At 65.0% G+C, this 55,476-nt stretch carries 58 protein-coding genes (2 of these 58 cut by a window edge); 20 read left to right on the top strand and 38 right to left on the bottom strand.

The window, feature by feature from the left end; translation table 11 throughout:
* The 9 genes from KUW62_RS01550 to KUW62_RS01590 all read right to left on the bottom strand — a co-directional run.
* Nucleotides 1-369, bottom strand: the 5' portion of a protein-coding gene (locus KUW62_RS01550; RefSeq protein WP_224813756.1) for a LysE family translocator. 270 nt of this gene lie to the left of the window's left edge; 369 of the gene's 639 nt are visible here — the first part of the coding sequence; the start codon lies at nt 367-369; the stop codon falls past the left edge of the window.
* Entirely contained in the window at nt 369-1,526 is a 1,158-nt protein-coding gene (locus tag KUW62_RS01555; RefSeq protein WP_224813757.1) for an ABC transporter permease, read from the bottom strand. Before KUW62_RS01555 ends, KUW62_RS01550 begins: the two co-directional genes overlap by 1 nt.
* 200 nt (nt 1,527-1,726) lie before the next feature.
* Nucleotides 1,727-1,996, bottom strand: a complete 270-nt coding sequence (locus tag KUW62_RS01560; RefSeq protein WP_224813758.1) for a hypothetical protein — start codon at nt 1,994-1,996, stop codon at nt 1,727-1,729.
* The gene (locus KUW62_RS01565) at nt 1,993-3,552 is read right to left on the bottom strand and encodes an ABC transporter ATP-binding protein (RefSeq protein ID WP_224813759.1); all 1,560 of its coding nucleotides are present in this window, start codon (nt 3,550-3,552) and stop codon (nt 1,993-1,995) included. Before KUW62_RS01565 ends, KUW62_RS01560 begins: the two co-directional genes overlap by 4 nt.
* A 97-nt stretch (nt 3,553-3,649) precedes the next feature.
* Nucleotides 3,650-4,645: a BMP family protein gene (locus KUW62_RS01570; protein ID WP_224813760.1), complete on the bottom strand. Its 996-nt coding sequence runs from the start codon at nt 4,643-4,645 to the stop codon at nt 3,650-3,652.
* 170 nt (nt 4,646-4,815) lie between these two features.
* Nucleotides 4,816-5,217 carry a ribosomal protein S18-alanine N-acetyltransferase gene (gene rimI / locus KUW62_RS01575; protein ID WP_370632824.1) on the bottom strand — a complete coding sequence of 134 codons (402 nt, stop codon included), beginning with the start codon at nt 5,215-5,217 and terminating at the stop codon, nt 4,816-4,818.
* Nucleotides 5,218-5,228: 11 nt separating this feature from the next.
* A complete protein-coding gene (gene tsaB / locus KUW62_RS01580; protein WP_224813762.1) occupies nt 5,229-5,864 on the bottom strand; it encodes a tRNA (adenosine(37)-N6)-threonylcarbamoyltransferase complex dimerization subunit type 1 TsaB in 636 nt (211 codons plus the stop codon).
* 99 nt (nt 5,865-5,963) lie between these two features.
* Nucleotides 5,964-6,434, bottom strand: a complete 471-nt coding sequence (locus tag KUW62_RS01585; RefSeq protein ID WP_370632915.1) for a GFA family protein — start codon at nt 6,432-6,434, stop codon at nt 5,964-5,966.
* A complete protein-coding gene (locus KUW62_RS01590; protein ID WP_224813763.1) occupies nt 6,379-6,942 on the bottom strand; it encodes a NifU family protein in 564 nt (187 codons plus the stop codon). The genes KUW62_RS01585 and KUW62_RS01590 overlap by 56 nt, the downstream gene beginning before the upstream one ends.
* Nucleotides 6,943-7,099: 157 nt before the next feature.
* Between KUW62_RS01590 and gdhA the strand changes: the two genes are divergently transcribed.
* Nucleotides 7,100-8,443 (top strand): NADP-specific glutamate dehydrogenase, encoded by a 1,344-nt coding sequence (gene gdhA / locus KUW62_RS01595; RefSeq protein WP_224813764.1) that lies wholly within the window; start codon nt 7,100-7,102, stop codon nt 8,441-8,443.
* A gap of 16 nt (nt 8,444-8,459) precedes the next feature.
* Here the strand turns inward: gdhA and KUW62_RS01600 are convergent, their stop codons facing one another.
* From KUW62_RS01600 to trpS, 5 genes are all read right to left on the bottom strand, one after another.
* Nucleotides 8,460-8,915: a universal stress protein gene (locus tag KUW62_RS01600; RefSeq protein ID WP_224813765.1), complete on the bottom strand. Its 456-nt coding sequence runs from the start codon at nt 8,913-8,915 to the stop codon at nt 8,460-8,462.
* 168 nt (nt 8,916-9,083) lie between these two features.
* Nucleotides 9,084-9,947: a branched-chain amino acid aminotransferase gene (locus KUW62_RS01605; RefSeq protein ID WP_224813766.1), complete on the bottom strand. Its 864-nt coding sequence runs from the start codon at nt 9,945-9,947 to the stop codon at nt 9,084-9,086.
* A gap of 41 nt (nt 9,948-9,988) precedes the next feature.
* Nucleotides 9,989-10,207: a hypothetical protein gene (locus KUW62_RS01610; protein ID WP_224813767.1), complete on the bottom strand. Its 219-nt coding sequence runs from the start codon at nt 10,205-10,207 to the stop codon at nt 9,989-9,991.
* Nucleotides 10,208-10,326: 119 nt separating this feature from the next.
* Nucleotides 10,327-10,839 carry a VOC family protein gene (locus tag KUW62_RS01615; protein ID WP_224813768.1) on the bottom strand — a complete coding sequence of 171 codons (513 nt, stop codon included), beginning with the start codon at nt 10,837-10,839 and terminating at the stop codon, nt 10,327-10,329.
* Nucleotides 10,840-10,928: 89 nt separating this feature from the next.
* Complete coding sequence (trpS, locus tag KUW62_RS01620) at nt 10,929-11,954, bottom strand: tryptophan--tRNA ligase (protein ID WP_224813769.1); 1,026 nt, start codon at nt 11,952-11,954, stop codon at nt 10,929-10,931.
* 96 nt (nt 11,955-12,050) lie between these two features.
* Here trpS and KUW62_RS01625 point away from each other — a divergent pair, with 96 nt between their 5' ends.
* Nucleotides 12,051-12,734, top strand: a complete 684-nt coding sequence (locus KUW62_RS01625; RefSeq protein WP_224813770.1) for a rhomboid family intramembrane serine protease — start codon at nt 12,051-12,053, stop codon at nt 12,732-12,734.
* Nucleotides 12,735-12,778: 44 nt separating this feature from the next.
* Entirely contained in the window at nt 12,779-13,186 is a 408-nt protein-coding gene (locus KUW62_RS01630) for a hypothetical protein (RefSeq protein WP_224813771.1), read from the top strand.
* A gap of 6 nt (nt 13,187-13,192) precedes the next feature.
* Here the strand turns inward: KUW62_RS01630 and murJ are convergent, their stop codons facing one another.
* Genes murJ through KUW62_RS01645 form a run of 3 tightly spaced genes read right to left on the bottom strand, consistent with a single transcriptional unit; the run spans nt 13,193 to nt 18,684 of the window.
* Nucleotides 13,193-14,776, bottom strand: coding sequence for a murein biosynthesis integral membrane protein MurJ (murJ, locus tag KUW62_RS01635; protein WP_224813772.1), 1,584 nt, complete (start codon nt 14,774-14,776; stop codon nt 13,193-13,195).
* Between the two features lie 4 nt (nt 14,777-14,780).
* Nucleotides 14,781-17,612 (bottom strand): [protein-PII] uridylyltransferase, encoded by a 2,832-nt coding sequence (locus KUW62_RS01640; RefSeq protein ID WP_370632825.1) that lies wholly within the window; start codon nt 17,610-17,612, stop codon nt 14,781-14,783.
* Nucleotides 17,572-18,684: a penicillin-binding protein activator gene (locus KUW62_RS01645; protein ID WP_224813774.1), complete on the bottom strand. Its 1,113-nt coding sequence runs from the start codon at nt 18,682-18,684 to the stop codon at nt 17,572-17,574. The genes KUW62_RS01640 and KUW62_RS01645 overlap by 41 nt, the downstream gene beginning before the upstream one ends.
* A 254-nt stretch (nt 18,685-18,938) precedes the next feature.
* Here KUW62_RS01645 and rsmI point away from each other — a divergent pair, with 254 nt between their 5' ends.
* The 4 genes from rsmI (at nt 18,939) to KUW62_RS01665 (ending at nt 22,057) form a co-directional block, all read left to right on the top strand.
* Nucleotides 18,939-19,796 (top strand): 16S rRNA (cytidine(1402)-2'-O)-methyltransferase, encoded by an 858-nt coding sequence (gene rsmI, locus KUW62_RS01650; RefSeq protein WP_224813775.1) that lies wholly within the window; start codon nt 18,939-18,941, stop codon nt 19,794-19,796.
* Nucleotides 19,793-20,146, top strand: coding sequence for a YraN family protein (locus KUW62_RS01655; RefSeq protein WP_224817018.1), 354 nt, complete (start codon nt 19,793-19,795; stop codon nt 20,144-20,146). Before rsmI ends, KUW62_RS01655 begins: the two co-directional genes overlap by 4 nt.
* Before the next feature lie 67 nt (nt 20,147-20,213).
* On the top strand, nt 20,214-21,155 hold the full coding sequence (gshB, locus tag KUW62_RS01660; RefSeq protein ID WP_224813776.1) for a glutathione synthase: 942 nt from the start codon (nt 20,214-20,216) through the stop codon (nt 21,153-21,155).
* The gene (locus KUW62_RS01665; RefSeq protein WP_224813777.1) at nt 21,152-22,057 is read left to right on the top strand and encodes an alpha/beta hydrolase; all 906 of its coding nucleotides are present in this window, start codon (nt 21,152-21,154) and stop codon (nt 22,055-22,057) included. The genes gshB and KUW62_RS01665 overlap by 4 nt, the downstream gene beginning before the upstream one ends.
* Here KUW62_RS01665 and KUW62_RS01670 read toward each other — a convergent pair.
* The 4 genes from KUW62_RS01670 to cobU all read right to left on the bottom strand — a co-directional run bounded on the left by KUW62_RS01670 (nt 22,034) and on the right by cobU (nt 25,501).
* Nucleotides 22,034-23,575, bottom strand: a complete 1,542-nt coding sequence (locus KUW62_RS01670) for a YifB family Mg chelatase-like AAA ATPase (RefSeq protein WP_224813778.1) — start codon at nt 23,573-23,575, stop codon at nt 22,034-22,036. The genes KUW62_RS01665 and KUW62_RS01670 overlap by 24 nt on opposite strands.
* Nucleotides 23,576-23,638: 63 nt before the next feature.
* On the bottom strand, nt 23,639-24,319 hold the full coding sequence (locus KUW62_RS01675; RefSeq protein ID WP_224813779.1) for a glutathione S-transferase: 681 nt from the start codon (nt 24,317-24,319) through the stop codon (nt 23,639-23,641).
* A 58-nt stretch (nt 24,320-24,377) separates the two neighbouring features.
* The gene (locus tag KUW62_RS01680) at nt 24,378-24,956 is read right to left on the bottom strand and encodes a histidine phosphatase family protein (protein WP_224813780.1); all 579 of its coding nucleotides are present in this window, start codon (nt 24,954-24,956) and stop codon (nt 24,378-24,380) included.
* Entirely contained in the window at nt 24,950-25,501 is a 552-nt protein-coding gene (gene cobU / locus KUW62_RS01685) for a bifunctional adenosylcobinamide kinase/adenosylcobinamide-phosphate guanylyltransferase (RefSeq protein ID WP_224813781.1), read from the bottom strand. Before cobU ends, KUW62_RS01680 begins: the two co-directional genes overlap by 7 nt.
* Before the next feature lie 103 nt (nt 25,502-25,604).
* On the opposite strand from cobU, the gene KUW62_RS01690 reads away from it, so the two are divergent.
* From KUW62_RS01690 to KUW62_RS01725, 8 genes are all read left to right on the top strand, one after another.
* The gene (locus KUW62_RS01690) at nt 25,605-26,486 is read left to right on the top strand and encodes an RNA polymerase factor sigma-32 (protein WP_224813782.1); all 882 of its coding nucleotides are present in this window, start codon (nt 25,605-25,607) and stop codon (nt 26,484-26,486) included.
* A 144-nt stretch (nt 26,487-26,630) separates the two neighbouring features.
* On the top strand, nt 26,631-27,383 hold the full coding sequence (locus tag KUW62_RS01695; RefSeq protein WP_224813783.1) for a hypothetical protein: 753 nt from the start codon (nt 26,631-26,633) through the stop codon (nt 27,381-27,383).
* A gap of 52 nt (nt 27,384-27,435) precedes the next feature.
* Complete coding sequence (gene coaBC / locus KUW62_RS01700) at nt 27,436-28,638, top strand: bifunctional phosphopantothenoylcysteine decarboxylase/phosphopantothenate--cysteine ligase CoaBC (protein WP_224817019.1); 1,203 nt, start codon at nt 27,436-27,438, stop codon at nt 28,636-28,638.
* Nucleotides 28,639-28,669: 31 nt separating this feature from the next.
* Nucleotides 28,670-29,137, top strand: coding sequence for a dUTP diphosphatase (gene dut, locus KUW62_RS01705; RefSeq protein ID WP_224817020.1), 468 nt, complete (start codon nt 28,670-28,672; stop codon nt 29,135-29,137).
* Nucleotides 29,137-30,189, top strand: coding sequence for a HesA/MoeB/ThiF family protein (locus tag KUW62_RS01710; RefSeq protein WP_224813784.1), 1,053 nt, complete (start codon nt 29,137-29,139; stop codon nt 30,187-30,189). The genes dut and KUW62_RS01710 overlap by 1 nt, the downstream gene beginning before the upstream one ends.
* A 68-nt stretch (nt 30,190-30,257) precedes the next feature.
* Nucleotides 30,258-31,046: a transporter substrate-binding domain-containing protein gene (locus KUW62_RS01715; protein WP_224813785.1), complete on the top strand. Its 789-nt coding sequence runs from the start codon at nt 30,258-30,260 to the stop codon at nt 31,044-31,046.
* 45 nt (nt 31,047-31,091) lie between these two features.
* Nucleotides 31,092-31,892 carry an amino acid ABC transporter permease gene (locus tag KUW62_RS01720; RefSeq protein ID WP_224813786.1) on the top strand — a complete coding sequence of 267 codons (801 nt, stop codon included), beginning with the start codon at nt 31,092-31,094 and terminating at the stop codon, nt 31,890-31,892.
* Nucleotides 31,893-31,948: 56 nt separating this feature from the next.
* On the top strand, nt 31,949-33,967 hold the full coding sequence (locus KUW62_RS01725) for a M3 family metallopeptidase (protein ID WP_224813787.1): 2,019 nt from the start codon (nt 31,949-31,951) through the stop codon (nt 33,965-33,967).
* Nucleotides 33,968-34,062: 95 nt separating this feature from the next.
* Here KUW62_RS01725 and KUW62_RS01730 read toward each other — a convergent pair whose 3' ends face one another.
* Nucleotides 34,063-34,545, bottom strand: coding sequence for an SH3 domain-containing protein (locus KUW62_RS01730; RefSeq protein WP_224813788.1), 483 nt, complete (start codon nt 34,543-34,545; stop codon nt 34,063-34,065).
* A gap of 201 nt (nt 34,546-34,746) precedes the next feature.
* Here KUW62_RS01730 and KUW62_RS01735 point away from each other — a divergent pair, with 201 nt between their 5' ends.
* The 5 genes from KUW62_RS01735 (at nt 34,747) to KUW62_RS01755 (ending at nt 41,235) form a co-directional block, all read left to right on the top strand.
* Nucleotides 34,747-35,733: a D-glycerate dehydrogenase gene (locus KUW62_RS01735; RefSeq protein WP_224813789.1), complete on the top strand. Its 987-nt coding sequence runs from the start codon at nt 34,747-34,749 to the stop codon at nt 35,731-35,733.
* Nucleotides 35,730-36,719, top strand: a complete 990-nt coding sequence (locus KUW62_RS01740; protein ID WP_224813790.1) for a hypothetical protein — start codon at nt 35,730-35,732, stop codon at nt 36,717-36,719. Before KUW62_RS01735 ends, KUW62_RS01740 begins: the two co-directional genes overlap by 4 nt.
* Before the next feature lie 90 nt (nt 36,720-36,809).
* Entirely contained in the window at nt 36,810-37,226 is a 417-nt protein-coding gene (locus tag KUW62_RS01745) for a hypothetical protein (protein WP_224813791.1), read from the top strand.
* 255 nt (nt 37,227-37,481) lie between these two features.
* Nucleotides 37,482-39,986: an FAD-dependent oxidoreductase gene (locus tag KUW62_RS01750; protein ID WP_224813792.1), complete on the top strand. Its 2,505-nt coding sequence runs from the start codon at nt 37,482-37,484 to the stop codon at nt 39,984-39,986.
* 196 nt (nt 39,987-40,182) lie between these two features.
* Nucleotides 40,183-41,235, top strand: a complete 1,053-nt coding sequence (locus KUW62_RS01755) for a GSU2403 family nucleotidyltransferase fold protein (RefSeq protein ID WP_224813793.1) — start codon at nt 40,183-40,185, stop codon at nt 41,233-41,235.
* A gap of 37 nt (nt 41,236-41,272) precedes the next feature.
* Here the strand turns inward: KUW62_RS01755 and KUW62_RS01760 are convergent, their stop codons facing one another.
* From KUW62_RS01760 to KUW62_RS01835, 16 genes are all read right to left on the bottom strand, one after another.
* Nucleotides 41,273-41,740 carry a hypothetical protein gene (locus tag KUW62_RS01760; RefSeq protein WP_224813794.1) on the bottom strand — a complete coding sequence of 156 codons (468 nt, stop codon included), beginning with the start codon at nt 41,738-41,740 and terminating at the stop codon, nt 41,273-41,275.
* A gap of 68 nt (nt 41,741-41,808) precedes the next feature.
* Nucleotides 41,809-42,333 carry a dihydrofolate reductase family protein gene (locus KUW62_RS01765; RefSeq protein WP_224813795.1) on the bottom strand — a complete coding sequence of 175 codons (525 nt, stop codon included), beginning with the start codon at nt 42,331-42,333 and terminating at the stop codon, nt 41,809-41,811.
* Nucleotides 42,334-42,482: 149 nt separating this feature from the next.
* A complete protein-coding gene (locus tag KUW62_RS01770; protein WP_224813796.1) occupies nt 42,483-44,309 on the bottom strand; it encodes a patatin-like phospholipase family protein in 1,827 nt (608 codons plus the stop codon).
* 124 nt (nt 44,310-44,433) lie between these two features.
* Nucleotides 44,434-45,117: a DUF938 domain-containing protein gene (locus KUW62_RS01775; RefSeq protein WP_224813797.1), complete on the bottom strand. Its 684-nt coding sequence runs from the start codon at nt 45,115-45,117 to the stop codon at nt 44,434-44,436.
* Complete coding sequence (locus KUW62_RS01780) at nt 45,114-45,560, bottom strand: hypothetical protein (RefSeq protein WP_224813798.1); 447 nt, start codon at nt 45,558-45,560, stop codon at nt 45,114-45,116. The genes KUW62_RS01775 and KUW62_RS01780 overlap by 4 nt, the downstream gene beginning before the upstream one ends.
* Nucleotides 45,561-46,016 (bottom strand): hypothetical protein, encoded by a 456-nt coding sequence (locus tag KUW62_RS01785; RefSeq protein ID WP_224813799.1) that lies wholly within the window; start codon nt 46,014-46,016, stop codon nt 45,561-45,563.
* 104 nt (nt 46,017-46,120) lie between these two features.
* Nucleotides 46,121-47,200, bottom strand: coding sequence for an FAD-binding oxidoreductase (locus tag KUW62_RS01790; protein ID WP_224813800.1), 1,080 nt, complete (start codon nt 47,198-47,200; stop codon nt 46,121-46,123).
* A gap of 92 nt (nt 47,201-47,292) precedes the next feature.
* Entirely contained in the window at nt 47,293-48,372 is a 1,080-nt protein-coding gene (locus KUW62_RS01795) for a BMP family ABC transporter substrate-binding protein (RefSeq protein WP_224813801.1), read from the bottom strand.
* On the bottom strand, nt 48,369-49,127 hold the full coding sequence (locus tag KUW62_RS01800) for an ion transporter (RefSeq protein WP_224813802.1): 759 nt from the start codon (nt 49,125-49,127) through the stop codon (nt 48,369-48,371). Before KUW62_RS01800 ends, KUW62_RS01795 begins: the two co-directional genes overlap by 4 nt.
* A gap of 7 nt (nt 49,128-49,134) precedes the next feature.
* Entirely contained in the window at nt 49,135-50,058 is a 924-nt protein-coding gene (locus KUW62_RS01805) for an ABC transporter permease (protein ID WP_224813803.1), read from the bottom strand.
* Complete coding sequence (locus KUW62_RS01810) at nt 50,055-50,378, bottom strand: hypothetical protein (protein WP_224813804.1); 324 nt, start codon at nt 50,376-50,378, stop codon at nt 50,055-50,057. Before KUW62_RS01810 ends, KUW62_RS01805 begins: the two co-directional genes overlap by 4 nt.
* Nucleotides 50,379-50,547: 169 nt before the next feature.
* Nucleotides 50,548-50,823: a hypothetical protein gene (locus KUW62_RS01815; protein ID WP_224813805.1), complete on the bottom strand. Its 276-nt coding sequence runs from the start codon at nt 50,821-50,823 to the stop codon at nt 50,548-50,550.
* Complete coding sequence (locus tag KUW62_RS01820) at nt 50,820-51,905, bottom strand: ABC transporter permease (protein ID WP_224813806.1); 1,086 nt, start codon at nt 51,903-51,905, stop codon at nt 50,820-50,822. The genes KUW62_RS01815 and KUW62_RS01820 overlap by 4 nt, the downstream gene beginning before the upstream one ends.
* Nucleotides 51,902-53,431: an ABC transporter ATP-binding protein gene (locus KUW62_RS01825; protein ID WP_224813807.1), complete on the bottom strand. Its 1,530-nt coding sequence runs from the start codon at nt 53,429-53,431 to the stop codon at nt 51,902-51,904. Before KUW62_RS01825 ends, KUW62_RS01820 begins: the two co-directional genes overlap by 4 nt.
* Entirely contained in the window at nt 53,428-54,195 is a 768-nt protein-coding gene (xdhC, locus tag KUW62_RS01830; RefSeq protein ID WP_224813808.1) for a xanthine dehydrogenase accessory protein XdhC, read from the bottom strand. The genes KUW62_RS01825 and xdhC overlap by 4 nt, the downstream gene beginning before the upstream one ends.
* Nucleotides 54,192-55,476, bottom strand: the 3' portion of a protein-coding gene (locus KUW62_RS01835) for a xanthine dehydrogenase molybdopterin binding subunit (RefSeq protein WP_224813809.1). Its footprint extends 1,154 nt past the window's final position; only the last 1,285 of its 2,439 coding nucleotides appear in the window; the start codon falls outside the window, past its right edge; the stop codon is at nt 54,192-54,194. Before KUW62_RS01835 ends, xdhC begins: the two co-directional genes overlap by 4 nt.

Genomic DNA, 55,476 nt, shown 5'->3' on the forward strand with positions numbered 1-55,476 from the left:
GCCCTTGGCGAAGAGCGCGGGCGAGGATTGTCGCGCGACAGTCTGGGCAGCGATCTCTGGCGGGTGGATCGCCTTCCTGAAGGCGCCATAGGCGAGATACGCGAGGTAGGCCGAGCCTGCCAGTTTCAGCAGCATCATGGCCCAGGCTGCCTGGCTGAGGAACAGGCCGACGCCGAGGATGGTGAGGACATTGATCGTGGCGGAGCCGAGCGCGATGCCGAGACACGCGATCAGCGCGGGGGTGCGCCCCTGGCCGAGCGCGAGACCCATGAGCATCGCGACGGCGGGACCGGGGGAGGATGCGCCGACGAAAAGAATGCCCCAGGCAACGGCGAAGGCAGGCAGGAACGGCAGAAGCGTGTCGATCATCATCCGTCTCCTGCCGTCGATTGATCGGCGCGTGTCGGTTTCGGGTTGGGTGCCGCCGCCGTTGCCGGCGCCGCACGCCGGAGCGACAGGAACAGCTTCTCCATCGGCATCCGCACCATGTTGTCGAGCGCGCCGGTGAACAGGATCACCAGCGCCTGGATGACAAGGATCATCTCGCGGCTGACGGCAGGCATCTCGAACGCCAACTCAGCCCCGCCCTGGTAGAGCATCCCGAAGAGAAGCGCGGCAAAGCAGACGCCCACCGGATGGGATCGGCCCATCAGCGCCACCGCGATGCCGACAAAGCCCGCGCCCGCAACGAAATCGAGCCGCAACTGCTCACTTTCGCCCTGCACGGCGTTGATGGCCATCATGCCGCAAAGCGCGCCAGAGATCAGCATGGCAATCATGGTGATCTTGACCGGACTGATGCCTGCATAGACGGCGGCTGTCTCCGAATGGCCGAAGGCGCGGATCTCGTACCCAAGCCGGGTGCGCCAGATCAAAAGCCAGACACCGACGGCGGCCATCAGGGCAATGAAGAAACTGACATTGAGCGGCGTCGAGGAGCGGAAGCCGAGGAAGCCCGCGAAGGCGCCTGCATTGGGCAGGTGCGTCGCCTCAGGGAAGCGGACGGAGGCGGTTTCAGCCGAGCCGGGGATCGTGAAGACGTTGTTCAAGACGTAAATCATCAGCGAGGCGGCGATGAAGTTGAACATGATCGTCGTGATCACGATATGGCTTCCGCGTTTGGCTTGCAGGTAGGCGGGGATCGCGGCCCAGGCCGCGCCGAAAAGGGACGTCAGGATCGTGACGGCCAGAAGCGCGAGCGTCCAATGCGGCCACGGGATCAGCAGGCAGGCGATGGCCGCTCCGATCCCGGCGACATAGGCTTGACCCTCCCCCCCGATATTGAAGAGCCGCGCGTGGAAAGCGACGGCAACGCCGAGCCCGGTGAAGATGAAGTTCGTGGTGTAGAACAGCGTGTAGCCCCAGCCATAGGCCGAGCCGAACGCCCCGTTGACCATGATCGCCATCGCCCGGAACGGGTTTTCGCCGATCACGAAATAGACCACGAGGCCCGAGGCAAAGAGCGCAAGGACGACGCTGATGAGCGGGATCAGCAGGACGTCGGCCCATTTCGGCATTTTGTCCATATCAAATGTACTCGTCAGCTATGTCAGGAAAAGACGGATTACTGCGGCAACAGCGAGAGTTCCGCTGATACCCAAGACTAGCGGATAGAACTGAGATTCCATTCGAATTTTCGGAATTTCCAACCGCAATTTCTCTACCTCCAGTCGCAACTTCTCTAATTCTAATGCGTGTCGATCGCCATCTTTCCGCTCCAACTTCGCTAACCGAGGAATGAGGCAAGAATCCCGCCTCCTATTGCAATCAATACGCCTGCTAGAAGTGGTAGAATAAAGAGCCGGGAAGCAGTCTTTGCTTCTTTGAGTTCGGCCTCAAGCTCGGCAACCCTGTGATGTGCTACGTCCGCCTGCCGGTCCAAGTCCTCCTTGATAGCCTCAAGCAGCTCCAAAACTTTTGCACGCTCCTTCTCTAAACGCTCAACACTTTGTTCGAGTTCTATTTCCCGCTCACTCCTGCTTTCTGAGCTGTTCAAGCCACCACCCCTCGAGGTCTCACCTTTTCGTTGGTCTCGTTCACGCCGGCCATCAACAGGCCGAGGTCGCCCTCGTTCGTTTCAGACGGCAGGCGTTCACCAGAAATGACGCCATCGAACATCACGGCGATACGGTCGGACAGGCCCATGATCTCGTCGAGTTCGACCGAGACCAGAAGCACGGCCTTGCCCGCATCCCGCAGCGCGATGATCTGCTTGTGGATGAATTCGATGGCGCCGATGTCGACGCCCCGCGTCGGCTGGCCGATCAGCAGAAGCTCGGGCTGGCGGTCCATCTCCCGTGCGACGACGATCTTTTGCTGGTTGCCGCCCGAGAAGTTGCGGGCGGGCAGGCGCGGATTGGGGGGGCGGACGTCGTAACGTTCCATCTTCTCGGCGCAATCGGCCTTGATCGCGGCGTTGTTCATCAGCGGGCCGGATTGGTATTTCGGGTCGTGGTGATAGCCGAAGGCCACGTTTTCCCAAGCCTCGTAGGGCATGATGAGGCCCTCCACCTGCCGATCCTCGGGCACATGGCCGATGCCGCGCATCCGGCGGGACTGACCATCGCTTTCGCGGCCCGTGAGGTCGATCTCTTGCCCGTGCAGTTTCACGGTTCCGCCCTGGGCCGGGATCATGCCGCCAAGCACTTCTAGCAGCTCGGTCTGGCCATTGCCCGCCACTCCCGCGATGCCCAGGATTTCGCCCGCGCGGATCTGGAAGGAAATGCTTTTCACCCGCTCCACCCCGGTCGGATCGACGACGCGGAGGTTCCGGACGTCAAGCACCACTTCGCCGGGTGTGGCCGGCGTTTTGTCGACTTGCAGCAGGACCTTGCGGCCCACCATCAACTCCGCGATCTGCGCGGGCGAGGTCTCGGCCGTCTTTACCGTCGCCGTCATCTCACCGCGGCGCATGACCGAGACGGTATCGGTGATATCCATGATCTCGCGCAGCTTGTGGGTGATGAGTATGATCGTCTTCCCTTCCTCCTTCAGCCGGCCGAGGATTCGGAAAAGCTGGTCAGCCTCGGACGGCGTCAGAACGCCCGTGGGTTCATCGAGGATCAGGATGTCGGCTTCACGGTAGAGCTGCTTGAGGATTTCGACCCGCTGCTGATGCCCGACGGAGAGGTCTTCGACGATGGCATCGGGGTTCACCTCCAGCCCGTATTCCTTCTCCAGATCAATCAGCACCTTGCGCGCCTTGGAGATGGAGGGGCGCAGCATCGCGCCGTCTTCTGCCCCGAGGATGACGTTTTCCACAACGGTGAAATTCTCGACCAGCTTGAAGTGCTGGTGGACCATACCGATGCCCGCGCGGATCGCGGCCTGGCTGTCGGGGATTTGGGTCTGCTTGCCGTTGATCCAGATCTCGCCCTTATCGGCCTTGTAGAAGCCGTAGAGGATCGACATCAGCGTGGACTTGCCCGCGCCATTTTCACCCACGATCCCGTGGATCGCCCCCTTGGCGACGGAAAGTGAGATGTCCTTGTTGGCCTGCACGGGGCCGAAGGCCTTGGAGATGCCTTTGAGTTCGATGGCAGGGGCTGTCATGGGCGCGGTCTCTGCTTGGGTCTCGGGCCGGATATGGAGCGGGCCGCACCTTGAGGAAGGCGCGGCCCGTCTGTTTCGTTACAGTCTGGCCAAGACCTTACTGCATTTCCACCGGGCAAGAGCCATCGTCGGTGAAGTTGTGCACCGACAGGTCGCCAGCGATGATCTGCTCGCGTGCCGCGTCGACGGCCGCAATCATCTCTTCGGTCACAAGCTCGGCGTTGAACTCGTCCATCGCGTAGCCGACGCCGTCTTCGGCAAGGCCGTAGACAAAAATGCCGGGTTCGATCGTGTCGGCGGAGAAGCTGTCATAAACCGCCACGTCCACGCGCTTGACCATGGAGGTCAGGACCATGCCGGGATGCAGGTAGTTCTGGTTGGCGTCCACGCCGATCGACAGGATGCCTTCATCGGCTGCGGTTTGCAGCACGCCAAGGCCGGTGCCGCCCGCGGCTGCGAAGACGACGTCAGAGCCTTGGCCGATCTGGCCGCGCGTCAGTTCACCACCACGCACCGGGTCGTTCCAGGCGGCAGGGGTCGTGCCGGTCATATTGGCGATGACGGTGACATCGGGGTTGGCCGCCGCCGCGCCCTGGGCGTACCCGCAGGCAAAGCGAGAGATCAGCGGAATGTCCATGCCGCCCACGAAGGACACGGTGCCCGTCTCGGACGCCATCGCGGCCATCATGCCGACGAGGTAGGAACCTTCATGCTCGGAAAAGATGATCGACTGCACGTTGGGGGCATCCACGACACCGTCGATGATGACGAAGGTGGTGTCGGGGTAGTCGGGCGCAACCACTTCCAGGGCGGAGGCCTGGCTGAAGCCCGCCATCACGATGGGGTTGGAGCCTGCCTCGGCCAGACGGCGCATCGCCTGTTCGCGCTGCGCGTCGTTCTGAAGCTCGATTTCGCGATAGGTGCCGCCGGTTTCCTCGGCCCAACGCTCAGCACCATTGAAGGCGGATTCGTTGAAGGAACGGTCGAACTTGCCGCCCAGATCGAAGATGATGGCGGGGCCGTCGGCCAGCGCGCCCGCGGCGGACATGGCGAGTACGGCGGCAGCGCCAAGAAGCGATTTCATTGTGGTCATGGGTAGTCTCCCGGTTGGTGGCGGGGCGCTTGGCCTTATGCCGGCCTGCGTCCCCAAACGCAGAAACTCCGCACGGGGTGCGGAATCCTCATGGGGAATAAGGGCAAAGGGTGCGCGGGGGGTCAAGCCGATTCCCCTGTGTTTCGCCTTAGGAGGGCGGCAAGGTGACGCTACGTGCCCTGATTCAAGGCGCGCGACATGACGATCGCGTCGCTGCGGCGGCCATCTGCGTGGCGGTAATAGTCCTGCCGCACGGCGATGCGCTGGAACCCCTCACTGTCATAGAGGGTGAGGGCAGGGGCGTTTCCGGCGTCGACTTCCAACACGATCGTGTCCGCGCCGCTTCGGGCCGCGTCCTGCATGGCTTGTTGGAGCAGGGCTCGGCCCAACCCGTGTCGACGTTGGTCGGGCTCCACGGCGAGCGTCAGAAGCTCCGCCTCCGGCACGATGATCTGCAGCAGAGCGAACCCCGTCTCGCCGACAACCGCGCGCGTTGTCGGTTGATCAAGAAGCGCGCGCATTTCGTCCACGCTCCAGCCTCGGCCGAAACAACGCCCGTGTAACTGCGCCATCTGCTCCGGTGTCACAGCAATCTCGGCCCGGTTTCGCGCGACGGGGCCGCGTCGGCGGGCTTGAGATATAAGGGGGTCGGGCGTGGCTGCTCGGTGCCGATCCGCGTCGCCGCGATCCGCGCGATGGCAGCCGCCGGGGCATAGGCCGCCGGGGCGTGAGGGATGCCGAATTCTTCCTCCAACACGGGCGAATCCTGCCCGATCAGGGTGATCCCTGGCACTGTCCATAATGGAAGGTCGTCCCGTGCGATCAGGGCAGGCCCCTTTGCCACCCCGTCCCCATGGCGTTGCACGTAAAGCTGGTCGCGGGGGGCGGCTAGCACCGTCAATGTCGGCTGCGGCGCATCGAAGGCCAAGGCCTCCAACCCCGAAACGCCGATGGCCGGCACACCAAGCGCCAGCGAAAGGCCCCGCGCGGCGGAGACGGAGATGCGGATGCCGGTGAAATTGCCCGGCCCGATGCCGACCCCGATCGCGGTGAGATCTGCGAGGCTTGCATCGGCATCCGCAAGTGTCCGTTCGATCAACGGCATGAGATGTTCGGCCTGACCTTTCGCCATATTGACGTAGTGGGACGCGCGGATATCGCCGTCGCTGTAAAGCGCCGTGCCAAGCCAAGGGCCGGATGTGTCGAAGCCGAGGATCATGGGGAGGGGTTAGAGCCAGTCCTTTGGCGGTGCAAGGGGAGCGGACGCGGGGGCGCCTTCGCCCACCGCCGCGGACTTCGGGGCGACCTATTGCCAGGATCAGCGTTTCAGGCGGTCGCGTCCCGATGCGGAATCCCGCGGCAGGTCGTCGGCGATATGAAGCCACGGCAGCGCGCTGTCGGCGTGGCTATGGCTGGCGGGGGCAAGCTCGGCGGCCTGGTCCAGAAGCCCGATCGGAACATAGAGCTGATCCGGCAGGTAATCGTACGTGGCGCAAAGCGCGGTGCCGCAATCGGGGCAAAACCAGCGGCTCACCCCCTTGGCGAAGCTCTTGCGGGGGCCGCGGGAGGGGGTGAACGTCACTTGGTGAGGGGCGAACGAGGCAAAGGCCGCAACCGGCGCGCCGGACAGGCGGCGGCAATCGGTGCAGTGGCAATAGGTAACGGTCCTCGGGCGGGCGGTGGCGCTTACCTGCGTCCGCCCGCAATAGCACCGGCCCGTGATCGGGGGCGTATCAGACCGCGACAGGGCGCACCTCGACCACTTCGGGGATGTAATGGCGTAGCAGATTCTCGATGCCCATCTTGAGCGTCAGCGTGGATGACGGGCATCCCGCGCACGCGCCCTGCATATGCAGGTAGACAACGCCGCGGTCGAACCCGTGGAACGTGATGTCGCCGCCATCCTGGGCCACGGCAGGGCGCACGCGGGTATCGAGCAGCGTCTTGATCTGGCCTACGATCTCTCCGTCCTCGCCGCTATGTTCCGCATGGCCACCGTTGGCGTCGGCTTCGCCTTCCATCACCGGGGCGCCGGATTGGAAATGCTCCATGATCGCGCCAAGGATGGCGGGTTTCACGTGATCCCATTCCACCGCGTCAGCCTTGGTCACGGTCACGAAATCGGTGCCGAAAAAGACGCCGGTGACGCCGTCGACCGCGAAGATGCGCGTGGCGAGGGGGGATTTATCCGCCGTCTCCGCCGAGGGAAAATCGGCTGTGCCCGCCTCCAACACCGTCTGGCCGGGCAGGAATTTCAGCGTTGCGGGGTTGGGTGTGGATTCGGTCTGGATGAACATGGGCGCATATCCTTACTGGTTCCCTCAGATATGCGGTCGCGGCGGGGCGGAGTCAAGCCAACTGGAATCATTCTAAAGAGCGGAGACGCCATCCCACGGAACGATTGGCCCGCCACCGGGTTGATCCGTCTTGGGAACCTGAAGGACGGAATTCGAGATGAGCGATCGCCAGCAACTTGTGGACACAATCATGGAAGAGGTGACGGCGGGGGCCGCGGGACAGGAGGAATTCCTGCAAGCGGTCCGCGACGTGGCCGAGGATGTGCTGACCGTGGAGAAGGCGGATGCGGGATACGCCGCGGCGCGCGTGCTGGCACAAGTGACGGTGCCCGACCGGATCATCGAATTCCGGGTGCCCTGGATGGACGATAGCGGTGCCGTTCGGATCAATCGCGGTTGGCGCGTGCAAACCTCCAACGCGATCGGCCCCTACAAGGGGGGCATCCGGTTTCACCCGTCGGTCACGCCATCGGTCCTGAAATTCCTCGGGTTCGAGCAGGTGTTCAAGAACGCGCTGACGGGCCTGCCGCTGGGGGGTGGCAAGGGCGGATCGGATTTCGACCCCAAGGGATGCAGCGATACGGAGATCATGCGCTTCTGCCATGCCTTCATGGCCGAATTGGTGAAATATATCGGCCCGGATCACGATATCCCGGCCGGTGACATCGGCGTCGGAACGCGCGAGATCGGTTACCTTTTCGGGGCCTACAAGCGCCATCGCGGCCAGTTTCACGGCGCGCTGACCGGCAAGGGGGAAGCCTTCGGCGGCTCCGCCATGCGGGTGGAGGCCACGGGATACGGGCTCATCTACTTCGTGTCGTGCATGTTGGGGCAAAAGGGCCGCGCGTTGGAGGATCAGCGGATCGCCATCTCTGGCATGGGCAACGTCGCCGTCCACGCGGCGGAGAAGGCGATTTGCGAAGGCGCTACGGTTGTCACCTTGTCTGACACGTCCGGAACGGTGGTGGCGGAAGACGGCTTGGACCTGGAAATGCTGGAGCGGCTGCGCACTCAAAAGGATGCCGAGGGCGACTTGGCCTCCGTCTCCCTGCCCAAGGGCGTGACGTTTCGCGAGGGCGCGGTGCCGTGGGGCGTCGAGGCGGATATTGCGCTGCCCTGCGCCACACAGAACGAGATGTCCGGCGACCACGTGGACGCGGCAATCGACGCGGGCGTGGGTTTGATCGCCGAGGGCGCCAACATGCCGTTGACGAAGGAGGCCGCCGAGAAGGTCGGGGCCTCGGACGTGCTCTATGCGCCGGGCAAGGCAAGCAATGCAGGCGGCGTCGCGATTTCGGGTCTTGAGATGTCCCAGAATGCCCACGGGCGGTCCATGACGTCGGACAATGTCGACGAGGCGCTGAAGGAGATCATGCAGTCGATCCACCGCACGATCATCGACGAGGTTGGCGGCGGCGATCGCCCCGATTACAAACGTGGGGCCAACGTGGCGGGCTATCGGAAAGTGGCCAAGGCGGTTGCTGCCTTCGGGCCGATCTGAGGACGCCGGTGCGACTTTAGGTGATGGCCTCAAGCTGTTCCTTGCTCAACTCCACCGGCACGATGGTCAGGGGCACCGGCAGGTTGCCCGCCTGTTTCGTGAGGGCCGTGACCAACGGTCCCGGTCCGCCCTTGCCGGTATTGGCGCCGAGCACCAGGACCCCGATCTCCTCTGATTCCGCGATATGGGCGAGGATCTGTTCCTCCGGCACGCCTTCGCGGATCACGAGGGTCGGCTCGATGTCCTGTTTGTCCTGCATCCACTTGGCGAACACGTTGAAATGCGCCTCGATCCGTTCGCGCGCCTCGGCGCGCATCACTTCGCCCACGCCGATCCAGTGATTGAATTCATCGGGCGGGATGACCGAAAGGATTTCGACCCCGCCACCGGTGTTGTGAGCGCGCATAGCGGCGAAGCGCATGGCGTTCAGGCATTCGCGGGTGTCGTCGAGAATGACGAGAAACTTGCGCATCGGATTGGTCCCTTTCCCGATGGGGGAGGATGACGGAGGGGGGCGAGGCTGTCCAGCGGAAGATGGCGTAGGTGCGCTGGTTGCACGCGTGCAACCATGGGTTAAGTCTTTGATTTAAATGATAACCAAAGAATTTCTTTACCAAATTTTAACGCATCCAGAATTGACTCAAGCCGCTGATGCCGCCCAATCCCAATAGAGCGTGCGGGCGCGTTTGGTCACCGGGCCATGCTGGTAATGGGTGCCGTCAAACTCCAACACCGGCGTGACCTTGTTGAGGTTGCCGGACATGAACACCTCGTCCGCCGCGCGGAAATCGTCGAAGGACAGAACGGCCTCCGTCACGGTGTAGCCGTCGGCGCGCAGGTTCTTGATGTGCCGCTGGCGGGTGATCCCGTTGAGGAACGTGCCGTTGGGCATGGGCGTGAAGACCTCTCCATCGCGGACCATGAAGATGTTGGCGGTTGCCGTTTCGGCCACGTTGCCGAGTGCGTCGGTCACAAGGGCGTTGTCGTAGCCCTTGGACCGCGCCTCCATCAGCATCCGTGCGTTGTTGGGGTAGAGGCACCCCGCCTTGGCATCGAGCACGGCAGTGTTCAGCACCGGGCGGTGAAAGCGGGTGGTGGCGAGGCGTGAGGCGGCCTCCGCCGGGGCGATCGGGACTTCTTCGAGGCAGACGAAAAATCCGGCCTCCACCTCCGCCGGGACGATGCCGTAATGGCCGCCGTCGATGCCGAAGAAATTCGGTCGGACATAGACCGGCGTGTCCTTGGGATAGCGTTTCAGCCCCTCCCACACGATGTCGAAAATCTCTTCCCCCGTCTTGCCGGGCGTGAGCGACAGGGCCTTCGCGGAGCGCACGACACGGTCGCAATGGGCGCGCAGATCGGGGGCGAGGCCGTTCACGTAGCGCGCGCCGTCGAAGACGGTTGTGGCCTGCCACGTGCCATGGTCGCCCGCACGCATGACCGGGATATCCGCATCATGCCAGGCGCCGTCGAAATAGGTTTTGATATTGGTGCCGGTGGCCATCGTGCCCTCCCCCGTTCGGATGGGGGGAGGGTAGTGCCTATTCAGACACCGGGTCCAGAGGTGAACCCCTGCTGATAGGACATTGTGGCGCCGATGGCCTTTGCGGGCCGGGGCGCAATGCGGATCGGTTTGTGGTCCGAGCGCACGGATTTGGCCGCCTTGATGCGGCACGTGGTCTGGGTCGCCGCGACGCGATCACTGACGCGGTCGGTCGTGGAAACGGTCGGCGTATCCGACCGAGAGGTGAGACGACTGGACATGCAGTTCCCCCCATTTCTGGTGCTGTCGATTTCTGAAGTATCGAGGAAGATAGCGACAAAAATGTGAATGTAAAGTTAATGCCCCGCAGCATTCTGTGCAGGGGCGCACAAACCCTGCGTCAACTCAGGGCACCGTTGGCCAAAAGTGCTTCGGTTTCAGCCACATAGTCCGGAATGGAAAAGCGGGTATTGACCATCGCAAGGTGACCATCAGCAGCGCGGGGCCATTCCGCGCGGGGCAGATCGACGTAAAGCTCGACCCCGTTCTGGTCCGGATCGCGCAGGTAGACGGCGGTGCTGACCCCGTGATGGGCGGCCCCGTCGAAGGGAATGCCCGCGTTCTGAACGCGCTTGATGACCTCCACCAGGGCCGCGCGGTCGGGGTAGAGGAAGGCGCTGTGATAGAGCCCGGTATGCCCCGGCGGCGGCGGGCTGGCGTTCTCGCTGTCCCACACATTCAGCCCGATGTGATGATGATAGCCACCCGCGCCCAGAAACGCGGCGCTGTCGGCGTATTTCACGTTCAGCGTGAAGCCGAGAACACCTTCGTAGAACGCGATGGACCGGTCGAGGTCGGACACGCGTAGGTGAACGTGGCCGACATGGGTTCCGGCGGGGGCGGTATAGGGCATGGGCGCAGGCTCCGTTGACGATGGGGCCTTATCCCATGGCGCGCGCATGCGCGCCAATCTGCGCGGGCGCAGGGGTTCTGTGCGGCGGCCTAGCTGCGCAGCATTCCGACGATGTCATAGGTGCGTTCGAGGATCGGGACAGCGATTTCGCGCGCCCGTTCGGCGCCGCGGCCCAGGATGCGGTCGATCTCCGCCGGGTCGTCCATCAGGCGGCTCATCTCCGACGAGATCGGAGAGAGCTTGTCGACCGCGACATCCGCCAGGGCGACCTTGAAATGGCCGAACAGAGATCCGGCATGTTGATCCAGTACAGCCTGCGGTGTGATGTCGGCCAAGGCAGCGTAGATGTTCACCAGGTTGCGGGCATCGGGCCGTTCCGACAGGCCATCAACACTATCAGGCAGCGGGTCGGGGTCGGTCTTGGCCTTCTTGATCTTCTTGGCAATCGCGTCGGCGTCGTCGGTCATGTTGATCCGCGTCTTGTCGGACGGATCGGATTTGGACATTTTCTTCGTGCCGTCCTGAAGGTTCATCACGCGGGTCGCCGCGCCTTCGATCACCGGCTCGGTGATGGGGAAGAATTCGACGCCGTAATCGTGGTTGAACTTCGCGGCGATGTCGCGCGTCAGCTCAAGATGCTGCTTTTGGTCATCGCCCACGGGGACATGAGTGGCGTGGTAGAGCAGGATGTCGGCGGCCATCAATGCGGGATAGGCAAACAGGCCGAGCGACGCGGCCTCCGCATTCTTGCCGGCCTTGTCCTTCCACTGGGTCATGCGCCCCATCCAGCCCATGCGCGCCACGCAATTGAAGATCCACCCAAGTTGCGCGTGTTCCGGCACCTGGGACTGGTTGATGAGGATGCTCTTTTCCGGGTCGATCCCGGAGGCGATGAAGCCCGCGCACAGCTCCCGCGTGTTGTTGCGCAATTCGTCCGGGTCCAGCAGCTTGGCGGTGATCGCGTGCAGATCGACCATGCAATAGACTGTCTGGTGCGTGCCCGCGTCCTGCATCTCCACGAACCGCTTGATCGCACCGAGGTAGTTGCCGAGGGTCAGGCCGCCCGAAGGTTGGATGCCGGAAAACACGCGGGGTTTGAACTGGGTCTCGGACATGATCGGGTTCCTTTTGCGCCGATGCCACACTGGCCAAGCCGCGCGCAACCGCTTACCCACGGGGGAAAGGGTCGTCAACCGAGGGGCCGGGCCGCCATGGAAAACAACAACGTCTCGCCGTTCAACACCCTGCCGCCGGTCGTCGTGGCGCTGGCCGTCGTGATCCTGGGGCTGGAGCTGATGTTCCAGGCGGCCATGGCGGGGCTGATCGGGGGGCAGGCGGGGGTCGGCTGGCGGCTGGCCGCGATGCAGGATTACGCGGTGCTGGACCAGGTCTGGTCCTGGATGGTGGAGGTGCAACGCTATCCGCCGCAGCACCTGGTGCGGTTTATCACCTACCCCCTGATCCACGGCAGCCTGATTCATGCCGGTTTCGTCGTCGTTTTCATCCTCGCGCTCGGCAAGATGGTGGCGGAGGTTTATTCGCCGCTGGCCTTCATCGCGGTCTTCTGGGTGTCGGCCATCGTCGGCGGATTGGGCTACGTGATAATCCTCGATGCCGAGTTCCCGCTGATAGGCGGCTATCCCGGCGTCTACGGCCTGATCGGGGCGTTCACGTTCCTGATGTGGATGCGCGCGGATGCGGAGGGCACGGGGAGGTTGCGGGCATTCGCCCTGATCGGGGCGCTGCTGGCGGTGCAGTTGATCTTCGCGGTGATCAACGGGGAATTCGGGACCGTGGTTGCCGATCTGTCGGGTTTCGTCGCGGGGCTTTCGCTGTCCTTCGTGGTGAGCCCGGGGGGATGGCGGCGTATGTTGGCCCGGATGCGGCAACGCTGAGCGGTCAGATACGACTTATAAAACAACAGAGCAGGAGCGAGAATATGACAGTCAAGACTTGCGCCGTGGCCCTTTCCCTTGCCGTGGCGACGATCACGGCGCCGGCTTTCGGACAGACGCGCGACGAGATCCTGGATCGGTTCACCGGCCAGCGGCTGACGGTCAACGAATTCCGCAGCCCCGACGCCTCGTCCAGCTTTACGATGGTCGTCGAGTTTCGCGACGGCAACGTGGCGCGCTTTGTCGCGGACGGGGAGGCCTATTGGGCGATCTGGCGGGTGAGCGGGCGGCAGATCTGCACGCGGATCGCGTCGTTGCAGGGCGGCACGCTGCGCCCGACGGAGGAAGAGGATTGCCTGCGCGTGCGGTTCAACGGCGATCAGGTGCAACTGAACTTCGAGACGAACAGCGGCAGCACGATCTACTATGTCGGAACGCTCAGTCCCCTCTGACAGGGATCAGGATTTGCGCATGGCGGATACGATGTCGGCCATGCGGAACGCCCCGAAGAGGCGTGCAAACCCGAAATAGCTGAATATGCCAAGGGCGACCAGAAGAGCCAGGGCAAGGTAGCGCAGGGCCGGGTCCCCCAGGAACGGACCGAGGATCAACTCCCCCCCCATCAGAACAAGCCCCATCGCGAGGGATGCCGCGACCATGCGCCAGATGCGGGTACGGAAGCGGTCGTCGAACTGCGCGACCTCCCCCAGATCACGCCGCCCGCGCGACAGGAGCGCCACCATGACCCAGGCCGCGACGCTGGTGGCAATGGCGGCGCCCAGAAAGCCGATCACCATCGCGAGGCCAATGGCCACCACGGCATTCACGACCATGGCCACGACGGCAAAGCGAAACGGGCTGCGTGTGTCCTCCCGCGCGAAATAGAGCGGTTGAAGCACCTTTTGCAGCACGAAGGCAGGCAGCCCGACGCCATAGACTGCAAGCGCGAGGGCCGTCGCAGCGGTGTCGTCGGCGGTGAACGCCCCCCGTTGAAACAGGACGGAGACCAGCGGGACGGGGATGACGATAAGCGCCACCGCCGCAGGCAAAGTCAGGGCCAACGCGAATTCGCCCGCGCGAGAGAAGGCGTGGCGGCCCCCGTCGCTGTCCCCCGCGCGCAGGCGACGCGACAGGTCCGGCAGAAGCACGACACCGATGGCAATGCCCACGACACCGAGGGGCAGCTGGTAGAGGCGATCGGCATAGCTGAGCCACGCGATCGCCCCGTCGAAGAAGCTGGCGACCTGGCGGCCCACCAGCAGGTTTACCTGGACCACGCCACCGGCCAGCATGGCGGGCAGGGCAATGACGGCCAGTTTCTTCATGTCCGGTGTCAGCCGTGGCAGGCGTGGGCGCAGGGGGAAGCCCGCGCGACCCGCCGCGACCCAGACCAGTGCCAGCTGCGCGATCCCGGCTAGGGGCACCCCCCAGGCCAAGGCGCGTCCGTACGGCACGGCGGGATCGGCCAGGGTCGTCAACTTGCCCACCGGTGTCGTCATCTGCACCCACAGGATCGAACCCACGAGGACGATGTTGAGCAGGATCGGCGCCGCCGCCGCCGCCGCGAAACGGCCCGTGGCGTTCAGCACGCCGGAAAAGAGCGCGGCGAGCGAGATGAACAGGATGTAGACGAACGCGATGCGCCCGTATTCCACCGCCAGGTCCAGCCGTCCGTCGCCCGCGAAACCGCCCGCCATCGCCAGCACCAGCCACGGCATGATGAGTTGCGCGACAAGCGTGAGGAGGATCAGGATCGACGCCAATCCCGCGAAGGCATCTTGCGCGAATTCGCGCGCCCCTTCGCCGCTTTCCAGTTTCTTGGAGAAGAGCGGCACAAAGGCGGTGTTGAACGCACCCTCTGCGAAAAAGCGGCGGAACATGTTGGGCAGCGAGAAGGCGATCAGGAACGCTTCGGCCACTGGACCCGCCCCCATGAAGGCCGCGATCAGGATGTCGCGCACGAATCCCATCACCCGGCTGCCGAGGGTCCAGATACCGACCGTCGCAAAGCCCCGGATCAGACGGATGGGGCGCGCGGCCATGGCCTCAGGCCCCCGCCCGTTCCGCGACACGCGCGATGGCGTCCCGCAGCTTGCGCTCAAGGCTGGCGCGGCGGTTTTCGGAATGCAGTTTCAAGCCGAACATGTCTTTGACGTAGAAGGTATCGACCACCTGCACACCATAGGTCGCGATCACGGCGCTGGCGATATAGACGTTGGCGGCGGCGAAGGTTTTGGTCAGGTCATAGAGCAGGCCGGGACGGTCGCGGGTATCGACCTCGATAATCGTATATATCTCGGAGCCTTCATTGTCGAAGGTGATCGTGGTGGGCACGTCGAAAGGGCGTTCGCGCTTCTTGATCTTGTCGCGCCGCTCCATCGCCTCGGATGTGACCACTTCGCCTTTGAGGGTCTTCTGGATCATGCCGCGCAGGCGGGGCAGGCGCGCCCGTTCATAGGGGTGTCCGTCGTGGTCCTGCACCCAGAAGACGGCGGTGGCATAGCCGTCTTTTGACGTATAGGTGCGCGCATCGACGACATTGGCCCCGACAAGCGATAGCGCACCGGCGAGGCGGCAGAAGATGCCGGGGTGATCCACGAGGGCGAAGCAGACCCGCGTGGCGTCGCGATCTTCGTCCTGCTTGGTGTCGATGCGGATTTCATCGTCGTCCAGACCCTGCACCATCTTGGCGAACGTGACCTGTGTACCGAGGTCCAGGCCCTGCCAGTAGGGGCCGTAATGGCGGTCGATCTCTGCCTTGATGTCGGATTTCGACCAATCGGACAGCTCCGCACGCAGGGCTTTCTTTGCCTCGCTTTCGAGCTGTTCGCGGTTAAGATCCTCCAAACCCGTTTCCAGAGCGGCGGCGGTCGTCCGGTGCAGGCCGCGCAGAAGCGTTGCCTTCCAGTTGTTCCAGGTGTTCGGCCCCACGCCGCGGATGTCGCAGACGGTCAGCACGGTCAGCAGATCCAGCCGCTCGCGCGTTTTCACCGCCTTTGCGAAGTCGCGCACGGTGCGGGGGTCGGCGATGTCCCGCTTCTGCGCCATGTCGGACATCAGCAGGTGATAGCGGACCAGCCATTCGACCGTTTCGCATTCGGCAGGTTTCAGGCCCAGGCGCGGGCAGATGGACCGCGCCATGCGGGCCCCGAGGATTGAATGATCCTCGTTCCGCCCCTTGCCGATATCGTGGAGCAGGCAGGCCACGAACAGGACCTTGCGATTGACCCCGCGCTTGAGGATGCCGGAGACGAGGGGAAGCTCCTCCAGCAACTCCTCCCGCTCGATCTGGGCGAGGGTGGAGACGACCTGTATCGTATGCTCGTCGACCGTGTAGCTGTGATACATGTTGAACTGCATCATCGCGACGATGGGTGCGAATTCCGGCAAGAAGGCCGCGAGGACCCCAAGCTCGTTCATCCGGCGAAGGCCCCGTTCGGGATTGCCGTGTTTCAGCATCAGGTCGAGAAAGATCCGGTTGGCTTCCGGATCGCGGCGCAGATCGTCGTCGATCAGGTCCAGCCGGGCCGAGATTTCCCGCATCGCGTTGGGGTGGATGAGGTAGCCGGTGCGCAACCCCTCCTCGAACAGGCGCAGAATGTTCAGCGGATCCTCGAAGAAGGTTTCGGGGTCGCGGATATTCAGGCGGTTCTGAATGACCTCGTAGCCATCCTTGAGCTTCTTGCGCCGTGTGCGGCCGCGCAGGAAGCCGAGGATCGCGGGCTCCTGCTTGACGTGGCGCGCCTCCAGCCCGGTCAGGAAGATGCGGGTCAGCTCGCCCACCTGCGTGGCGTGGCGGAAGTAGTCCTGCATGAAATGCTCGACCGCGCGACGACCGGAATGATCGGCGTAGCCAAGGCGTTCCGCGACTTCCACCTGCATGTCGAAGCTGAGCATGTCCTGCGCCCGGTTGGCAATCAGGTGGAGGTGGCAGCGCACCGCCCAGAGGAACCGTTCGGCGGCGTCGAAGCTGGCGAATTCCTCGGGCCGAAAGACGCCGAGCGCGACAAGCTCTGCCGCGCGGGTGACGCCGTGTTCGTATTTGGCGATCCAGTAGAGCGTTTGCAGATCGCGAAGGCCGCCTTTGCCTTCCTTGACGTTCGGCTCCAGCATATACCGCTGACCGCCCTGCTTCTTGTGGCGGCTGGAGCGTTCTTCCAGCTTGGCCTCGACGAATTCGCCCGTGGACCCATCGAACAATTGCGCGCGCAAAGTGTCGGTCAGGTCTTGGCCCAGGCTTTCATCCCCTGCCAGGTGGCGCATTTCCAGAAGCGAGGTGCGGATCGTGTAATCCTCCCGCCCCAGGCGCATGCAATCCTTTACGGTCCGGCTGGAATGGCCCACTTTCAGGCGCAGGTCCCAAAGCATGTAGAGCATGCTTTCAATGACGCTCTCGATCTTGCCCGTCACTTTCCAAGGGGTGAGGAACAACAGATCGACGTCGGAAAACGGCGCCATTTCTCCACGGCCGTACCCGCCCACCGCCATCACGGCGAGGCGTTCGCTGTCGGTGCGGACATTGGTGGGATGCAGATAGGTTTCCGCCACCCGCAACACCTCCTTCACCAACATGTCGGTGAGGAACGTGTAGGACCGTGTGGCCCGCCGCGCGGCGAGGGGGTGGTCGGTGAAGGCGGCGGCAAGGGCGGCGCGCCCCGCCTCCTGCGCGCGGTTCAGCTCGGCGACGGCGGCGTTGCGGATGGCACCCGCATCGCCAAGACCCGCGCAGGCGTCATCCACCCGGGCCGCGAGTGCTGCGCGGTCGGCAAACTCCGCCGCCGGAAGCAGTAGCGTTCCCGGTTCGGTTGCGTTGGAAAGGCTCGGGTTCCTGGGCCGGTCAGAAACCGGCACCGCCGAGACGTCTTGGGGCGGGGTCAATGATGCTCACCTGCTGGTTGACGATCTCGGCAATCGCCAAGGCCCGTTCGATTGTCCCGTCGGCAAGGAAGCGGAACGCACCGCCGGCCCCATCGATCTGCCCGGTGGCGACCAGATCACCGGCCCCCATCCGGCCCGATCCCGCGGTCTGGGCCACGGCACGGATGGCATCGTAGCCAAGGCTGCCAAGGGCATGCGGCGCACCGCCGTTGGTGGCCGCGTATCGCGCGTTGAATGCGGCGGCGGCACCGGAATCGGGCATCGCGAACCAGCCGCCCTGGAGCCCGGAGAATTCGAGCGTGGCGGGCGGGATATCCCACCGGGTCAGGCCCATCATCTGCACGCTGGCGGTGTTCAGGCCGTTCTCGGGCAGCAATTGCGCGAAAAGCGGCAGGGCCCCGGCACTGTCGGAGGTCAGCATCACCGCGTTGGCCCCGTTGTTGCGCACAGCGCTGGTGACCTGCGGGACGACATTGACCACGCCGACCTGGCTGAACTCATAGGGGATCGTCGCGGAAATCGTGGCGCCCGAGCGGGAGGCGGCGGTGCGCACGGCGTCGCGCGCGACTTCACCGGCGAGGTTGGAGGCGTGGACAAGCACGATGTTGCCACGCCCCTGGCGTGCCGAATAGCTGATGATGCGGTTGGCGGTGTTGGCGAAGGTGTAACCCAGGACCAGCACGTTGCCGCCCGCGATCTCCGTATTGTTGGAGAAGCTGAGCACGGCGATGTTCGAATTGGCCACGGCAACGCCCACGGCTGCGGCCGCGTCGGAGCGCAACGGGCCGACGATCACGTCCGCGCCCGCCGACACGGCCTCCTGCGCGCGGGCCGCGGCGGTCGCGGCATCCCCGGCAGTGTCGTAGACCGTGATCTCGATGGTCGCGGAATTCGCCACGTCGGCGGCGGCAAGGCGCGCGGAATTCTCAAGGCTGCGTGCCACAAGCGCATCGCCGCCCTCGCCACTGATCGGCAGAAGCATCGCCACCTGAACCGTCTGCCCCGAAATGCGCGGACCGTTCAGGCCGATCGGGCCGCCGCCGATCTGACACGCCGTCAGAACCAACGTCATCAGAAGGGCCACAAGGATGCGCAACGGGTTGCGAAGACCAAAGAAACCGGAAACCATAAGCAGTGTGCCCCCCCTTGAGGCGCGTTAGACCTTTACGTGGCGGGAGACCCGCAGATGCAGGCTACGGTGATCCGCAGATCAAGTAAACGTCATGTCCGTGCAAGGACTTCCCCCGAACCCGCACATGGACCAGGTTGGCCCCGTGACGCAAGCACTTGCTTCACGAACCCGTGTGCAGCGGCGGTAGAACGCGCATGAGCGCACCGGTTCGCATCGCGCCAGGTCTGCACTTCGTCGCCACCCCGATCGGATCGGCAAGGGACATCACCTTGCGGGCGCTCGATGTTCTGGCCGGGGCCGACGTGATCGCGGCGGAGGACACGCGGACCGCACGGAAGCTGATGGAAATCCACGGCATCGCCGTGGGGCAACGCGTGATGATTCCCTACCACGACCACAACGGGGCGGAGGCGCGCCCGCGTATCCTGGCCGCCCTCGAGGAGGGTAAATCCGTCGCCTACGTGTCGGAGGCCGGGACGCCGTTGGTGGCCGATCCGGGATACCAGCTGGGGCGCGCGGCGATCGAGGCTGATCACCGCGTCTTTTCCGCGCCCGGCGCGTCCGCCGTCCTGGCGGCACTTACGGTTTCGGGCCTGGCTACGGATCGCTTCCTGTTCGCGGGATTTCCCCCGTCCCAGGCCGGGCGGCGCAAAACATGGCTCCGGGACCTCGACGCCGCCGCCGCCACAATTGTCCTTTATGAGAGCCCGAAACGCGTTCACCGATTGTTAGATGAATTGTGCGAGATCTTGGGCAGTGATCGGGAGGTGGCGCTGTGCCGCGAATTGACCAAACGCTTCGAGGAGGTTCTGCGCGGGCCCTGTGGAACGGTCCGCGACGCGATCTCGGACCGGGTGTTGAAGGGCGAAATCGTCCTGTTGATCAGCCGGGCGACGGCCACGGCACCCGATGCGGACGACGTGGAAGCGGCCCTGCGCGCGGCGATGGCGGACATGCCTCTGAAGGCGGCCTCGACGCAAGTGGCCGACGCGATGGGCCTGCCGAAAAGAGACGTCTACCAGATGGGGCTTCGCCTGAAAAACGACGGCTGACGGGGCTTCGCGCCTATCAATCGGGAAAGGCGGCGGAGGACATAGTCTTGCGCGCCTATATCGCGCACGGGCATCGGCTTGTCGCGCGGCGTTGGCGTGGACCGGCGGGCGAAATCGACCTTGTCCTTGATCGGGATGGGGAGGTCGTGTTCGTCGAAGTCAAATCTTCCCGCAGCCATGACCAGGCGGCGCAAAGCCTGACGAAACGCCAGATCAGGCGGTTGCTGCAAAGTGCGGAACATTGCCTTGGCACTTTCCCGAAAGGCGCGATGACACCGATGCGGTTCGACGTGGCGCTTGTCGACGGGCAAGGCAAGATCGCGGTCATTCCCAATGCGCTAGTCGCCTGATCCCCATTGCACCCGGACCTGCGCCACGCCAAGTAAGACGGGCTGAGCGGTAATTCGGAGGGCGGCGATGCTGGTGGCGTTTCAAATGGACCCGATCGAGGATGTCGATATCGACGCCGATTCCTCGTTCCGGCTGGCGGAAGAGGCGCAGGCGCGCGGGCATGATCTGCTGGTCTACACTCCATCCGACCTAGCCTACCGCGAAGATCGGGTGATCGCACGGGCGCGGCCCGTCAAGGTGCAGCGCGAGCGCGGCAACCACGTGATCGCCGGTGCGCCGAAGATGGTCGATCTTGCGGAGGTGGACGTGATCTGGCTGCGGCAGGACCCTCCGTTTGACATGGGTTACATCACGACGACGCATCTGCTGGACCGCCTGAAGGGCCAGACACTCGTGGTCAACGACCCGTTCTGGGTGCGAAACGTGCCCGAAAAGCTGATGGTTCTGGATTACCCCGACCTGACGCCACCCACGATGATCGCCCGCGACCTCGAGATGCTGAAAGCGTTCAAGGCCGACCATGGCGACGTGATCCTGAAACCGCTTTACGGCAATGGCGGGGCGGGGGTGTTTCGCCTGACGCCGGACGATCGCAACCTCAATTCGCTCCATGAGCTATTCACCGGCATCAACCGCGAGCCGCTGATCATGCAAAAATTCCTGCCAGACGTCTCGGCGGGCGACAAGCGCGTGATTCTGGTCGATGGGGAGCCGGTGGGCGGCATCAACCGCGTGCCCGCGAAGGGAGAAACGCGGTCGAACATGCATGTGGGCGGGCGGCCGGAGGCGACCGAGCTGACGGAGCGGGAGCGGGAGATCTGCGCCATCATCGGCCCGCGTCTGAAGGAGATGGGGCAGGTCTTTGTCGGGATCGACGTGATCGGCGGCTGGTTAACGGAGATCAACGTCACCTCCCCCACCGGTATCCAGGAATTGGAGCGGTTCGACGGGGTCAATATCGCGGCCCGGATCTGGGAGGCGATCGAGCGCAGGGCCGCCGCCGCGTGAGCCTGCGCCTCGCGATCCTGAACCTTGGCTGCCGGATGATCGGCAAACCGCGCCTGCGGACGGTCAAGACACCGGGCGCGCAGAGGGGAGATTTCGAGTGGGTCGGTTGGTTTTGCGGCGGGCGCGGGCGGGGATTGCGCGAGGCGGAGATGCCCGGCAACCCACCGGTGTCGATCATCGAGCCGGAACACAGCGCGGAGGGGACGATCCTTTATTTCCACGGCGGCGGATTCATTGCCGGGTCGGCCATGTCCCACCGGGCGCTGACACGGCAGCTTGCGCGCGACAGCGGGTGCCGGATCGTCGTGCCGGAATACCGGCTTGGCCCGGATGCGCCCTTGCCCGCGGCGCAGGACGATGCCCGCGCAGCGTGGGAGGCGCTGATTGGGGGCGGGACGAAGGCGGAGCACATCCTTCTGGCCGGTGACAGCGCGGGCGGAGGCATGGCCCTGTCGTTGATGGCGGAGCTGGGGCAGGCGGGGCAGCGCCCGGCCGGGTGCATCGCGTTCAGCCCGTGGACGGACCTGACCGGATCGGGTGCGTCTATGGTTGAAAACGCGCGCCGCGATCCGTTATTGCCCGCAGAACGCTTGCCGGATCTTCTGTTCTTCGCGGCGGGGGACGCAGATCTGAGCGACGCCCGCGTCTCCCCGCTCTTCGCGGCGTTCACCGACCCCGCGCCGACGCTGATCCAGTATTCGGAAACGGAGATCGTGCGCGATGATGCGACGCGGATGGCCAAGGTCTTGCGCGATGCAGGGGGCGAGGTGGAGATGCAATGCTGGCCGAACACGCCCCATGCCTGGCAGGTCTTCGGCAATGTGCTGCCCGAGGCGCGGGATGCTCTGGCCCGGGCCGGCGACTTCGCAAGACGCTGCCTAGCCGTTGCGCGCACCGATTAGGCGATAGCCGATCGCCTCCGCGATATGGGGCTGCCCGACCGACGCGGCACCGTCCAGATCGGCAATCGTGCGCGCCAGGCGCAGGACCCTGTGATAGCCCCGCGCAGTCAGGTTGAATTTCTCCGCTGCTTTGAGGAGCAATTCTTTGCCCGCTGCATCCGGTGTCGCGATCTGGTCCAGAAGCGCGCCTTCCACATCGGCATTGACAAGAGCGGGTGCGCCGAGGGAGGCGAAGCGATCGGCCTGAACGCGCCGGGCCTCCGCGACACGGGCGGCGATGACGACGCTCGTCTCTCCATCCGCGGGCAGGTCGAGGTCGGCATAGGCCACGGGCGGAACCTCAAGGCGCAGGTCGAAGCGATCCATCAGGGGGCCGGAAATCTTGCCGATGTAATCCTCCCCACAGATGGGCGCGCGGGAACAGGCGGCGCTGGCGTCATAGAGGTTGCCGCAGCGGCAGGGATTGGCGGCGGCGATCAACAGGAAGCGACACGGATAGGTGACATGGGCATTGGCGCGGGCGACGACGACATCGCCGGTCTCAATCGGTTGACGCAGGGTTTCCAGCACGGCCCGGGGGTATTCAGGGAACTCGTCGAGGAAGAGGACCCCGTTATGGGCGAGGCTGATCTCTCCCGGTTTGGCACCGCGCCCACCGCCGACAATCGCGGCCATGGAGGCGGTGTGGTGTGGCGCACGGTAGGGGCGGACACGCGAGATGCCGCCTTCGTTCAGCAGGCCGGAGAGGGAGTGGATCATGGAGGTGTCCAGCGCCTCCGCCGGGCTGAGCGGGGGCAGGATGCCGGGCAGGCGGGCGGCCAGCATGCTTTTGCCCGATCCCGGTGAGCCCACCATGAGCAGGTGATGCCGACCGGCGGCGGCGATTTCGAGCGCCCGTTTCGCGCGTTCCTGACCCCGCACTTCCGACATGCATTTGGTCGTTGGATCGCCCACGACCTCCCCGGGTTTGGCGGGCTCCAACGGCGCGCGGTCAGTGAAATGGGCGACCAGTTCGGCGAGGGACGTGGCGGCGAAAACCGGTGTGGCGCCGACCCAAGCCGCCTCCGCCCCGCAACCGCTGGGGCACATCAGGGCGCGCCCGTCTTCCCCGGCGGCCAGCGCGGCGGGCAAGGCGCCCAGGACCGGCACCAGGCGTCCGTTGAGCGAAAGCTCCCCCAGGGACAGGGACGCCTCCACCCGTTCCTTGGGCAAGATGCCGAGCGCCGCCAGCAGAGCCAGCGCAATGGGCAGATCGAAATGCGAGCCCTCCTTGGGCAGGTCGGCGGGGGAGAGGTTCACGGTAATCCGCCGCGACGGCAGGGCGATGGCCATCGCCTGCAGCGCGGTGCGCACCCGTTCGCGCGCCTCGCTCACGGCCTTGTCGGGCAGGCCGACGATGGCGAATCCGGGCAATCCTGCGGTGACGGCGCATTGCACCTCAACCCGTCGCGCCTCCAACCCCTCGAAGGCGACGGTGTGGGTCAGGGACAGGGCTTCGGGACTTGCGGCTTCGAACATGCCGCGACCCTAGCCGCGACATGGTTAGCGAAGGGTTAACGGGATCGCGGCAGTTTTTCCGGTTCACAGCGTCGGAAACGGGATGCGCTCCAGCGGGGCCATGTCGTAGTTAGACACTTCCGCGTCCTCGGCCAGCCCCTCCTCCCGCCAGGACGTAAAGGCCGGATGGGTCGTGACCGCGCGGGCATAGGCAGTGGCCATGTCGGACATCGGCAATTGATAGGTCAGAAGGCGCGTGACGACGGGCGCGAAGAAGGCATCGGTCAGCGTGAAATCGCCGTGGAGGAACGGCCCGCCGGACCGCGCCAGGGCGTTGGACCAGATCGCTTCCACCCGCGCGATATCGGCGAGGACGGCGTCGGAGGGTTGGAACCCGGCCCAGGCCGTGCGCAGGTTCATCGGGCAGGCGGACCGCAGGGCGGTGAAGCCGGAATGCATCTCCGCAATCGCGCTTTGGGCCTCGGCGCGCGCGACGGGATCGGACGGCAAAAGGCGCTTGTCCGGGAAGGCGTCCGCCAGATGCCAGGCGATTGCGATGGTATCGGTCAGCATCCCGCCCGCAGGCGTGCGCACGGCAGGGACGGTGCGGTGGGCGCCGAAGGCCGCGACATCGTCGTAGAACGTGTCGCTGTAGATGACGGCCGATTGGACATTCACCGGAATGTCGAAGGGCGCGAAGGACAGCCATCCCCGAAGGGACCAGCTGGAATAGGACTTTTGCCCGATAAGAAGCTCATAGGTCATGGCCGCATCAAGCGCGGCTTTGGCGGGCGCGTCAAACGAAAGCCTGTGACGGGGGCGATCACGGTTGGTGATTGACCGCGCCGAGCGTCCAGCAATCGCCTGCCTCGACCAGTTCCGTGACCGAAAGCGGGTCGATCTTCTGGGCAAGGATCGCCTTGGGTGTCTGGCCGGTCGCGTGGGCGACATGGCACAGGATCGCGCCGAAATGAGCGACAAGGATCACGTCGCCAGGATTGTTGGCCAGGGCCCGGTCGACAGCGCGCGCCACGCGGTCGCGCACCTGGAACCAGCTTTCGCCGCCCGGTGCGGCGACGTCGCCCGGTTCGTCCCAGAACGACCAACTCAAATCCGGGTCGCGTTCTGCCACAACGTTGAAATGCAGCCCGTCCCACGTACCGAAATCGAATTCGCGCAAATCGGGATCGTGGGCCAGCCGTCTGCGCCCACCGGCGATGGCATCCGCCGTGGCCACGGCGCGCTTGAGGTCGGAGGACGCAATCGGCGCGTCGGCAGGCAGCCAATCGCGCATACGCATCACCGCGCCGGTATCGGACAGATCGGCGGGCACGTCACGCCATCCGGTGAAAGTCTTTTGGTGGGTGGGACCGTGGCGGACCCAGAAGATGCGCCTTACCAAGGATCGTCCACCGGTTCGAAATCCGGCTGTCCCTTGAGGACCTGCGGCAGGCCCGCCGTGACATAGACCACCAGGTCGCTTTGCGCGGCGAGGCGTTGGTTGATCTGCCCCTGGATGCGCTGGAACGACCGCGCCAGTGCATTCTCCGGCACCACGCCACCCGAGACGTCGTTGCTGACCATCACGACCGGCGACCGCATCTGGAGAAGCACGTCGAGAAGGACATCGAATTCCTCCTCCCAATCGCCGTCATCGACCATCAGGTTCGTGAGCCAGAAGGTCACGCAATCCAGCAGCACCGCCTCGTCCGGTTCGATCCGCGACAGGGCGGTGGCGGTGTCGTGGGGCGCCTCGACCGTGCGCCAATTGTGCCCGGCGCGTTGTGCCCGGTGGCGGGCGATCTTGTCGGTCATCTCACCGTCCAGGGCTTCGGCCGTGGCGAGGTAGACTTTGGCGAAGCCCGATTGCAGCACCATCTTCTCAGCGAAGGCCGATTTGCCGCTGGATGCACCGCCGAGAACGAGGGTCAGAGGGGGTAGGCGCAATTTAATGTCCCAAAAAGTGATCCGATTGGTTTTTAGCTGCGTATCCCCTTCAAACACAGCCAAAATGGTGTGTCCAAGACGTTAACAGAACCGGGGGGTCGTTATGGCATTAGATATGGGTTCAGACCAGTCCCTTTCCCGCCGCGCGATGAAGGCGGAATTGCTGGATGCGGAGACGGAGTTGCGGCTTGCCTATGCGTGGCGCGATGACAGGTGCGAGGAAAGCCTGCATCGCCTGATCACCGCCTATATGCGCCTTGCGATCTCCATGGCCGCGAAGTTCAAACGCTACGGCGCGCCCATGAACGACCTTATTCAGGAAGCGGGCCTTGGCCTGATGAAAGCAGCCGACAAGTTCGACCCCGACCGCGGCGTGCGCTTTTCGACCTATGCCGTTTGGTGGATCAAGGCGTCAATCCAGGACCACGTGATGCGCAACTGGTCCATGGTGCGCACCGGCTCCACCTCCTCTCAGAAATCGCTGTTCTTCAACATGCGCCGGGTGCAGGCGCGGCTGGAGCGCGAAGCGATGAAAGCCGGAGAGACGTTGGACAAGCACCAGCTGCGCCAGATGATAGCGACGGAAGTGGGCGTTCCGCTGCACGATGTGGAGATGATGGAAGGCCGCCTTGCCGGATCCGACTATTCGCTCAATGCCACCCAATCCGTCGAGGATGAGGGGCGCGAATGGATCGACACCCTCGAAGACGACAGCGACCAGGCCGCCGAGTTGGTGGAGCACAGCCACGACACCGCCCAATTGCGCGAATGGCTGATCACCTCGATGAATGCCCTGAACGACCGGGAGCGATTCATCGTGCGTGAGCGCAAGCTGCGCGAAGACCCCCGGACGCTTGAAAGCCTGGGCGATGAGCTTGGCCTCAGCAAGGAACGTGTGCGCCAGTTGGAGGCCGCCGCATTCGGCAAGATGCGCAAGACGCTCGAAGCGCAGTCTAAGGAGGTCCGGTCATTCCTCGCCGTGTGATCCTCCATGCGCCGTTGGCCGCATTGCTTTTGATGTTCGCCGCGACCCTCGCGACGAGCCTGCCGCCAGACGTCGCCGCGCGCGGGCTGGAGGTCGTGACATCCCTTCGCTGAGGGGTGTCGCGCGCTGCCAGCGACCCCGTTGATGGCCAGACCCCTGACGCGAAAAATCGTCAACGCCCTCGCGCTGGTCGTCGGGGGCGTTTGCGCCTGCGCGATGGCGCTGGCGACGATCTTTACGGCCTTTCCCGCCTTGGCATTCGCGCATCAGGCGGGTGATCACCGCATCATGTTCCACGCGACGGACCCCTTGCCGCAGGACGCGGCGATCCGGGCTGCTGCAACAGCATGGGCCGACATGCAGGACACGCCGTTCGGCCAGCCCGACCATCAGATCCATGTTTTTCTGGCCGAAGGCGGCTGGCGCAATTGGCTGTTCTTTCGCGGGGCACCCGGGGCGGGCGGGTTGACCTATCCGGCGTTCTGGCAGGACCGCATGTTCCTGAGCGGTGCGGATTTGGAGGCGGGGCTGCTTCTGAACGACGGCGCGCCGGTGCCGCCGCCCCGTGATCTGACTTATTACCTGGTCCACGAGATGACCCACTTGCGCCACGCCGAGGTGTTGGGCGGATTTGCCATGTTCCGTGCCGCGTTCTGGGTGCGTGAAGGCGTGGCGGATATTGCCGCGCTGGGACCGGCCCACGGGGAGATGATCGCCCGGGCCATGGCGGGGGAGGGTCTGCCGCGCGCCGCCTACGGCTCCTACCCGTTGGAGCGCGTCTGCGCGACGATGGTGCTGGCGCAACCCGGCATGACGATGGACCGGTTTCTGACGATCCGGGCCGACATGCACTTGCCCACGACCTGCGCGACCCTGCCGCGCCCCGATTCCGATTGAAGGGCGCGTGCTGCACGCCTAACCTGCGCAGCGGATGTCGAAAGGGGCCACGATGCTGGCAGACAAGCGAATTCTCCTGATCATCGGGGGCGGCATTGCCGCTTTCAAATCGCTCGACCTGATCCGGCGTCTGCGGGACGAAGGGGCCAGCGTGACGCCCGTTCTGACGTCGGCGGCAGAGGAATTCGTGACCCCGCTCAGCGCGTCGGCCCTGGCCGCACAGAAGGTCTATCGCGACCTTTTCGATCTGACCGACGAGGCGGAGATGGGTCATATCGAGTTGAGCCGCGCCGCCGATTTGCTGGTCGTGGCGCCCGCGACGGCGGATCTGATGGCCAAGATGGCCCATGGCCATGCCAACGACCTTGCCTCCACACTCTTGATGGCGACGGACAAGCCCGTGCTGATCGCGCCCGCGATGAACGTGCGGATGTGGGAGCATCCGGCCACGCAACGTAACCTTGAAACCCTCAAAAGCGACAATGTTCTGGTCGTCGGACCGGATAATGGGAACATGGCGTGCGGCGAATTCGGCCCCGGGCGGATGGCCGAAGTGCCTGATATCGTGCGTGCCGTGGATGCCGCGCTTTCCGATGGTCCGCTGACGGGCAAGCACGTCATCGTCACCTCCGGCCCGACCCATGAACCGATCGACCCGGTCCGCTACATCGCCAACCGGTCCTCAGGCGCGCAGGGGACGGCGCTTGCGGCCGCTTTGCGAGACCTTGGCGCGCGGGTGAGTTTCGTGACCGGGCCCGCGACCGTGCCGCCGCCCGCCGGTGTCGACGTCATCGCGGTGGAAACCGCCGCGCAGATGGCCGAGGCCGTGGGCCGCGCCCATCCGGCCGATGCCGCAATATTCGCCGCCGCCGTGGCCGATTGGCGGGTGGAAAATGCGAGCCGGTCCAAGATGAAGAAGGATGGCAGCGGCAAGGCGCCGGCCCTGGAATTTGCGGAGAACGAAGACATTCTTGCGGGCGTATCGGCCATGGGCGCGGGGCGACCCGGCCTTGTCGTGGGATTTGCCGCGGAAACCGACGATGTCGTCGCCCATGCCAGCGCCAAGCGCCTGCGCAAGGGCTGCGACTGGATCGTTGCCAACGACGTATCGCCCGCGACGGGCATCATGGGCGGGACCGAGAACCGGATCGTCCTGATCTCGGATGACGGCGCGGAAGAGTGGCCTAGATTGCCGAAGGACGAGGTGGCCCGGCGGCTGGCGCGGCGCATCGCCGACGCAATCGGCGGCGCATGATCCCTCGCGGGCAGAAAGAGGGGCATTGCTGTTGGACGTCGTGATCGAAGTTCTGCGAGAGCCGTGGGCCGACGTCGACGTGGCGCTGCCGGACTACGCCACCGCCGGTGCGGCAGGTGCCGATTTGCGCGCCAATCTGCGGCAAGAGGATCGGAACACGGGACTGATCCTTGCGCCCGGCGACCGCGCGCTTGTGCCGACCGGCCTGCGTATCGCGATCCCCGAGGGCTACGAGATGCAGGTCAGGCCCCGGTCGGGCCTCGCCCTGAAACACGGTGTGACGCTCGCCAATGCGCCCGGGACCATTGATTGCGATTACCGCGGACCGCTGGGCGTCATCCTTGTGAACCTCGGTCGGGACGCGTTTGCGGTGGACCACGGCGCACGCATCGCGCAGGCGGTGATCGCCCCGGTTGTGCAGGCGACATTCACGTCTGCAACACGGCTTTCCGAGACGGGCCGCGGTAGCGGTGGCTTCGGGTCCACGGGTGCCGACTGATGCTGTTCGTCCTAATCCTTGCCGGTGCGATCTGGGGCCTGGGGGTGGTGATGAAGACGCCCGTTCAGGCGCGCCTCTACATGCTTGGCCTGCTCTACGTCGCGGTCCTGGGGCTACAGCTTGCTTTGCCCACGGGCCATCCCCTGCGCGAGGCGACGGGCGGGTCAGCGGCGCTTTGGCTTTTGCTGGGGGCGGCGCTGGCGCTGATCCTGCTCTATCGTCTCGTCCTGCTTCGTCTGCGCGGGCAGGCGGAGGCGCGGGAGGCTGAACGCGAAGAGGCTGCCCCGGTCGCCGACGGGCCATTTTCCGACGTCGAGATCGAGCGGTACGCCCGGCACATCACGCTTCCCGATATCGGTGGCGGCGGGCAATTGGCACTCAAAAACGCCAAGGTGCTTTTGGTGGGCGCGGGCGGGCTTGGGTCACCGGCGCTGCTTTACCTCGCGGCGGCGGGCGTGGGGCGTATCGGCGTGGTGGACCATGACGCGGTCAGCCTGTCGAACCTGCAACGCCAGATCGCCCATACCGATGCGCGCATCGACATGCCGAAGGTGTTTTCCGCCCAGATCGCCGCCACGGCGCTGAACCCCCATGTGGACCTGCGTCCCTACCACAGGGAACTGACATCGGACATCGCGGCGGAGCTGTTCGCCGATTACGATCTGATCCTTGACGGCACCGACACATTCGCCGTGCGTGACGTCGTGAACCGGGCTGCGGTTGCCGCCGGTCGGCCCGTTCTGGCCGGCGCAATCTCCGCCTGGGAAGGGCAGGTGACACTTTATGACCCGGCGGGCGGCGTGCCTTGCATGGCGTGCGTCTTCCCCAGCGCCCCCGGCCCGGACCAGGCCGCGACCTGTTCGGAGACCGGTGTGATCGGGGCGCTTCCGGGCGTGATCGGCTCGATGATGGCGTTGGAGGCGATCAAGGAAATCACTGGCGCGGGCGAAGGCTTGCGCGGTCGGATGCTGATCTATGATGCACTTCACGCTGAAACCCGCCTCATCAAGGTGCAGCGCCGGGCCGATTGCGACATCTGCGGCGGCGTCTGACCGCGCGGCCCCTTGCCGTTGCGCGCCCGCACGTCATACTGCGACCAGTCAATTCAGGGAGATGTCAGATGATCCGTTTTGCCGCCGTGGCCCTTGCCGCGCTCATGCCACTCACTGCCGCCGCCGACGGTCATTTGCCCGATCTCGAAGGGGCCGAGGTGGTCGTCGTCACTGAAAACGCCTACCCGCCGCTGCAATTCGTGGACCCCGTCACGGGCATGGCGATCGGGTGGGAATATGACGCGCTCGCGATCCTGGCGGAGCGTCTGAACTTCACCCCGGTGATCGAGAATATCAGCTGGGACGCGATGATCCCGGCGGTGTCCGAAGGCCAGTACGACATGGGCATGACCGGCATCACCATACGCGAGGATCGTGATGAGTTGGTCGATTTCTCCGCCCCCTACATGGTCAGCCAGATGCGGATGCTTGTCGCCGCGGACGAGGACCGGTTCAGCGACGCGGAAAGCTTTGCCGCGGATGAGGAACTTCTGATCGGAACGCAGGCCGGCACGACACCGTTCTACGTGGGTGTCTACGACGTGCTGGACGGGGATGAGGCGAACCCGCGCCTGGTCCTGTTCGAAACCATCCCCGCCGCGATCCAGTCGCTTCTGGTGGGCGATGTCGACATGGTTCTGGCCGATAGCGCCGGTGGACAGGGCTATGTCAGCGCCAATCCCGAACGCCTGCAGATGATCGGAGATCCGCTCGGCACCGAGGAATTCGGCTTCATCTTCCCCAACGACAGCGAATTGGTCGCCGCAATCGACGCGGGCATCGAAAGCATGCGTGAGGATGGCACGCTGGAGGAGCTCGACCAGCGCTGGTTCGTCGACTACGCGCTCGGCGAATAAGATCGAGAGCGCGCCGGGCCGTCCGGCGCGTTCGCTTCCCGCCCGATGGGTCCCACCTCCGCAAATTCCGACAAGGATTTCCCGTATTGGCTGTTAGCCATTGCGGGGCTTTGGGTGTTCGCCGCATGGCAGATCGCCATTGATGACGTCTATCTCCAGGTCCTCACCACGCTCCGCCGCGGCATCCTGATCACGATTTTCGTCACGCTCGTCGGGTTTTCGATGGCGGCGACGATGGGCCTGGGCCTGGCCCTGATGAGCGTGTCGCGCAGTCTGTTCCTGCGGCAGGTCGCCCGGTTCTATATCGAGATCGTGCGCGGTGTGCCGATTATCGTGCTGCTGCTCTACGTCGCGTTCGTCTTCGCGCCGGGTGTCGTAGCCGCCTATAATTGGCTGGCGGAATCCCTGGGAGTGGACACCATCCGCACTCGGGATTTCCCGCTGCTTTGGCGCGCGATCATCGCGTTGGCCATCGGCTATTCGGCCTTCATCGCGGAGGTGTTTCGCGCTGGTCTCCAATCGGTCGATCCGGGGCAGCTGGAGGCGGCAGATGCCTTGGGGCTCAGCCGGTGGAACCGGTTCCGGCATATCGTGTTCCCGCAGGCGATCCGAACGATCCTGCCGCCGCTCGGCAATGATTTCGTGGCAATGGTCAAGGATTCCTCGCTGGTCTCGGTCCTTGGCGTGCTTGACGTCACGCAATTGGGCAAGGTCACGGCGGCATCGAATTTCCGGTATTTCGAGACCTATAACGTGGTCGCGCTGATTTACCTGACCATGACCATCACGCTGTCGCTGGCCTTGGGTCAGTTGGAAATTCGGATGCGGCGCAGCGCGCGGCGATAGCGGGGGGTGTTGGCGCGCCCGATTGCGCCTATGTGTTGAGCGAAGGAGATCTGACCATGACAAACCCGCTGCTCAAGACCTGGGATACGCCATTCGCTTTGCCGCCCTTCGACGCGATTTCGGATGAGGATTTTGGTCCGGCGCTGGATGCCGCCCTCGACGATGGGCGCGCAAGGGTGGCGGAGATCGCGGATCAGGACGCGGCCCCGACCTTCGAGAACACGATCGAGGCGTTGGAGATGGCCGACGCGCTGCTGGACCGCGTGGCGGGTGTGTTCTTCAACCTCGCCGGTGCCGATGCAACGCCCGCGCGGGAGGCCCTGCAACGGGATTACGCGCCGAAATTCGCGGCCTATTCCTCGGAAATCACGAACAATTCCAAGCTGTTCGCCCGTATCGACGTTCTGTGGCAACGCCGCGACGACCTTGGCCTGTCCGACGAACAGGCGCGTGTCCTGTACCTGACCCACCGCAGTTTCGTGCGGTCCGGCGCGGCGCTGGAAGGGGCGGATCGCGACCGGCTGACGGAGGTGAAATCGCGCCTGGCCGTTCTTGGCACCAGCTTCATGCAGAACCTTCTGGCGGATGAACGGGATTGGTCGATGCCTTTGGCGGAAGCGGATCTGGACGGCCTGCCGGATTTCGTGATCGACGCGGCCCGCGCGGCGGGGGCAGAATTGGGCGCAGATGGGCCGGTTGTGACGCTGTCGCGGTCGCTGATCGTGCCGTTCCTGCAATTCTCGCCCCGGCGCGACCTGCGAGAGACGGCGTACAAAGCGTGGGCCGCGCGCGGCGCCAATGGCGGTGAGACGGACAATCGCGCCATCGCGGCGGAAACGCTGGCGCTGCGCGAAGAGCGGGCCAAGCTGTTGGGATATAAGGATTTCGCGGCCTTCAAGCTGGAGACGGAGATGGCGGGATCGGCGGACAACGTGCGCGATCTCCTGATGGCGGTCTGGGAACCGGCCAAGGCGCAGGCGGAGGCGGATGCTGAAAAGCTGGCGGCGATGATGGCCGAGGATGGCGTGAACGGCCCGCTGGAGCCCTGGGATTGGCGCTATTATTCGGAGAAGCGGCGCAAGGCTGAGCATGACCTGGATGAGGCCGAGTTGAAGCCGTACCTGTCGCTTGACGCGATGATCGCGGCGGCCTTCGATTGTGCCAATCGGCTGTTTGGTCTGTCGTTCGAGCCACTGGACGTGACGCTCTACCATCCCGACGCGCGGGCGTGGGAGGTGACGCGAGATGGAAAGCATGTCGCTGTTTTCATTGGGGATTATTTCGCGCGCGGGTCCAAGCGATCTGGCGCGTGGTGCTCGGCCATGCGGTCCCAGAAGAAGCTTGGCGGCGACACGCGGCCCATCGTGGTGAATGTCTGCAACTTCGCAAAAGGCGCGCCGAGCTTGCTGTCCTACGACGATGCGCGGACCTTGTTTCACGAATTCGGCCATGCGCTGCACCAGATGTTGAGTGACGTGACCTATGGGTCGATTTCCGGGACATCCGTGGCGCGGGACTTCGTGGAATTGCCGAGCCAGCTTTACGAACATTGGCTGGAAGTGCCTGAAGTCCTTGAGAAATTCGCAACCCATGTAGAAACCGGAGAGGCGATGCCGCGCGATTTGTTGGAGCGTCTTCTGGCGGCGCAGACCTATGACATGGGGTTCTCGACGGTGGAATACGTTGCCTCCGCCCTTGTGGATCTCGATTTCCACGACGGGGACGCGCCGGATAACCCAATGGAATTACAAGAAAAAACCCTTGAGCGGATCGGAATGCCCCACGCGATTGAGATGCGGCACCGCACCCCGCAATTCGCCCATGTCTTTGCGGGCGATGGCTATTCCAGCGGTTACTACAGCTACATGTGGTCCGAAGTGATGGATGCGGATGCATTCGAGGCCTTCGAGGAGGCGGGTGGCGCATTCGATCCGAAGATGGCCAAGGCCTTGGAAACGCACATTCTTTCGGCGGGCGGCAGGGAGGAACCGGACGTGCTTTACACCGCGTTCCGGGGCCGGATGCCGGGGGTCGAGGCGCTGTTGAAAGGGCGCGGGCTGGATAGCGCCGCGTAGCGGGTCGGAGCGGCAAACCTGGTTAACAGGGCGCTCCAAACCGCGATGCAAGGTATATCAATGGTATATCAATCGGATTCGCCTGCGTCGGCGGGTCAGTCGAACACCTCACCCTGTTCGACACCCCAAAGCGCGCTTGCATCGACCCAGCCGCGATAGCCGCCAACCTCCATCAGGCACCAATCGGGCTGGCATTCGCGAAGTCGCCCGGTGACGCCAAGCTCGGCATAGGCGCGGATGGCGGTGCCGGTGTCGGGGCGGGCGTAAAGGGCGAGCATGTCCGTCTCCACGATGGCGGAGCGTTCGCCGCTCAACAGCGAATAATGCATCCAGCCGCCCGCGCCGTCGCGGTCCACGACGCGACGCCAATGGCCGTGTTCGGCGACGATCATCACCGGCATGTGGCGGCGGGTGAAGACCCAGTCGATCCGGTGGCTGCGCGACGGGCCGCGGCGGGCATTGCCTTCGGACGCGCGGATCGAGACGTAGCGCGGAATTGGGAAGCCGGTGACCGGGCCGACGCGCGGCTCCGCGCCCTCGGATTGGGCGGCGGCGGGTAACGGCGCAAGCGCCAGCATACATAGGGAGAGAAATAGGAACGCATATCTGCGCATGTCTGGTCTGCCTCGTCTCGTCACGGCCCGCCCCTTGCCGGAGATGCGCATTTGGTCGCGCGGCGGTGCCTTTGGTCTTGCCCGGCCCTGCGTGATCTTGCGCCCCGCAGTGCAATCGGAGAGTGTCACGGGGAGGCGCAGAAATCTATTGTTTGGAGGCTTCCCATGCCAGGTCAGCGGTTGAGTGTTGTCGTAACGCGACGGTTGCCCGAAGCGGTGGAAACCCGGATGACGGAATTGTTCGACGTGGAGCTGCGCGAAAGCGACCGTCCGATGGACCGCGATGAATTGGTCGATGCGATGCGCCGGGCCGATGTTCTGGTGCCCTGCATCGCCGACCGGATCGAGGGCGGGATGCTGGGACAGGCCGGGGATCGCCTGAAGCTGATCGCCAATTACGGGGCGGGGGTGGACCATATCGACGTCTCCACCGCGCGCCAGAGGGGGGTGTTGGTCAGCAACACGCCCGGCGTGATGACGGATGATACCGCCGACATGGTGATGGCGCTGATGCTGGGTGTCCTGCGCCGGGTCCCCGAAGGCATGGCCGTGATGCAGGAGGGGAATTGGCAGGGCTGGTCCCCCACGGCGTTCATGGGCGGGCGGATCGCGGGCAAGCGGCTGGGCATCCTTGGCATGGGCCGGATCGGGCAGGCGGTTGCCAAGCGCGCGGGCGCGTTCGGGATGCAGGTCCATTACCACAACCGCCGACGCCTGCACGAAGACACCGAAGCGGAGTTGCAGGCGACCTATTGGGACAGCCTGGACCAGATGATCGCCCGGATGGATGTGATCAGCGTCAATTGCCCCCACACGCCGAGCACGTTTCACCTGATGAATGCCCGTCGCCTGAAGCTGATGAAGCCCGACGCGGTGATCGTGAACACGTCGCGCGGGGAGGTGATCGACGAAAACGCCCTGACCCGGATGCTGCGCGCGGACGAGATTGCAGGTGCGGGCCTTGATGTGTTCGAGAAGGGGCGGGAGGTGAACCCGCGCCTCAGGGAGCTGTCGAACGTGGTTCTGCTGCCCCATATGGGTTCGGCCACCCGCGAGGGCCGCGCCGAGATGGGGGAAAAGGTGTTGATCAACATCAAGACCTTCGCCGATGGACACAGGCCGCCGGATCTGGTCGTGCCGTCGATGCTGTGAGCGACCGGGTCGAACCGCCGCTGGTCGCCCGCCCGCGCCCGCCGGAGCCTGAGCGCCCGGTGTTGCAGGGGGAGCGGCGGGCGGACGCGCCGGGTGGAACGGCGCGCGTCGGCAAACGGCGTGGGTTGCGGGCCTTGGGCTTCGTGTTGGCGGGGGCGCTGTGCCTGATTGTCGGGCTGCTGGACCTGGCCCGCGGCGGAGGGATCAATCCCGCCTTGCCGCCCGCCGTCGATGCGGCGGAAGAGATCGCGCTGGTCACGGCGGGTGTCTACGTGTCGCTGAGGGCGATCAACGCGGCCTTGTCGGCGGCCCAAGAGGTTGAGATCGGGGCCTCCATCGGCGCGCAGGCGAGTTTGCAGCCCCTGAAAGTGCTGGAGCCGGTGGATGATACGGTGGAGCGGGTGGCGGACGTGGTCTTTGCCGTGGCCGCCGGTGCGGCGCTTGCCACGGTGGGGCTGGAGCCGGTGGCGGCGCTTGGCCTTGTGGTGCTGGGCGTCGGATTGCTGGGGCTCGGCGGTGCGGGTGCAACGGGGCGCGAGAATGCGGCCGCGGCCAGCCTGCGGGCCGTGCGGCTGGGCGCGGCGCTTGGTCTGGTCCTTCCGCTGGTTTTTGCCGGGGGCGTGTGGCTGGGGGAGCGGGCCACGGCCCCGCAATGGGAGGCGGCGACGGCGGAACTGGACGCGGTCGCCAACGAGGCGCGCATCCTGATCCGCGACGGGGAGCAGGATTTGGTGGCCGAGGATGCCGAGGCCGATGGCCTGTTTTCCGGTTTCCTCACCGGCCTGTCGGACGTGGTGGGGGAGGTGCAGGACGCGGGCGCTGCAGTGAGCAATTACGTGGCCGCGGTGGAGGTTTTCATGACGCAGGCCGACGCGCTGTTCCGCGCGACGCTGACGATCATCGGGATCTTCGTGCTGCGCACGCTGGTTCTGCCCGCCGTGCTTTTGTGGTCGGTGATGGCGCTGCTGCGGCGCAGTGTAGCGTAGGGCGCTTTTTCGCGGGCGCGAATATTCACAGGTCGGGCAGCGGCGGGCAGAGTTGTTGCATAGTCCAATACATTTCTGGAGATCTGCCCGATGAGACTTGAGAAGATACTGATTGCGGCCCTTGCGGCCCTTTCCACGCTGGCCCCGACGCTGGCCGCCGCCGACAGTTGCTGGTGGCACAACGGATCCCTGATGCGGCTGAGTGCGAACGGGGAATACCGCTATTTCCATTATGAGCAGCCCCGCGCGGGATTGGAGCAGCTTGGCATCTATCGCGGCCAGCTTCTGTTCAGCGGCACCAATCGCGGCGGGTATTATCGCGGCAGCGCGAATGCGTTCAACGGGGGCTGCTTCAACCAGCCCCTGTCCTATGCGGTCGAGGGGCCGGTGGGCGCGGGGCAGACGAGCATCACGCTCTACGGTACGCGGCAGGTGCGGCAGGGCTGTAATTTCACCGGACAGGTGACGCAAGACGTGCTGACCTTCACCTACGCCTATCAATGTTGACGCGGCGGATGGCGGAGACGCTGGCCTGACGGCCTCGCCCTCCCGCCATCCCGCATTGGCGCATCGCGACGGGCGGACGTCTGACCTGGGCGCGATCGGGGCCGATCCACGGATAGGGACCGTGCAGGGCAGGGCAGAGTGCCGCTATGGCCGCTGCATGTCGCTTTTCCTCGGCGTTAGGTCGGGTGGGCGAGGCGCGTTGCGCGGCTTTGGGGCAGTTAGGGGCAAGACCTGACCTGCCGGAGCGCGTGCCCCATGAAAACCCAAGTCAAAGCCCTTGTTGTTGGCGGCGGTGCCGTGGGCACCTCGATTGCGTATCATCTGGCCAAGGCCGGCTGGGACGATGTGATGCTGCTGGAGCGGGACGAGTTGACGTCGGGCTCCACCTGGCATGCGGCGGGTTTGCTGCCGCTCTTCAACATGTCCTACGCGACGACGCATATCCATGATTACAGCGTGAAGTTCTACAAGACGCTGGAGGAGGAAACCGGGCTGAACGCGGGCTTTGCCGTGGTGGGCAATTTGCGGATGGCGCAGACCTCGGCGCGGATGGATGAGTATATGCTCTATGCCAGCACCGCTGAGACAGTCGGCGTGCCTTTCGAATGGCTGACGCCGGAGGAGATCAAGGAACGCTGGCCCCTGATCCGGACGGAGGATCTGAAAGGCGCGATTTACCACAATACGGACGGCTACATTAACCCCGCCGATGTCACGATGGCGATGGCCAAGGGCGCGCGGCAGCGGGGCGTGGAGATCGTGCGGAAGTGGCAGGCCGATGGGTTCGAGTGGAACGGCGAGGCTTGGGAGGTGACGGTCACGAAGATGGTCGAGAAGGGGGGCAATCTGGTGCCGTCCGACGAGACCCAGGTGATCACGGCGGAGCATGTGGTGACGGCGTCGGGCAACCATGTGCAGCGGACGGCGAGCATGCTCGGCATCAAGATGCCCGCGATCCCGGTGGAGCATCAGTTCATCGTCATGGATCAGGACCTGGCGCTGGTCGACTGGCGCGGGCAGGGGAATGCGGAGCATCCGGTGATCCGCGATGCGGATGCGCAATCCTATGTGCGTGAGGAGCGGGGCGGGTGGATCCTGGGCGTTTACGAGAAGGGCGCGCCTGCGGTGTTCGAGCATGGGGTGCCAGACAGCTTCCGGGCCGATCTGTTCCCGCTCGATCTGGAGCGGATCGAAGACCAATACATGGCGATGATCCACCGCATCCCGTCATGTGAGGAGAGCGGGCTGAAGGACGATTTCAATGGCCCGATCTGCTACACGCCCGATGGCAATCCGCTGGTGGGGCCTGCGCCGGGCTTGCAGAATATGTGGCTGGCCGAGGGGTTTTCCTTCGGGATCACGGCAGCGGGTGGCACGGGCTATTACCTCGCGCAGATGATGGTCGAGGGTGAGGCCGAGATCGACATGGCAAGCCTCGATCCCAAGCGTTACGGGCAGGATTGGATGACGACGGAGTACGCCGCACGGAAGAACGAGGAGTGCTACGACCACGTCTATATCCTGCACCACCCCGATGAGGAGCGGGAGGCGTGCCGGCCTTTGCGCACGGCCCCGGCCTATGACCGACAAAAGGCGGCGGGGGCGCAGTTTGGCTGTGTGAACGGGTTCGAACGGCCGAATTACTACGGGCCGCTGGATGCGCCGGATTCATTTGATCGCGAGGCGCGGTCGTTCCGGCGCGGGGGCTGGTGGGATTATGCCAAGGCCGAGGCGGAGGCGATCCGGGAGGGTGTCGGCCTGATCGACGCGACGGCCTTTGCCAAGCACCGGATTTCAGGGCCAGGGGCGACGGCGTTCCTGGATTGGTTCACCACCAACAAGCTGCCCAAGGTCGGGCGGATCAACCTGACCTATGCGCTGACCGATGCGGGGACGACGCGGACCGAATACACCATCGTGCGGGTTGCGGAGGATGATTACTACCTCGTCAGCGCGGGGGCGTGGCACGCCTATGACGAGGACTTCTTATATAAGGCTGTGATGGCCAACGAGGATCGGTTCGGGCGGATCAACGCGGAAGATGTCACGACGAAATGGGGTGTCTTCGCGATTGCCGGCCCGAAATCGCGCGATGTGCTGAACGAGCTGGTGAACGATGCGGACCCCGAGACGGTGTTGAGCAACAAGCGGTTCCCGTGGTTGAGCATGCGGAATATCGAGCTGGGCATGTGCCCGGTGCGCGCGATCCGGGTGGCCTATACGGGCGAGTTGGGGTGGGAATTGCACCATTCGATCGAGATGCAGAATTACCTGTGGGATCAACTGGTTACTGCCGGTGAGAAGCATGGGATGAAGCTGGTCGGGGGTCGTGCGCAGAACTGGTTGCGGCAGGAGAAGTCGTACCGCGCCTTCGGGACGGAGCTTGGCCGGGACGCGACGCCACTGGAGGCGGGGCTGGATCGGTTTGTGGATCTCGGCAAGGACTTCCACGGCAAGGCCGCGATGGAAGCTGTCGGCATCCGGTCGAAATGCGTGACGGTGCTAATCGACGGGCCGGAAGACGCGGACCCGTGGGGGCGTGAGGCGCTTTTGGTTGATGGCGAGAAGGTCGGACGCCTGACCTCGGGCGGGTATTCCGTCGCCTTCGGCAAGCAGATCGGGATGGGTTATGTGCGGCCGGACCTGGCGGAGGTCGGCACCAAGCTGAAGGTGCGGATGTTCCGGGAGCTGTGGGATGCGGAAGTGGTCGAGGACAGCCCCTATGATCCGAGCAATGCGGTCATCCGCGTAGACGGGTGACGGGGCTGGGATTACATTGCCCTACAGACAATAGTTTGTGGGGCAATGGCCCTTACCCCACAAAGGAAAGTTTGTGGGGTATAGTGGATTGGATTTCAGGGCGCAGGGGGCGGTGAGGGGAGTGACTTACCCTACAAAAAATAGTCTGTAGGGTAATTATCTTTACCCTACAGAAGAACTTTTGTAGGGTAGGTCCATGAAAACACCTTATGACGCGCTCCCTATGTCCGCGCAGGCGGCATGGCAAGACCTTCGGCGCTTGCTGAAAGATGCGGAGGCCGAGGACATCATCGGTGCGCCAAAGGCCCGGAAGATCGCCGGCAAGATTTATTGGTACGACCAATATCGATTGGGCGACGCTGTAAAGGAACGCTATATCGGACCGGACGAGCCAGCACGCCGCGCCGCGATGGAAGCCTATATCAATCTGCGTGAGACCCGCGCCGCCCGGGCCAAGGACCGTGCCAGACTGGTTTCGCTTCTGCGGGCGGAGGGGATGGCAGCCCCGGATCTGGAAACCGGACGGATTCTTTCCGCACTTGCACAGACCGGAGCGTTCCGCCTTGGCAGCACCTTGATCGGGACCCATGCCTACCGGCTGTATGAAGGGGTGTTGGGCGTGCGCTTCGGGGCTGACCAGGCGGCGGTCACGCAAGATATCGACGTGGCTCAGTTCCGGGCCTTGTCCGTGGCACTTGCCGATGGGGGGGATGCTGTCGACCCCGCCCTGGGCGAGACGTTCTCGGATCTGGAGTTTTCGCCCGTCCCGTCGCTTGAAAAAGGGCGCGTCTGGCGGTGGGAGCAATCGAAGCGAAAGACGCTGGTGGAGTTCCTGACGCCGTCGTTCGAGGCCGAGGAAAAGCTGCGCGACCTGCCCGCCCTCGGCGTCTCGGCGCAATCGCTGCATTTCCTGAACTACCTGATCCGCGATCCGATCCGTGTGCCGGTCCTGTATCGGCAGGGCGTGCTGGTGCAGGTCCCGAAGCCCGCGCGGTATGCGATCCATAAGCTGATCGTGGCGGAGCGGCGGCGGGACGGGCCGGAGGCGGGGAAATCGCGCAAGGATCGCGCGCAGGCGGACCTGCTGATCCGGCATTTCGCGGCGGAGGAGCCCTATGCGCTGGTCGATGCGTATAGGGACGCCTACGAGACCGGGCCACGGTGGCGACAGAAGATCGATGCCAGCCTGAGGCGGTTGCCGGAGGCGCGGGATGCCCTTGATCGGGCCTTGGCCGAGACCGGGGCGTGAGCCGCGCCCGCGGCGCGGCCCCATAGGCCGGTGGGGGTTACTGACCCATGAGCTGCATCATCACTGCCGGGTCCATCATTGCAGCCATCAGGCCGCTGTCCTGCATTTGCTGCATGGCGAGTTCGGCGGTGCCGCAGGCCTGACCGGTGGCTGCCGCGAAATCCGCGCTGATCGGGACGGGCGTGGCCTGGGCCACCTGTTCGAGCGACGTGATCTCGGTTTCGGCGAAGGCTTCCATCTGGGTGATGTAGTCGGCGACGGCGGCATCTCCGCCCTCGTCCCGGATGGCGTCGAGTGTGCAGGCGGCGGCATCGCGCATCTCGGGGCTCCACGTCCAGTCGGGCATGACATCGGCCAGGGACGGCGCCTGGCTGACAAGGAAGGTTTCCATGTTGGCGCCCGCCGCTTCGGTCGCGGCGGCAAGGCGGTCGAGTTCGGATTGGGCGAAGCCGGGCAGCGTGGCGGCGAGCGTGATCGCTGCGGCGAGGAAGGGAGCTTTGGTCATTGTCGGACTTTCCGGTTTTGGGACAGGTCTGCGCGCCACCATGGCGGCGGCGCACAGGGGTGAAAAGGTCAGGTAATCCGGAACGTCTGAAACAGCAGGTTGTCGCCGTAATCGACCTGTCCCGTCGCCGTGAGCGCAGGTGGCGTGGTGAGCCCCGAGAAGAGCGGGGTACCACCGCCGAGGATCACGGGCGCACGTTTCAGCCGAAGCTGCGACAGGTGGCCGGCGGATGCGATGGCCCCGGCCAATTGCCCGCCACCGCAGAGGTAGATCGGGCCGGGGCCGCTTTCGCGCAACGCCTCCAGCCCTGAGAGATCACGCCAGACCTCGACCTGCGCGTCGGAGGGCAGTTGGATCGCGCCGGACACGACGATCGCGCGCATGTGCGGATAGGGATTCGCGCCCGTTGGCAGGCCGTAGCGGTAGCCGAATTCGTAGGTGGCGCGGCCCATGAGGGCGACGGCATAGCCCGAGAGGCGGTCGGTGTAATCGTCCACGATGGGACCGGATGGGGGGAATGCGGACACGTCCGCGTCGGGGCCGGCAATGAAGCCGTCGGCGGAAACCGCCACGTCATAAATGATGGGGTGCAAGGCACTTCTCCGATGAAAGACAGGACAGGCGCGCGCGGGTTTTCGGCGCGCGGAAATATGTCAGGCTGTCTGGATCATCGGCAGGGTCCTCCCGGGGGAACTGGGGCGTGCCTATCACGGGGAGGGGGCAGAGGCCAGTGGCCCGCCGCTCAGGCCGCGCCTTTTGTCTGCGTCGTGTCGCCCGATGCCGCCCGGGCAAGGGCCGTCAACTGGGCCGCGTGATCGCCCGCTTCACCGGCAAAGACCTCCTGCGCGTGCTTGTAGGCCATCTCGTGAAACAGCTTGTGCTGGTTCCACGCGAGGAAGCCTGCGCCCTTGAGGCCGGGGGGGCGGATCATCAGGTCGTTCGGATCGAGATCGGCCAGCATGTCCGATTGGCCCACCAGCAGCGACCGCATGACGGTGGAGATGACGCCCGGCACGCGAGGCCCCCGCTTGCCGAAGGGCATGACCGTCTGGCGCACCAGTTCGGCGCGCCCGGGCAAGGAATTGTAATCGACATGGACTGTCTTGTTGGTGGCTTTCTGAACATTCACAACAATGTTCGGCCCGGATTTGAGCCCGTGCATGGTGCGGAACGGCATGTTGTCGATGCAGCCGCCATCAACCAGCATCCGCCCTTCGGACGTGAAGAAGGGGGGCAGGACACCGGGAATGGCGGAGGAGGCGCGGATCGCCTCCCACAACGGACCGCGCCGGATCACGACCATTTCCATGTTCGAAAGGTCGGCGGCCACGGCATAGAATGGCAGCCACAGATCCTCGATCGGGTCGGTGCCGAAATGCTCGATCAGGGCCGCGTCGAGGACCTTATGGTCGAGGAAGGCGAATTTCGGCACGGTCACGCGGCGCATGGCCCCGGAGCGGACGAAGATCTGTTCGACCCTTGGTCCGATCTCCTCCGCCGGGACACCGAGGGCGATGGCGCCGCCCATGGCGGAGCCGACGGACGTGCCGCCCACGATATCGAGCGGCCAGCCCAGATCCTGCATGGCGCGGTAGACGCCCACATGGGCGACGCCAAACGCGCCGCCGCCCGACAGGACCATGCCGATGGCGCGGCCCGACAGGAAGCGCCCGAGGCGGGAGATGTCCCCGTCCCCGCCCGTCAGCGCAACGTGGTGGTGCAGGAAGACGGGCCGGGTGTCGAGCCAGCGCCCGGTGCCCGCCGCCCGTTGCATCCGGTGGGGATGAAGCAGGACAAGCCGACGCTGGCTTTCGGGCAGGATCGAGAGGGCGAAGCTCTCAAGCTCCGACGGGTCCTGATAATTGATCGCCTGGCCCACGAAGATCGCCTGATCGGCCTGCTTAAGGGCGGCGCGGGACCAATCGGTCGCCTCGGGCGAGGCCACGAACAGAACGATCTGGGCGTTGCGTTCCTGGTTGTTGAGCCAGGCGATTGCCTCGGGTGAGGTCGGGTCGGCCCGGTCACCCAAGGCATCGCGAAACGCGGCTTCGGTGACAAGCGCGACGGAATGATGGGCGCGGATCGCCTCGGCCAAGTCGGGTACGAAGCGTTCGGGAAGGGGCGCGCCGGCGGCGGGCAGGATGCAAAAGGTTCGCGCGGGCGGCCTGCCGGGATCGGGGCGGACGCGGGCGGAGGTCTTGGCGAGGCGGTCGGCCAGTTCGGCGGCCATGGCCTGTGGCAACCCCTCCACCTCCTTGCACAGCAGGTCATAGGCGGCATGGTCGATGCGGTAGACGATGCTGTCACGGGCGGCCACGACATCGGCGGTCCTGTTGGAGCCGGTGAGAAACGCAATCTCTCCGATCACGGAGCCTGCGCCGATTTCCGCCAGATCGACGCCGTCCCGCTCCACCCGAAAGCGGCCGGTTTCCACCAGATACATCGCCTCCGCCGGGGTATCGGCCGAGATGAGCGTGTCGCCGCGTTGGACGGGCGTTTGCGTCAGCCGCGCGAGGGCGGGTCCTTCAAGCAGCGCGAACAGGCCTTCTGGCGCAAATTCTGGGGTCATCGGGCGTGGTGGTCCTTCGTCATTGGTCAACACTGCCGGGGGTCGCGGGGCGATGGGAACGGCTGCGGGACCATAAACCGCGCCCCCGGGAAAAGCGAAACGTTTCCTTACGTTACAAGGCGGATCAGTGCTTTCTTGCGACCATGAGCAGGTTGTTGGCGGGCATCGGCAGGGGTGCATCGGGGACAAGGCCCGCGCGGGTGAGCGTGCCGAGCGTCCAGTCGAGGTCCTTGTAGCCGTGGTCCGGCATCTCGGCGCGGATACGCGCATCGAAGGCGGCGTCGCCCTCGGACGTGGCCACACCATCGCGCAGGAACGGGCCATAGATGGCGACGCAGCCGCCGGGGGCAAGCGCCTTTGCCATTTCGGTCAGGCAGATCCGGGCCTCGCCTTCGGAGACAAGGTGCAGAAGGTTGGCCACGAAGATAAGATCGGCGGGCCCGTGATCCGCCGCCCAACCCGGCGTGCAGGCATCGAGCGGCAGGGGAGGCAGGAGGTTCGAGGACGGCTCCGCCCTTTGCCAGGCGACGATGGAGGCGCGGCGGTCGGCGGCGGGATCGGTCGGTTGCCATGTCAGTCCCGGCATCGCGCGGGCGAAGTGGATGACGTGTTGCCCGGTGCCGGACGCGAGTTCCAGCGCGCGGCCCGACGCCGGGGCGATCTGCGTCAGCGCGTTCGTGATCGCATCGCGGTTGCGCAGCGCCGCGGGGGCGTTCATCCGGCCATCGGGGAAGCTGCCATCGGCATAGCCCTTGTCGGGTCCGCGCTTGGGTGCGTCCGGCGGCACCCCTTCGTCGGGCGGCGTCATTGGCGGGACAGAATCTCCATGGCGCCGGACATGCGGTCCATGAAGATGTCCATCAATTCGCATTCCGCGACGATTTCCAGGGCGCGGTCGTCGGACAGGCCGTCGGGGTTTTCGACCGCCGCACCGGTTTCGATCAACTGCGCCGGGGTGAGCGTTTCCAGCGATTGCTCCATCTGGGCCACCATCGCCTCCACCGGGGCGGTCCCGACCTCCGCGACATAGGCGTCGTACATGCAGCGATAGGCACCGCGCAGGGCGTCGTCCCATTCCGGGTCGGGCATATGACCGTCCAGGGCCGGGATTTCCGCGACCATGCCGTCATTCATCATGGCGTTCATGGTTTCCGACACCGCCTCCAACCGCTCGAACGTCGATTGCGCGTGGAGCGGTGCAGCAAGGCCTGCGGACAGGATCAGGGCGGACCCGGCAAGGGCGCGGCGCATCTATTGGGCCTGAAGGGCTTGCATGACCCCGGATTCGGCCAAGCGCTGCATCTGAAGCTCCGTCCCGCCGCATTCGGTGTTGATGCGCTGCACGTCCTGCGCGCTGAGCCCTTCGGGCACGCCGGCGCTGAAGGTGCCGTCGAACATGTCGGAGGGCCGCGCGGAGCCGATAGCGGAGGCCAACTCGGCCAGCATCGCGGCGACGCCGGCCTCCCCCACTTCCGCCTCGTAGGCGCGCAAGGCGCAACGCCCGGCGCGGCGCATCGGGCGATCCCATTCGGCGGACGGCAGAAGGCCCTGCACTTGCGGGAATTGTTCGGCCAGACCTTGATAGGTCAGCTCCGTCATGCGTTCGCTGAGGGCTTCGAACTGGTCCAGCTGCGACTGGGCGGCGGCGGCGAAGGGAAGGGATACGAGCGCGGCACTCAACGCCAGCGCGGGGGCAAATTTACTCAAGGCTCTCTCCAAGCGTTGTTCGGGGTTAACATATGCGGCTGCGGCTTGGGTGCAAGTTCGGGGTTTCCTAACGTTGGGCCGGTCCCGTCACGTTTCCGTTGGGTCTATCCGAAGCGCGCGGGGGAGAGGGCGGCGATCGTGCCCGCGTCGAGGTGGGACGGGCGGCCCGAGACGAGATCGGCCAGCAATTGACTTGCGGCAGGGGCCGTCTGGAACCCGTAGCCGCCCTGGCCCGCCGACCAGAGGAAGGCCGGATCGGCCGGGTCGGCGCCGATCACGAGGCAGCGATCGGGCGAAAAGGTCCGCAGCCCCGCCCAGGAGGAGGTGACGCGCGTGACCTCCTCCGTCACGAAGGGCTGATAGCGCGCGATGCCCTCGGCCAGCACCATGTCGTCGGCAAAGGCGTCGTGGGGCGCGTCGACGGCGTGTTCCTCGGCGGGGGAGACGAGCCAAGCCCCGGCATCGGGCTTGGCGTACCACGATTCCCCCGCGCCGATGATCATTGGCCAGCGGCTGACATCGTGGCCGCCGGGCGCGGGCATCCGGGCGATGGAGCGGCGGAGCGGGGTCAGGCCGATTGGCGAAATCCCGGCCATTCCGGCGATGTGGTCCGCCCAGGCCCCGGCAGCGTTGACGAGGGTGCGGGCGGTGAGGGTTTCGTCGCCTGCCGTCACCTCCCAGCCGGTTTGGGTGCGGGTGATGGAGGTGACGGGGGTGCCGGTGCGGACGTCCCCGTTCTGCCGGGCGGTACGGGCGAAGGATTGCACCATGCGGTCGGTGTCGATATCCCACGCGGCCTTGTGGTGCCCCGCGCGCCGGACATGGGCGGGATCAAGGATCGGGACCATCGACTGCGCATCCGCGACCGAAATCTCCTCCAGCGCCATGGTGTCGATGTCCGCGCCAAGCGTCTCCTCCTGCCCCGGTCCGGCCAGCATCAGCAGGCCACGGGGGGAGATGAGGCCGCCGTCGAGGGTGTGAAAATCATCCTCCGATGCCTTGCTGAGCGCGACCGTGACGGGGTGGCCGTAATTCGCCTCATAAAGCGCGGCAGAGCGGCCGGAGGCGTGGTAGGCCAGCGCCGCTTCAGCCTCTAGCACGCAAACGGTGCCGAGAGTGGAGAGGCGCGCGGCGGCGGATGTGCCCGCGATGCCGCCGCCGATGATGATGAAGTCGTGGGTCATGGGCCAAGGCGTGGCACGGGCCGTTGGGGGGTGCAAATGAAAACGGCCCGCGCGGATGGCGGGCCGGTTCCGGTGTCAGGTCGGGCGGTGGGTCAGTTCGGAATTTCGCCCGTGATGCCTTCGACATAGAAGTCCATGCCGGCCAGCGTGCCGTCATCTGCCACTTCGCCATCGGCCAGCCACGCGGTGCCATCCTGGCGGTTGATCGGGCCGGTGAACGGGTGGTAGTCGCCCGCTGCGATGTCATCAATCATCTGCTGGGCGGAGGCGCGCACCTCCTCCGGGATCGCATCGGTCATCTCACCGATGGCGACCATGCCTTCCGCGATGCCCTCCCATGTATCGGACTGCTCCCACGTGCCGTCCATCGCTTCTCCCACGCGGCGGATGTAGTAGGGGGCCCAATCGTCGATGATGGACGAGATCCGGGGCCGGGGCGCGAATTGGAACATGTCGGAGGCCTGGCCGAAGCTGAGGATCCCCGCCTCTTCCGCCGCGGCCTGGGGGGCGGTGGAATCGGTGTGCTGCATCAGCACGTCCACGCCCGCGTCGATCAGGGCCTGCGCCGCGTCCCCTTCGACTGCCGGGTCAAACCACGTGTAGGTCCAGACCACGCGGAATTCGACGTCGGGGTTCACCTCCCGCGCGTGGAGATAGGCGGAGTTGATGCCGCGGATCACTTCGGGGATCGGGTAGGAGGCAATGTAGCCCACGAGGTTCGATTCCGTCATATGGCCCGCGATGTGGCCGATCACGGCGCGGCCTTCATAGAAGCGCGCGGAATAGGTGGAGACATTCGGATGCTCCCGCAGGTAGCCGGTCGCGTGTTCGAAATAGACGTCCGGGAACTGGCCCGCGACGGCATTGGTCGCCTCGCCGTAGCCGAAGGACGTGGTGAAGACCATGTCCGCGCCGCCGAGGATCATCGTGGTGATCGCGCGCTCGGCGTCGGGACCTTCGGGGACGTTTTCGAGAAATACGGTGTCCACGGCGTCGCCGAATTCTTCTTCCACGGCCAAACGGCCCTGGTCGTGTTCGTAGGTCCAGCCGTAGTCACCGGGCGTGCCGATATAGATGAAGCCGACCTGAAACGGATCGTCCTGTGCGGTTGCAGCGCCCGCAAGGCCCGTGGCCAGCGCGGCGCTGACGAGCAGTTTAGTTGTGAGTTTCATATTTCATCCCCTCTGTTGGATATCTGGTTTTTTGGTTCGGTGTCGTTCTGGTCGTCTTTCGGCGCGGCTTCGGTCAGCGCGGCGGTGATCAGGCCCGCAGGTACGGCCACGATGCCGATCCCGATCAGCAGCACAAGCCCGGTGAACACCCGCCCGCCGGTCGTGATCGGATACACATCCCCGTAGCCCACGGTCGTGAGCGTCGCAATTGCCCACCACAGGCTTTCGGGGATCGAGGAAAAGCCATCGGGCTGCGCCTCATGTTCGAAATGGTAGATGCCCACGGCGGCCAGATAAAGGGCGACGACGGCGATAAAGAAGAAGATCCCGAATTCCGCCTTCACCCGGTTGATCGCCGCCCCGATCCGGTCCAGCGCGCGATTGGCCTTGAAGAGCTTGAGAAGCCGCAAGATGCGCAGAAGGCGCAGGGCGCGCACGGTGGTAAGATCGGGGAAGAGAAACAGGACGGCGGGTACGATGGCCACGAAGTCGATGATGCCCCAGAAGCTGAAGGCGTATTTCATCGGCGCGGCGGAGCAGGTCAGGCGCGCGATGTATTCCAGCGCGAAAATCGCGAGGATCACGATCTCTGCCGTGACGAGGGCCGTGTTCATGGCCGGGCTGAGGTCTGGCAGGGTTTCCAGCGCGATGATGATTGCGGATGCGCAGATCAGCCCGTATATCACGAGCGCCACGCTCCGCCCGAAGCTGGGGGATGTGCCGTCCAGGACGTCGATGATATCGGCGCGTTTCATCGGGGCGTTATCCGGTGGCGTGGAAGGTCTTGCCGAGGGCGGCGGGCGCATTGAGCGCGGTCTTCGCGCGGTCCGACGACATGACGACAAGCACGATGATCGTCACGAGGTAGGGGGAGGCATCCAGAAGGGCGACGGGCACGCCCACCTCTGCCGCCTGAAGGCGCAGTTGCAGCGCCGCGATCCCGCCGAAGAGCCATGCGCCGAACAGCACCCGCCCCGGTTTCCATGCGGCGAAGACCACAAGCGCGAGCGCGATCCAGCCGGCCCCTGCCGTCATCCCCTGCACCCAGTTTTCGACGTAGATCACCGACAGGAAGGCCCCGCCGAGACCCGCCATCGCCCCGCCGAACAGGATCGCGGCAAAGCGGATACGTACCACCTTGTAGCCGAGCGCGTGGGCGGCATCGTGGCTTTCGCCAACCGCGCGGATGATGAGGCCAAGGCGCGTGTGCCACAGAATGTACCAAAGCCCGAAGACCGCGAAGATCGCGATGTAAGTGACAAGGTCGTGGCCCAGGAAGATCGGCCCGATCACCGGGATCTCGCGCAGGGATGCGGGCAGGGGTTTGGCGACCTCGGGGATTGGCTGGCCCTCGTACCCGACGCCCAGAAGCGCCGCGAGGCCGAGGCCGAAAAGCGTCAGGGCCAGTCCGGTGGCGACCTGGTTGGACATCAGGAGTTGGGTGAGGATCGCGAAGATCGAGGACAGCAGCGCCGCCCCCAGCATCCCGGCCAGAAAGGCCAGCGTGGGGGAACCGGTAAGGTTCGCCACGATGAACCCGCAGACAGCGCCCATGATCATCATGCCCTCTACGCCGAGGTTCAGGACACCCGCCTTTTCGACCACAAGTTCCCCCAAGGCGGCCAGAAGAACGGGGGTGGAGATGGTGATGAGCGCGACGATGAGCGTGACCGGGTCGATGATCATGGTGCGAGGCCCCCTGGCAGGATGTCGAACCGAAGGAGGACGGATGCGACCCCGATCACGAGGCCGATGACGAAGGCGACCCGGCGCCACGGGCGCGCGGCCGCTTCGGGCTCGTCGCTCTTGCGCGGCAAGAGGAGGCGGTCGGCCAAGCCCGTGGACAGAAGGACCATGACGAGCGCGATCGCGAAGAGCCAGCCATAGCCGGTGCCCGCCAGGACGAGCATGACGAAGCCCATCGCGATGCCGCCGATCAGCACGCCCGCCAACAGGTCAAGCGCGACCAGGAAGATAGAGGCGAGATTGCGCGCGGTTCCGGTCAAAGAATGCCCTCCGACGAAGCGCCGCGCCGCCTTGGGCTGGACGCGGTGAAACGAACCGGGACGCCGAACGGCGGCTGAGACTGGCCACGTGCTGGACGGTGCAGGATTGCGCGGAGGGGGTTGGAGGCAACCCACGGCCAATCGCGCGGCATATCTGGCGCGATCCCTGTCATGGTGCCGTTCCGCCCGCGGTGATCGCATTGAAGGCGGTGTTGAGCAGAAGGCCCAGAGCGGCCGCCGAAAGGGGCCAGCCCCGTATACCGCCGCGGCGCAGGGCGAAGTGATCCAGCGCCAATGCGCCGATTGCGATGACGGCAAGTATCGGCCCCGCAAAAACGGCCCCTCCCGTCACGATCATCAAGGCAAGAAACGGGCCGAGCAGCAGGACCTGCATGACGACAGCCACGCCAAGGCAGATCAGGATGTCGCGCAGCACCGCGTTCATGCCACCCCCTCCGACCCGATGCGGATGCGGTAATTCGACAAGACATCCAGCGCCAGGAGGAAGAACAGCAGCATTCCCTGGAAGGCCTGAATTGCGGGCGAGGGGATTTGCAGCATCAGCTGCGCCAATTCGCCCCCGATATAGGTCAGCGCCATCAGCAGGCCGGCCAGAAGGATACCGATGGGATGGAGCCGCCCGAGGAAGGCCACGATGATCGCGGTGAAGCCGTAGCCCACGTTGAAGTCGATGGTGATCTGACCGGCGGGTCCCGCGACCTCGAACAGACCGGCGGCCCCGGCCAGCGCGCCGGAAATGCCGATGCAAAGGATGATCAGGCGGCCTGGATTGACCCCCGCGAAGCGCGCGGCACGGGGGGCTTGGCCCGCCAGCTTGATCTGGTAGCCGAGCGTGTGTTTCTGGAACAGGACATAGGCCGCGATCACGGCGATGAAGGCGGCCAGCACGCCCCAATGCATACCGGTATTGGCAAAAAGCTCCGGATTATCGGTGCCGGGATGGCGGCTGAGGTTGCGGGAGCCGGGGAAGCCCTGCCCCTCGGGATTGCGCAGCCAGCCGGTCGCGGCGGAGGCCAGGATCGCTTCGGCCACGTAGACCAGCAGGAGCGACACGAGGATCTCGTTGGTGTTGGCAAAGACCTTCAGAAGCGCTGGGATCATTGCCCAGAGGATGCCGCCGACAAGCCCGGCCAGCACCATGCCGGGAAACAGGAGCGGCGATTCCGAGGGGTAGAAGGCAAGCCCGAACGCGGCGCCGAAAATCGCGCCCATGATATACTGCCCCTCCGCCCCGATATTCCACACACCGGCCCGGAACCCCAGCGACAGGCCGATGGCAATCAGGATCAGCGGACCGGCCTTCACCAGAAGTTGCGGGCGGGAGAAGCTGGCGAAGCGTTCATGGAACAGGGGGTCCCAGAAGATCACGCGGATCGTCTCGAACGGGTCCTGACCCAGCGCGCTGAACATCAACCCGCCTGCGATCATTGTCAGGATGACCGCCACGATGGGCGTGGACAGCGACCAGAAGCGCGAGGGCGTGGGGCGTTTTTCCAGCCGGATCATGCCAGCACCTCCGGGTGGGCGTCTTCCATGCCATGGGCGCCGCCGAGCATCAGGCCGATCTCCTCCATGCTGAGGCCGCGCGCGGGGCGCGGATCGCTGAGGCGGCCTTCGTTGAGGGCACAGAAACGGTCCGAGATTTCCAGCAATTCGTCGAGGTCCTGGCTGATGACGATCACGCCCGCGCCATTTTGCGCCAGGGTCAGAAGCGCCTGCCGAATGTCGGCGGCGGCGGAGGCATCGACGCCCCAGGTGGGCTGGTTCACGATCAGAACCTCGGGGTCTTGCATGATCTCCCGCCCGATAACGAATTTCTGGAGGTTGCCGCCGGACAGGGCGCGCGCGGCGGTTCCGTTGCCGGGGGTACGGACGTCGAAGCGGGCGATGATCTCATCCGCGAAGTCCCGCGCCCTGGCCCAGGAGATGAAGCCGCCCTGCGCAAGGCCCCGGCGACGGCTGCCGGTGAGGACGGCGTTTTCCGTCAGGCTCATATCCGGAGCGGCGGCATGGCCCAGCCGTTCTTCGGGCGCGGAAAGAAGACCATCGGCGCGTCGCGCATTCGGGCTGCTCTGGCTGATATCGCGGCCCTTGAACGTGACGTTTCCCGTGGCGGTCCGCCGCTCGCCCGACAAGACGGCCAGCAATTCATCCTGACCGTTGCCCGCCACGCCGCCGATGCCCAGAACCTCGCCCGCGCGCACCTCCAGCGAGATATCCTTGAGCGAGGTCGCGAAGGCGGTGGCGGCGGGAAGGGATAGGTTGTGGGTCGCCAGAAGCACGCCGCCCGGTTCGGTCGCATCGCGGGCGGGCTTGGCCAGCGACTTGCCCACCATCATCTCCGCCATTTCGGAGGCGGAGACTTCGGCCGGGGTGCATTCGCCGACGACCTTGCCCAGGCGCAGGATGGTGGCCGCGTCGCAAAGCGTCCGGATCTCCTCCAGCTTGTGGGAGATGTAGAGGATCGCGGTGCCTTCGTCGCTGAGCTTGCGCAGGGTGTGAAACAGAATCTCCACCTCCTGCGGGGTCAGGACGGAGGTGGGCTCATCCATGATGAGCAGTTTCGGGTCTTGCAAAAGGCAGCGAATGATCTCCACCCGCTGCCGCTCCCCGGCGCTGAGGTTGCCGACGAGGCTTTCGGGGTCAAGCGGCAGGCCATACGCGGTGCTGACCTGTGCGATCCGGGCGCTGAGGTCACGGGGTTTGGGCGGGTCTTCCATGCCGAGGGCGATGTTTTCGGCAACGCTGAGCGCCTCGAACAGCGAGAAGTGTTGAAACACCATCGCAACGCCCGATCCGCGCGCCATCCGAGGCTCTGACGGAGTGTAATCGGCCCCGTTGAGCGCCATGGAGCCCGCATCGGGCTTCACTAGGCCGTAGATCATCTTGACCAGCGTCGATTTCCCGGCCCCGTTTTCCCCCAGAAGTGCGTGCACTTCGCCGGGTTGCAGCGCGAAGGACACGTCGTCGTTGGCGACAACCCCGGGATAGGCCTTGGTCAGGCCGCGGATATCGAGAAGTGGCGCGGTCATGTCCCCCCAGACGTTTGCGCAATTGCCGATTCTTGCGGCATTTGCCTACCAAGTAGCCGTGCGGTGACGCCAATCGCAATGGCTTGCGGGTGTTTGCCGAGGCTCGGGTCGCCGATCGGACACAGGATGCGCGAAATTTGTGCGTCCGTGTGGCCCATTTGGCCAAGGCGCTTTCGGAAGCGCGCCCATTTGGTCGCCGACCCGATCAGGCCGCAGGTGTCGAACCCGTGACGCAGGAGGGCATCGCAAAGCGCCAGGTCGATATCGTGGGAATACGTGACGATGTAGTGGATCCCGTTTGGGTCGGTATGTGGCACGGCGCGGGGCATGTCGGCGGCCACAAGCGGGGTGACGCGGAGCGGAAGTGGATCGGGCAGGCGGTCGGCGGAGGTGTCGATCAACGTGACCTGCATCCGTTCGAACGGGGCGATGGTGCGGGCAAGCGCACGTCCGACATGGCCCGCACCCCAGATATAGACGGGCGGCCCGAGCGGTTCGATCGCCTGCGCGCCTGTCGCAAAGGACAAGGTAACAACTCCGCCGCAGCATTGGCCGAGGTCGGGACCGAGTGGAAAGGTTCGGGTCAGGTCGGTGGTGCCATCGGCCAGCATCTGCCGGGCGATGCGCATCGCCTCCCATTCCAGCGCGCCACCGCCGATGGTGCCGTCGAAGCTGTCGGATCGGACGTGCAGCCTGGCCCCGATTTCGCGCGGGGTGGAGCCACGGGTCTTGACCACAGTGACGACGATTTCGCCCTGTGTCATCCGCGCGCCCGGGCCACGGCGGCCAGCACCGCCTCCGCCGTGGCGGGGGCTTGCAGGTCGGGGAAGTTCGGCCCCGCCGCCGCGCAGGCATGGCCAAGGGCGGAGAAGACGGAAATGCCGAGCATGAAAGGCGGCTCCCCCACGGCCTTGGAGCGATAGATCGTGTCCTCGCGGTTCGCCCCGTCCCAGAGGTCCACGTTGAAGATGTCCGGCGTGTCGGACGCGCACGGGATCTTGTAGGTCGACGGCGCATGGGTGCGCAGCGCGCCATTGTCGTCCCAGACCAGCTCCTCCATCGTCAGCCATCCGGCCCCTTGCACGAAACCGCCTTCGATCTGGCCGAGGTCGAGGGCAGGGTTCAGGGACGCGCCCGCATCGTGCAGGATGTCAGTGCGCAGGATACGGTTTTCGCCCGTGAGCGTGTCGATCACGACCTCTGAACAGGCCGCGCCATAGGCGAAGTAGAAGAACGGACGGCCCTGTCCGGCGATGCGATCCCATTCGATCTTGGGCGTGCTGTAGAAGCCTGTCGCGCTGAGGCTGACGCGGGCCATGTAGGTCTTTGTCACCGCCTCCTCGAACTTCATGGCGGCGGAGCCTGCGCGCACCTCCCCGTCGGCGAAGACGATTGCAGCGGGTTCGGCCTGCAGATCGGGGGCGACGACCTCCGCGATGCGGTCACGGATCGTGTCGCAGGCCGCCTTGACGGCCATGCCGTTGAGATCCGTGCCGGAGGATGCGGCCGTGGCGGAGGTGTTGGGCAATTTGCCGGTATCGGTCGCGGTGATCTTGACCCTGCCCGGGTCGACGCCGAACCGGTCTGCGGCCACCTGCGCGACCTTCTGGAATAGGCCTTGCCCCATCTCCGTCCCGCCGTGGTTCATGTGGATGGAGCCATCCTGATACACATGCACCAGCGCGCCCGCCTGGTTGAGATGGGTGAGCGTGAAGGATATGCCGAATTTCACCGGGGTCAGCGCGATACCGCGTTTCAGGATCGGATTTTTCGCGTTCCACTTATCCACAGCGGACTTGCGGTTTTCGTATGCGGCGCTGGCCGATAGGCGCTCGGTCAGGTCGTGGAGTATGAAATCCTCAACCTCCATCCCGTAAGGCGTGGTGTTCGCCGCGACCCCGCCGGCGACGGGTGAATGGGCACCGCCGAAACGTTTTGCACCGCCGCCGCCGCCCGAAACCCGCACCGATCCGCGCCCGGCGAGGTCGGCGGTGTCGAGGGGTTGTCCGGTCTTGCTGGCGGGTGCTGAATTGCCCCCATCGCCA

Source organism: Hasllibacter sp. MH4015, from assembly GCF_020177575.1.
Taxonomy (GTDB): Bacteria; Pseudomonadota; Alphaproteobacteria; order Rhodobacterales; family Rhodobacteraceae; genus Gymnodinialimonas.

What these genes read in the sequence shown, in the direction of transcription:
- KUW62_RS01590 (WP_224813763.1), bottom strand. Translation starts at nt 6,942, where the DNA reads ATGTTCATCCAGACCGAATCCACACCCAACCCCGCAACGCTGAAATTC.
- murJ (WP_224813772.1), bottom strand. Translation starts at nt 14,776, where the DNA reads ATGGCCGCGCGCCCCATCCGTCTGATCCGGGGCTTTGCGACGGTCGGT.
- KUW62_RS01645 (WP_224813774.1), bottom strand. Translation starts at nt 18,684, where the DNA reads ATGACGTTGGTTCTGACGGCGTGTCAGATCGGCGGCGGCCCGATCGGC.
- KUW62_RS01725 (WP_224813787.1), top strand. Translation starts at nt 31,949, where the DNA reads ATGACAAACCCGCTGCTCAAGACCTGGGATACGCCATTCGCTTTGCCG.
- KUW62_RS01805 (WP_224813803.1), bottom strand. Translation starts at nt 50,058, where the DNA reads ATGATCATCGACCCGGTCACGCTCATCGTCGCGCTCATCACCATCTCC.
- KUW62_RS01795 (WP_224813801.1), bottom strand. Translation starts at nt 48,372, where the DNA reads ATGAAACTCACAACTAAACTGCTCGTCAGCGCCGCGCTGGCCACGGGC.
- coaBC (WP_224817019.1), top strand. Translation starts at nt 27,436, where the DNA reads ATGCTGGCAGACAAGCGAATTCTCCTGATCATCGGGGGCGGCATTGCC.
- KUW62_RS01605 (WP_224813766.1), bottom strand. Translation starts at nt 9,947, where the DNA reads ATGGCCACCGGCACCAATATCAAAACCTATTTCGACGGCGCCTGGCAT.
- rimI (WP_370632824.1), bottom strand. Translation starts at nt 5,217, where the DNA reads ATGGCGCAGTTACACGGGCGTTGTTTCGGCCGAGGCTGGAGCGTGGAC.
- KUW62_RS01745 (WP_224813791.1), top strand. Translation starts at nt 36,810, where the DNA reads ATGAGACTTGAGAAGATACTGATTGCGGCCCTTGCGGCCCTTTCCACG.
- KUW62_RS01750 (WP_224813792.1), top strand. Translation starts at nt 37,482, where the DNA reads ATGAAAACCCAAGTCAAAGCCCTTGTTGTTGGCGGCGGTGCCGTGGGC.
- gdhA (WP_224813764.1), top strand. Translation starts at nt 7,100, where the DNA reads ATGAGCGATCGCCAGCAACTTGTGGACACAATCATGGAAGAGGTGACG.
- KUW62_RS01825 (WP_224813807.1), bottom strand. Translation starts at nt 53,431, where the DNA reads ATGACCGCGCCACTTCTCGATATCCGCGGCCTGACCAAGGCCTATCCC.
- KUW62_RS01600 (WP_224813765.1), bottom strand. Translation starts at nt 8,915, where the DNA reads ATGCGCAAGTTTCTCGTCATTCTCGACGACACCCGCGAATGCCTGAAC.
- KUW62_RS01735 (WP_224813789.1), top strand. Translation starts at nt 34,747, where the DNA reads ATGCCAGGTCAGCGGTTGAGTGTTGTCGTAACGCGACGGTTGCCCGAA.
- KUW62_RS01780 (WP_224813798.1), bottom strand. Translation starts at nt 45,560, where the DNA reads ATGCGCCGCGCCCTTGCCGGGTCCGCCCTGATCCTGTCCGCAGGCCTT.
- KUW62_RS01755 (WP_224813793.1), top strand. Translation starts at nt 40,183, where the DNA reads ATGAAAACACCTTATGACGCGCTCCCTATGTCCGCGCAGGCGGCATGG.
- KUW62_RS01570 (WP_224813760.1), bottom strand. Translation starts at nt 4,645, where the DNA reads ATGACCACAATGAAATCGCTTCTTGGCGCTGCCGCCGTACTCGCCATG.
- KUW62_RS01675 (WP_224813779.1), bottom strand. Translation starts at nt 24,319, where the DNA reads ATGACCTATGAGCTTCTTATCGGGCAAAAGTCCTATTCCAGCTGGTCC.
- KUW62_RS01770 (WP_224813796.1), bottom strand. Translation starts at nt 44,309, where the DNA reads ATGACCCCAGAATTTGCGCCAGAAGGCCTGTTCGCGCTGCTTGAAGGA.
- KUW62_RS01815 (WP_224813805.1), bottom strand. Translation starts at nt 50,823, where the DNA reads ATGAACGCGGTGCTGCGCGACATCCTGATCTGCCTTGGCGTGGCTGTC.
- KUW62_RS01565 (WP_224813759.1), bottom strand. Translation starts at nt 3,552, where the DNA reads ATGACAGCCCCTGCCATCGAACTCAAAGGCATCTCCAAGGCCTTCGGC.
- KUW62_RS01710 (WP_224813784.1), top strand. Translation starts at nt 29,137, where the DNA reads ATGCTGTTCGTCCTAATCCTTGCCGGTGCGATCTGGGGCCTGGGGGTG.
- KUW62_RS01610 (WP_224813767.1), bottom strand. Translation starts at nt 10,207, where the DNA reads ATGTCCAGTCGTCTCACCTCTCGGTCGGATACGCCGACCGTTTCCACG.
- xdhC (WP_224813808.1), bottom strand. Translation starts at nt 54,195, where the DNA reads ATGACACAGGGCGAAATCGTCGTCACTGTGGTCAAGACCCGTGGCTCC.
- gshB (WP_224813776.1), top strand. Translation starts at nt 20,214, where the DNA reads ATGCTGGTGGCGTTTCAAATGGACCCGATCGAGGATGTCGATATCGAC.
- KUW62_RS01555 (WP_224813757.1), bottom strand. Translation starts at nt 1,526, where the DNA reads ATGGACAAAATGCCGAAATGGGCCGACGTCCTGCTGATCCCGCTCATC.
- trpS (WP_224813769.1), bottom strand. Translation starts at nt 11,954, where the DNA reads ATGTCCGAGACCCAGTTCAAACCCCGCGTGTTTTCCGGCATCCAACCT.
- KUW62_RS01690 (WP_224813782.1), top strand. Translation starts at nt 25,605, where the DNA reads ATGGCATTAGATATGGGTTCAGACCAGTCCCTTTCCCGCCGCGCGATG.
- KUW62_RS01775 (WP_224813797.1), bottom strand. Translation starts at nt 45,117, where the DNA reads ATGACGCCGCCCGACGAAGGGGTGCCGCCGGACGCACCCAAGCGCGGA.
- KUW62_RS01695 (WP_224813783.1), top strand. Translation starts at nt 26,631, where the DNA reads ATGGCCAGACCCCTGACGCGAAAAATCGTCAACGCCCTCGCGCTGGTC.
- KUW62_RS01625 (WP_224813770.1), top strand. Translation starts at nt 12,051, where the DNA reads ATGGAAAACAACAACGTCTCGCCGTTCAACACCCTGCCGCCGGTCGTC.
- KUW62_RS01820 (WP_224813806.1), bottom strand. Translation starts at nt 51,905, where the DNA reads ATGATCCGGCTGGAAAAACGCCCCACGCCCTCGCGCTTCTGGTCGCTG.
- KUW62_RS01630 (WP_224813771.1), top strand. Translation starts at nt 12,779, where the DNA reads ATGACAGTCAAGACTTGCGCCGTGGCCCTTTCCCTTGCCGTGGCGACG.
- KUW62_RS01720 (WP_224813786.1), top strand. Translation starts at nt 31,092, where the DNA reads ATGGGTCCCACCTCCGCAAATTCCGACAAGGATTTCCCGTATTGGCTG.
- KUW62_RS01800 (WP_224813802.1), bottom strand. Translation starts at nt 49,127, where the DNA reads ATGAAACGCGCCGATATCATCGACGTCCTGGACGGCACATCCCCCAGC.
- KUW62_RS01730 (WP_224813788.1), bottom strand. Translation starts at nt 34,545, where the DNA reads ATGCTGGCGCTTGCGCCGTTACCCGCCGCCGCCCAATCCGAGGGCGCG.
- tsaB (WP_224813762.1), bottom strand. Translation starts at nt 5,864, where the DNA reads ATGATCCTCGGCTTCGACACATCCGGCCCTTGGCTTGGCACGGCGCTT.
- KUW62_RS01715 (WP_224813785.1), top strand. Translation starts at nt 30,258, where the DNA reads ATGATCCGTTTTGCCGCCGTGGCCCTTGCCGCGCTCATGCCACTCACT.
- KUW62_RS01615 (WP_224813768.1), bottom strand. Translation starts at nt 10,839, where the DNA reads ATGCCCTATACCGCCCCCGCCGGAACCCATGTCGGCCACGTTCACCTA.
- KUW62_RS01760 (WP_224813794.1), bottom strand. Translation starts at nt 41,740, where the DNA reads ATGACCAAAGCTCCCTTCCTCGCCGCAGCGATCACGCTCGCCGCCACG.
- KUW62_RS01790 (WP_224813800.1), bottom strand. Translation starts at nt 47,200, where the DNA reads ATGACCCACGACTTCATCATCATCGGCGGCGGCATCGCGGGCACATCC.
- KUW62_RS01670 (WP_224813778.1), bottom strand. Translation starts at nt 23,575, where the DNA reads ATGTTCGAAGCCGCAAGTCCCGAAGCCCTGTCCCTGACCCACACCGTC.
- rsmI (WP_224813775.1), top strand. Translation starts at nt 18,939, where the DNA reads ATGAGCGCACCGGTTCGCATCGCGCCAGGTCTGCACTTCGTCGCCACC.